We start from the raw sequence: 55,667 nt of genomic DNA, 5'->3' as shown, positions 1-55,667 counted from the left end.
AATAGTGGTACATGAAAAAAACACCTCCTGAATTCGCATACTAAGTATGCAAATTCATTGGAGGTGTTTTTCGTTTGAAGACAAGAGTTCATTACCCAGAAGAAGTAAAGTGGAAAGTGATTGAAATGAAAAAGGATGGATATTCCAATTGGACAATTATGGAGAAGCTTGGAATTAAAAATGTTTCCCAAATTAAGACGTGGATGAAGTGGTATCGTACCGATCAAACGTACCGTTTTCAACAACCTGTAGGAAAACAATATTCTTATGGAAAAGGACCAAAAGAGCTCAGTGAATTAGAACAGCTACGTTTAGAAAATAAACATCTAAAAACAAAATTACTTGTATGGGGAAAGTATCTGGAAATCGAAAGGGGCTGAAACCAGAAACTGTAGTTACTTTATGGAGAAATGTACAAACAAAAATAACGGTAAAAGACTTGTGTAACGTATTAGAATTACCCCGTTCTACATTTTATCGTTGGTTACAACGAACGGAAGATCTGAAAGATGATATAGAAGAAAAAGTAAAGGACGTCTGTCTTAGGCATAAATTCCGGTATGGATATCGAAGAGTGACCGCTACTCTTCGAAAAATGGGACTGTGTGTCAATCATAAAAAAGTATTACGAATCATGAGACAAAATCATATTCTTTCAAAAGTGCGTCGAAAGAAAAAGAAATATATCAATGGTGCGGAACCAATGGTAGCCCCTCATCGATTGGAGCGCCAATTCGATGCATCCAAACCAAATGAAAAGTGGTTTACGGATGTGACGTATCTCTTATTTGGAGAGCGTACCTTGTATTTATCAACGATCATGGATGCCTTTAATCGTGAAATTATTAGTTGTGTCATCAGCGAATCACAAACACTGACATTAGCGATGAAAACATTGAAACAAGCAATGAGAGGGCGAAAAGTAAAAGATGTCCTTCTTCACTCGGATCAAGGAAGTATTTATACAGCAAAAGAATTTCAAGCGTATGCCAAAGAAAACGGCATGATCACCAGCATGTCCCGGAGAGGAAATTGCCATGATAATGCCGTCATGGAAAGCTTCTTTGGTCATTTAAAAAGTGAAGCTTTCTATTCACAAAAGATAACAAAAGTATCCAACACAACTGTGCGAAAGATTGTGCTAGAATACATTCATTACTACAATTGTGTGCGAATTCAAGAAAAATTAAACCACCTATCCCCTAAAGAATTTAGGGAACAAGTGGTTTAGGTGTTTTGATTGGTGTCCCGTTTTCGGGGTTCACTTCAGAATGACGTATGATTTTTCTTTTATGCGTATATATAGTTTGATAAAATGGTAGTAATTGTAATTGTTTGTGAGGGTGAGGATGGTATGCCTTTAATGATGATGAAATGTTAAAAGATATACAAGAGATAATGGAGAAAAGGGCGGTAATATGAGTAGTAATTTGCGTGAAGGTTTTTTAAGAGTAATGGATGAGTATTTAGAGGCGAAAAAGGGAGAGTTTACAAAGCACAATTTAGGGTCATTTGTTAGAAATGACATGAAAAAGTTTTTTGCTAATTTATCTTTTATAGACATGAATAAATATGTTGTAAAAGGTTCAGTTGGTCAAACGAAATGGGCGAATGTACCATGGTTTGCTATTATGAATCAAAAGATTACAAAGTCAACTCAAAGAGGTTACTACATTGTTTATTTATTTAGTGAAAATATGCAACGTTTGTATCTAACGATAGCACAAGGAGTGACTGATACCCCTAAAGAGGAAATAGAAATAATAAAACAAGAAATTCGACAGCATATAAATATGTCTTCAAAAGTAAAACGAGACGATAATATATTTCTAGGTACGAGCTCTTCAGCGAAAGATTACGCGAATTCAACTGTAGCATATATTGCGTACGATGCTAATAAAATGCCAAGTGAAAAAGAGTTAGTAGAAGATCTAGAAGAAATGCTTCGTTATTATGAGGGATTTATTGCTTACAAAGAGGAAGGAACGAAATACGAAATGATTTATGAGAGGAAAGAAGTGTATTTAGATCAACAATCAATTATCGATCATGTGTCTTCTTATATTCAAAGTAAAGGTTTCTTTTATGAGAAAAAGGATCTTGTTAATTTCTTCCTTTCATTAAAAACAAAGCCATTTGTAATTTTATCAGGTATTTCAGGTACAGGAAAAACGAAAATTGTGCAGTGGTTTGCAGAGAGTTTAGGGGCTACGGACGAGAATGGACAATTTACGCTTATTCCGGTTCGACCTGATTGGAGTGATAGCTCTGATTTACTTGGTTATGTGAACCTTCAAGGGGAGTTTCAAGAAAGACCGTTAATTAAAGTTCTTGAAAATGCAGATGCAAATCCAAATAGGCCGTATTTTGTAGTGTTGGACGAGATGAACTTAGCTCGAGTGGAATACTACTTTAGTGACTTTTTAAGTGTAATTGAAAGTCGTAAGTGGAAAGATGGGAAAATTGTTACGTCACCAGTACTTCCAGATTCAATTACGAATAAGCATATTACAATTCCATCAAATGTATATATTATCGGAACGGTAAATATGGATGAAACGACACATCCGTTAAGTAAGAAAGTATTAGATCGTGCGAATACAATTGAGTTTAATACCGTTAACTTAGATTATTTTAATTTCTTAATGGATGTAGAAGAGAAGGAAGCTGAAATTGCTTCAAATCGCTCTTTAGAAACCGAGTATCTTCATTTGAAAGAATGTTTTAAAGAAAACGAAGATCTTGTGAGAAATATCTCAACTATTTTAATAGAAATAAATAAAATACTTGAATCAGTTGGAGCTCAAGTTGGATATCGTATACGAGATGAAATTTGTTTCTATATGGCATATAACGAACAAGGAAAGCTATTATCGTTTGATGAAGCGCTTGATTATCAAATATATCAAAAGATTTTACCGCGACTTGCAGGAAGCGATGGAAGAACAGAAGAGGTATTAAAGCAGTTGTATGTATTATGTACAAATGAAGAATATGATAGTGGTAATAATGACGCTTCCTATGCTAAATATCCTCGTTCAGCTAACAAGCTGTCTCATATGTTAAGGAGGTTCGAGTATGATGGTTTCACCTCTTTCTGGATCTAATAATGAGATAGAGCTAGTTAAGATTGAAACAGAGGAGCTATCATTGACGATTAAGGGAAATCCTTATCATGAAAAATACGAGAGTTTAAAAGAATATCATGCTATGAGCGCGGATGAAATGATGTATTTTCATGTAGATGGGAAGACGGAATCTGTTTCTGTATTTGATGCGAGACTGCGGAGATTAGATAAATGGAACGAACATCCGCCGATCTTTTTTGAAAATAGAAGTTATCAGCTTGTTGTTGTTCCGAAAAATAACAAGCAGCTCTCCTTTTATCATGAACATCCAGGATTTCGAAAACAAGTTAGTTCCATTCAAATGGGTTCACTTCATGTGTTAATGGGGAATCTTTCTTTTCCGAATGAAGTAGGAAATACAATGTTTGAAATTAAAGATGATAAAGAAACTTTATTAACCGTTACATTTGAAGTTTTCCCAGTAAAACTTGATTATAAGGATGATTACAAAGCTTTACTAGATGAGGTAAATGATGAAATTTATAATTTAGCGTTTCATTTATTAAAGAGAACTTACTTAGGAGCATCTGCAATTTACGCTACAAATCCATCGAAGAGTGAGTTCTATCGTATTTTAAATGATTCCTTTGAGCGGTTTATGAAGTCGGTCTCTCATATTAAAAGACAACCGCATCATACGCTTATGACTAGGCATCAACTTGTACGAGGAGAAAAAATTCGTAAATTGGATTCTGTCGGAATGAACTATTTGCGAAAGCGACCACACTTGCTGCAAGGAGAAAATAATATACCAACTAAAGGTATTACAGCTTATAAGGAAGTGTCTTATGATACGTTAGAAAATAGATTTGTTAAATGGATGATTCAAAGAGTCGTACATAAAATAGATGATTTACTTAAGGCATTAGAGCCGAAGTCTAGATATACACGTGGTGTAACTGATGAAGATTTGTTAGAACGTGTGAAAGATATGAAGTATCGAATGAAAAATGAATTGAACGATCCATTTTGGAGAGAAATCGGAAAATTGGATCGCTCGGTCTTTTCACTCGTTATCCAGATGGCAGCAGGCTATAGAGATGCGTATCAAATCTTCTTAATGCTATCGCGAGGTTTAACATTACGAGGACAAATTTTTAAAATGTCGGTAAAAGATGTTGCTAGATTATATGAATACTGGACCTATTTAAAACTCGGACAAATTCTATCAAAGAAATATATACCGCTCGATCAAGATGTTATTCAAGTTAAACAAGACGGTTTGTACGTAACGTTAGATGAAAGTAAAACCGCAAAAAGAACGTTCAAGCATCCAGTCACTGATGAAATAATAGAACTGTATTTCCAGAAAAAAAACGGTAGACTGCCAACAGTTACACAAAAACCAGATACGATGCTTGCTATTGAGAAAAAGGGAAAGAACTATCAATACCAATACATTTTTGATGCGAAATACCGAATTGATTTCGCCGAAAGCTCTCATTATAAAAGGAAGTATGGCGCCCCTGGCCCAATGGAAGAAGATATTAATACAATGCACCGCTACAGAGATGCATTAGTAGTAGAACAAGAAGGACCATTTGAACGAACAGCTTACGGAGCGTACGTACTATTCCCGTGGAACCAAGAGGAAGCGTACGAGAACCATCCATTTTATAAAAGTATCGAAAAAGTAAATATCGGTGGCTTTCCATTCTTACCAAACGCGACAAGACTAGTCGAACAATTTCTAGACCATCTCATTGAAAAAAGCCCAGAAGAAATTATAAAAGAAGGTATTCTCCCCAGAGGAACAAAAGAAGAATGGCATTCATCACTAGAAGAAAAAGTATTAGTGGGCAGCGTGAAAACTGAAATTGAATACGAAACATATAAAAAAAATGGGTTATATCAGATGTTAGTCACACAGTTAAAACCAGGATGGCAAGAAGCGAAGTATATAGCATTATATGCACCGAAAAAATGGCACGGAGAAAAAGGCGGAATTCAATACGTAGCAAAAATTAAACACATTCAAATGCAACAAAACGATGAGTATGTACATTTCGAACTAGAGCCATGGAAAAAACTAGACCACCTCATCCGCCCAGTAGGATATGGCATTCAAACATACACAATAACAACTATGTCGTTATTAAAAGAAGTACAAGAGCTCCCAGAACTATTTATGAAATCAAAAGAAGAACGAACTCTTTGGAAAACGCTGCGTCGTTTCACGAAGCAGGTTAAGGTTGAGTTGGATCACCGTAATTTAGATGAGGCTTCTTCTATTAAGAGTTATTATGTGCAGGATGTTCAGATTTGGGTTGATTATGAGAATGAGGTTGTTATGGTGGGGAGAGATGGACTAGTTAAAGAGGTGCCTTTGGATTTGGTTGTTGGGAGAGGTTCGGTGTTGTTTAGGGAGGTTTTAGAAGTGTTAAATGTTAGGGAATAGAGTTTAGATACAAAGGGGATTAAATAATGGATAAGAGACCGAATTTATTTTTACATGGAACAAGTGAGTTGTCGCAAGATGCTTTTATTTGTTGGTTAGCAGAGTGGGCGAACCCAATCTATAAAGAAATTGATGAATACTTACATGGAGCTGGTATAGATTTTATTAGAAGAATATATGACTTACACAAAAAGAACTTTCCAGCCGCTATTAAAGAAATTAAGATTACGAAACAATTTAAAGGTTTAGATATACTTATTGAAATTAACGGTAATCAGGCTATTTTAATTGAAGATAAAACGTATACAAAAGAACATTCTAATCAATTGAAGCGTTATTATGAAGATGTGGTTAAATTAGAAAAATACAAAGAGAGCGACCTATTACCCATCTACTATAAAATAGGTAATCAAAGTGATTATTCAGCAGTGATTGATGCAAAGTATATGTTGTTTACAAGAAAACAAATGCTTGAATTTTTACAAGAAAATATAGATAGAGGCGTTCAAGATCAAATATTTTTAGATTACTATTTTTATCTAAGAGAAATAGATCAAAAATATAGTTCATATGAGACGCTTCCGCTAAGTGAGTGGAAAGGTGAAGCTTGGGAAGGATTTTATGAGGAACTAAAGCAACGTGGGATCAAAGGCCAGTACGGGTATGTTGCTAATCCGAATGGCGGATTCTATGCTTTGTGGTGGAGTGAACAAGAGGATAATGATTGTAGGCAGTATTTGCAGTTAGAAGAAGGCCGATTATGTTTTAAAATACATGTTGCTGATGAGGATAGAAGAAAAGAACTTAGAGATAAGTGGAGTAAAGCACTAATCGAACGAAATCATAATTATTCTTTCAATGTGGAGAAACCTAGATTTGGTAATGGGCGGTATATGACGGTTGCTGTGGTGAGGGATTATAGAGTAGGAGATGGAAAAGGGAGAATTGATATTCCAGGAACGATGGGAGTTTTAGGTGAAGTGGAGAAATTTTTAAAAAGGATAGCTGTTTAATAGTTGATGCTATTAAATCATAGATGTAATTATGAAATAGATTAGATAAATATTAGTTAGATAAAGTGTAGTGTTAGCTATGGAAAGAAGAGTATATGAGGTGTATGCTTTTCTTGTAATTAGTAAGTAAAGTGGATGTAAATTAAAATGATGACCTCCATCCTGTCAAGCTAAGAAACAGGTATTTTATGTTTCGAGAATGTCGAGCGGGAAGATAGGTGTATCAAAGGATGATAGGATACTTTGTATTTCTTTATGCCAATTCTGTGACGTGAAAAAATGTGACTATAACTTCTTTATATTATTAGAATTAGTATAGTCATTTTTATTTGGTAGAATTAGAAGTTTCTTAAATATCAATTGTGTAAATGTATATTTAGAAATCAGGTTGGTTGGATTATAATGGAATAGATGAAATGGTTATCAAGTAATAATTCTTTAAAGGAGTTAACGAATATGGCTGATCAAAGTTCAAAGAGACTTTACCAAGAATTGTGGAATAGTGGAGATATTTTGCGTTCAAAAATGGATGCAAGCGAATACAAAAACTACTTACTTGGCTTAATTCTTTATAAATACTTATCGGATAAGATGCTTTATTATGCAGCTGAATTGCTTGAAGAAGAAGTTGCTGATATAAATGAAGCTCAAAAAGTTTATATTGATGCATTCAATGATCCTGAAATAAAGGAAAGTTTAATAGAAGAGTTAAAATATAATTTTTCTTTTGCTTTAGAACCAGAATTGACTTTTACAGCTCTAGTTCAAGCGATTGAAAAGGGGAAATTCCAATTAGAAGATTTAGCTCAAGGATTTCGTAATATTGAACAAAGTAGTGAGTTGTATGAAAATTTGTTTGAAGACGTAGATCATTATGCAAAAAGTTTAGGTGCAACAGCTCAGAAACAAAATCATACAATTTCTACTGTTATGAAAGAATTAGCCTCATTGGATATTGTTCATGAAGGGGACATGTTAGGATATGCGTACGAATACCTGATTGGCCAATTTGCTTCTGTATCAGGAAAAAAAGCAGGCGAATTTTATACACCTCAATCAGTTTCTAAATTAATGGCTCAAATTATTCTTCAAGGGAAAGAAAATCAAAAAGGTTTTAGTGTGTATGATCCTACAATGGGGTCCGGTTCATTACTATTAAATGTAAAAAAGTTCTCCAATGAACTTGGAACACTTAGTTATTTTGGACAAGAATTAAACACTTCAAACTATAACCTTGCACGAATGAATATGATTCTTCATGGTGTAGGTGTAGCCAACCAGCACTTGCATAATGCTGATACTTTAGATACTGACTGGCCAACGGAGGAACCAACAAAATTTGATGGTGTTTTGATGAATCCACCATATAGTGCAAAATGGTCAGCCAATGAAGAATTTTTGGATGATCCACGTTTTTCAATGTATGGAGTGTTGGCACCGAAATCTAAAGCAGACTTTGCTTTCTTATTACATGGCTACTATCACTTAAAAGATTCTGGCGTGATGGCGATTGTATTGCCTCATGGTGTATTGTTTAGAGGAGCATCTGAAGGGAAAATACGTAATATTTTGCTTGAGAATGGAGCTATTGATACAGTGATTGGTTTACCAGCAAATATTTTCTTTGGCACAAGTATTGCAACAACTTTGCTTATCTTGAAGAAAAACCGTGATAGCAAAGATGTATTGTTTATAGATGCATCTAATGATTATAAAAAAGGTAAGAATCAAAATGAATTAGATGATAAACATATTGATAGAATTCTGGATGCATATAACCGTCGTGAAGAAATTAGAAAATATGCATACGTCGCCGAGTTTGATGAAATCGTAGAAAATGAATTTAACTTGAATATCCCACTTTATGTGGATACTTTTGAAGAGGAAGAACCTATTTCTCTGGTTGAAGTCGCTCATAATATGCAAAAAACTCAAAAGCAAATTGCTGAATCAAACCGAAATTTAGGAGAAATGATTCAAGAATTGACTGGAACAACAAAAGAAGCACAAAAAGAATTAGAGCAATTTATTTCCCTTCTAGATTTTGGAATTTATCCAGGCGGTGAACACAATGAGCAATAAAATACCTCAAATACGTTTTGAAGATTTTTTTGATTATTGGGAGCAACAGCATCTATCTGAGTTGATGGATTTTTCAAATGAAATTAATGCTCCGAAGGAAGAATGTGGTGCGGAGAAAAAAAAAAATAGCGCTATGGATATCCTTGTGGATCAATCTATTACTTATGATAAAGCTGTAAATTCATTGGAAGTTGACAGTCACCCTGAATTTTACAATAAAGCGGAAAATGGTGAACTTATTTTTGTTCAATCATCAGAATCTCTAAATGAAGTTGGTTGGTCTAAAGCTGGTTTGGCGCAGAATAATACATTGAACAGCAGATTTTTTATTAGAGGAAAAAAGAAAAAAGAATTTAATACATACTTTGTTGAACTTGCTTTAAATAATAAAAATAGAAAACAAATTGAAAGGAAAGTTGTTAGAGGTACAAGGTTTAATATAAGTCGCTCAATTCTCGGTAGTGTTATTATTCTGAAACCTTCGATTGCAGAACAAGAGAAAATAGGAGGGTTTTTCCTTCAAATTGATAAAACTATTGCTCTTCATCAGTCTGAACTTGAAAATTTAAAGGAAAGTAAAAGATGTTTCCTGCAAAAAATGTTTCCTAAAGATGATGAATGTATCCCAGAATTTCGTTTTCCTGGCTTTGCGGATGATTGGGAACAGTGCAAGTTAGAATCTATCGTAGAGAGGATTACAAGAAAAAACAAGGACGTGGAATCAAAATCACTTCTAAAACTATCTGCCCCATATCAATCAGTTGATCAAAATAGGTTTCTTAAAAAGCAAGTAAAAAATCAAGATATTAGTAACTATTATTTGCTGAAAAAAGGTGAATTTGCCTATAGTAGGAGCTATTCTAATGGAAACCCTTGGGGAACAGTAAAGTGTCTGGAAATATATGGAATGAGCGTCTTATCCTCAATGTATATTATCTTTAAACCTACTTCTGTGGATTCAAACTTTTTAGTTTCATACTTTGAAACTAATCAGTGGCATAAAGATGTTTCTATGCGTGCTCCTAAAGGTATTCGAAGTGAAGGCCTACTAAATATATCAGCTAAAGATTTCTTTAATATTAATGTTAAATTACCTAAGGGTATTGAAGAACAAAAAAGAATAAGTGCTTTTTTTAAGAAACTAGATGATACTATCGCTCTTCATCAAAAACAAATAAAAACTTTAAAAGAAATTAAGGAAGCTTTCTTACAAAAAATGTTTGTGTAATAAACTATAGAACCATGGGAAAATGATGCAATTAAAAGGTGCTTTTGTAGCAGGTAGAAGCTTTTATGCGTTCAGATTTTGAAGACGCTATTAGAATAGAGATCTTATCACTAAAACAACTATAGTAGTTCGTATGGGGCGTTAATTTTTAGTGTTTTTCAAATAAGGATTGCTGCAATGTTTTGAAATATATATGAGGATGTATGTTTCTATCTATATAAAGACTAAATTAAAAATATTTGATGGAGAAAAATGCTGATTTGTTGAAGAGGTGATTATATTTTGGAGAACCAAAATAGAATGAAAATGAAGGAGAACTATGTAGTAATTGGAAATGGATTTGATTTAAGTATGGGTATGGCAAGCTCATATAACCATTTTTTAAATAATATTATAAAACAGTACCATTTAAAAACGAATGAAGATATTTATGATTTTAATAACTTATTTGTCAGGGAATTTCACGGTAGAGAATTAAATTGGTCAGACTTTGAAACAATATTTGAAACTCAAATGATCGAAATTAATGAATCCTTAGAATATAGTAAGCATGATCAACTAAAGAATTATAGAGTAAATAAATTGAATAAGGATCTCAAAGAGCTAGAAAAACTGTTTTATCATTATATCAAAAGGGAATATAATGAATGGAAAGATAAATTAGATAAAGAGAAATTACAAATAAATCCATTTTATTCAAAGTTATTTTTGGATAAAAAAACTCATATCATGACGTTTAATTTTACAAAAGTCTTAGATGATATTTTTGTGATTAACAAAATTAAAAAAGATGAAATTTATCAGTTACATGGCTCAATAGAAGATAATAATATTATTTTCGGGGGTGGATTTACTGGTAACAATGATATTTCGAAGGTTAGTTTAGAAGGATCACTAACAAACGATAAACTAGTAAGAATAAAAAAAGATTCTATATTGTTCCCTAGAAGAGAAGAGTTAATTACAAAGGTGAATCAAGCGGAAAATAATTCATTTAATTTGTTTATTCTAGGACACTCTATTATGGGAAGCGATTTTATTTTTCTGCAACCTTTTTTTGAAAAAGCTGAAAAAATTTATATATTCTACTACAATCAAGATTTTTCAGAAAAATTACAGTTTTTCATCAAACAATTAGGTAGGGAGTATGCTGAGAAAATTTATTTAGTTCCTTTTTTCGATGTATTGCACACTGATGATAGTGAAGTGGTAATCAAAGGATTAGATGAATATAACCTGGTTAAAGAAGTGTTTAATTTCCCGGTTCCTCAAGATGATGAAAGTAGTAATCTGTTTGAAGATATTCAAGTGTATAATACGAGTTTTATGCTTCAAAGCATAAAACAAATTAAAATTACTGGGACGACAAGGCTACAAAAATTATTGGATATTTTTAAAAAAATATCTCCTGAATCCATAAATTTACAAGAAAATTTTGTGATTAGTATTGCCGATGTAAATGATTCTACACTACTGTCGGAATTATTTGAAAATGTTATTTATAAAGAATCTTTAAAACAAGCTAGTAAAATTGAGATTACTAATTGTAATATAAACTGGCACGATTTTTATAATGCATTTGAAGAAAATGAATTAGAAGAGTTGGTGCTAAAAGATAATAAAGTATTATATGAATTAAATAAAAATGAGTTTGATATTTCAAAATTACCTAAACTCAAAGATTTAGAAATTTGCAAGAATGACTTTCAACATCGTAATGGGACTAACGGTGAAAAACAGAACTCAAAAAGTATTGATTTTAGAATAATATTGAAAAATCCATCGACCTATTTATATAGAATCATTGTATTAGGAAACCAAGTAATAAGAGTAGATGAAACATTATGCAACAATGGCGTAAAAAGTAAGATTGTTAAAATAGAAATAGATTCCAATGTTTCGAAATTATGTTTCCCTGAAGTGGAATATATAGAGTTGTATGGCTTGGATAGTGCTCCCTTGCCGAATATGGAATTGAGTAACGGTATTAAGAATATTAAATTGATTGACTTTGATAGTGAAAAGTTGTATATCTCAGATTTATTTAATTCTAAAGACAATAGATTGCACAAACTGCAAGAATTTGAAATTAATAATATACCTTTAAAAGAACTATATTCTAATGTTTTATATAATGTTTTTGATTATGAGCCGATATTAAAATTTAATAGTAAAGAAATAGCTTTTTCTGAAATATTAAGTGAACAAATTATTTGCATGAAAAGGAATAATTTAATGAACCTATTTATTAGTTCGGATACTGAAAAGGTGGATGAACACACTTTATCAAACACTATGATTTCAAAGAAACTTTTAATTTCAGATGGAGAAATTAAAAGTTTTGCTGACAAGTGGTATATAAATTATGGGGATTTGAAATTCTTCCTAAACAATTATAATAATAATTTAAGTCTTCAGTATCAAAATGGTTTTCAAGATTTGAAGAAAAAAGTAGATTTTAAAAAATATAAGCAAGATGGAGGAGAGATTGAGCGCTTACTATTTTATCATAATCAATTTAGTAAGGACCTAGAAGCTCTTATTGATCGTTATTCTGTAGAAGAGTTCAACACTCAAGAGAAAAAGGATATCATTTTTACATAATTTACGCAGGTCCATAAATACATGTATCTAAAGATATACACTTATGTCTAACCTTCTAACGTACTAATTGTGAATTAATTAGTGGGTATATCCAACTAAATAAATGATGCAGCAGTTTAACCCCTAGTTAAACTGCTTTTCCATTATAATAGAAGAAAAACCTAACGGAGGGAAATCCCATGCCAACCTACAACAAACTAATCCGAAACAAAATTCCACAAATAATAAAATCCAACGGAAAAACACCCACGACAAGAATCCTACCCGAAGACGAATACATAAAAGAACTCTGCAAGAAAACACAAGAAGAACTAACAGAATACATCGAAGCAAAAACAAAATCTCATAAACTCGAAGAACTATCCGACCTACTAGAACTAATCAACGCCCTAGCCGAATACGAAGGCACAACACTAGAAGAAATCAACAACATACGTAAAAAGAAAGCAAAAGAAAGAGGCGGCTTCTCAGATCGAGTATTTCTAATCGAAGTAACCGATAACTAGCCCCTCCTAAGCCCCTTACAAGCCCCTACCAAGTAATAAATCACTAAGAAAAAACATAACAAAACAAAAACACCAACAAACACCGTAGTAGGAGTCGAAAAATTTTTTGAAATAACACGCCAAAAACCCGGCCCTCCTTCCTATATATAGTACAAAGAGGAAATTTTCATTTTTGAATTAGGACGGGAGGAATTGGGATGGCGGTGTATCGTACTGTGCAGGTGAATTTTTGGCAGGATGATTTTGTTTTGGATTTGACGCCGGAGGAGCGGTATTTTTATGTTTATTTGTTAACTTGTTCGAAGACGACGCAGTGTGGGATTTTTCCTTTTCCGAAGCGGTTAGCTGAGATGGAGACGGGGTATAATCGGGAGACTGTTGATAAGCTTGTGCAGCGCTTCGTTGATTATGGGAAGATTCTTTATGATGCGGATACGCGGGAGTTATTCGTTTTAAATTGGCTTCGTTATAATCCTGTGACGAATACGAATGTGGAGAAGTGTGTGCTTCGTGAGCTTAAGGGTGTGAAGAATAAGGAGTTTGTACATATGTTTCTTCAGAAGTGCGTAGAGGAAGAGCTGAATGTTCCGATGCTTTTAGCGCATTTCGGCATGCCGAGTGATTTGGCTGTGGATGATGTCGAGCCAGTTTGCGAGGAGACAGAAGAAGAGGTTATAGAGGAAGAAACGGGAAGTCGTGTGTTTTCTTTTTATGAGCAACATTTTGGTAGTTTGTCTCCGCATACTGTGGAGGAACTGAGTGCGTGGATGGAAGATTTGTCAGAGGAGCTTGTGCTGAAGGCTCTTCAAATTGCGTATGAGAATAATAAGCGGACGGTTGCTTATGTGAAGGGGATTCTTCGTGGGTGGCACGGGAAAGGGTTTACGAAAGTGTGTGAGGTTGAGGCGGATACGGCGAGCTTTAGGAAGAAGGAGTCGTCTGTTAGTACCGGGGAGACGGAGGAGTTTTTGGCGAGGTGTGAGGAGTGGGAGAAGAATGCGCCATCTGAGGAAGAGTTGCAGCGCTTTTTAGCGGAGCGCGGGTGGCGGCCATGAGTATTCAAAATGTGGAGGCGGAGAAGACGGTGTTAGGTTCTCTACTAATTGATGGAGAGCTTATTAAGGAGTGCCGTTTGACGGAGCAGTATTTTTCTATGCCAGTACATAAGTCTATATTTCAGTTAATGCGAAAGATGGAAGAAGAGGGGCAACCGATTGATCTTGTGACATTCATTTCTCGGGTAGATCCGAAGTTTTTAGAGGGGATCGGGGGAATGGAGTATTTTATAGGGTTAATGGATGGTGTGCCTACAACTGCCAACTTCTCTTATTATGAGGGGCTTGTTCGAGGTGCGTGGAAAATGTATCAGGCTGGTGTTCTCGGGCACAAGATGGGGGAGCGTCTTATTGCGGAGAAGAGTGAGAAAGTTATCGGTGAGACGATTACGGCACTTTGTGAGTTAGAGGAGAAAGACTCTGTATGTGAGTTTGATTTGAAGGATGCGTTAGTTGATTTGTATGAGGAGCTTCATCAAGATGTGAAAGAGATTACTGGTATTGAGACTGGTTATACATCGTTAAATAAGATGACGTGCGGGTTGCAGGAAGGTGATTTTGTCGTTCTTGGTGCGCGTCCTTCTATGGGGAAGACTGCGTTTGCGCTAAATGTTGGATTGCATGCGGCGAAGTCTGGAGTGGCGGTTGGATTGTTTTCGTTAGAGATGAGTAGTAAGCAATTGTTAAAAAGGATGGCGTCTTGCGTAGGTGAAGTGTCAGGAGGTAGGTTGAAAAATCCGAAGCATCGTTTTGCGATGGAAGATTGGGAGAAGGTAAGTAAGGCGTTTGCGGAGATTGGTGAGTTACCATTTGAGATTTACGACAATGCAGGCGTTACGGTGCAAGATATTTGGATGCAAACTCGTAAGTTAAAGAGGAAGCACGGTGATAAAAAGATTTTAATTATTGTAGATTACTTGCAGCTTATTACGGGCGATCCGAAGCATAAGGGCAATCGATTTCAAGAGATTAGTGAGATTTCTCGTAAGCTTAAGTTATTAGCACGTGAATTAAATGTTTGTGTAGTAGCGTTATCACAGTTATCTCGTTCTGTAGAGTCGCGGCAAGATAAGCGTCCGCTTTTATCAGATTTAAGAGAGACCGGACAAATTGAGCAAGATGCGGATGTCATTATGCTTATGTATCGAGAGGATTATTACGATAAGGAAACAGTGCAGAAAGAGATGACGGAGATTCATGTGGCGAAGCACCGGAATGGGCCTGTGGGGAGTTTTAAGCTGAGGTTTTTGAAGGAGTTTGGGCGGTTTGTGGAGAGGGAGAAGTAGTGAGAGGAAGGTGTTTTGAAAATAGCATGTGCATGTGACCCAAAGTTGTAACGCTAATTTTATAAGTTATATAATAAAGAAAATGGTAACTAATAGTTAAGGGGGATTAGCTATTGGCAGGGAATGATATTTCTTATCATAATAAAGATATTCTGATGAAGTTTTTAAGTGAATGTTATAGGGATAAAGGGCTTGAAGCATATGGGTTAAAAGGTTATCCAAGAATAAAAGAATTGTTGCTAAATGAATTTTCGAGAGTTCGTGCAGATCAAAGGCGCTCAGATACTTTATTTGAAATGGAAGATGGTTCAATTTTAATGTTAGAGTATGAAAGTAATACCCGTTTCCTCGAAAACCATTTGAAGTATATGGATTATGCGAATCAAATTATGTATCGTTACTATAATAAGAGGAAAGAGTTACCGGATATTCGAATCGTAGTTATTTATACCAGTGAGGTAATGAATCCTATAGAAGAAATAGATGTATGTAGTATACGTTTAAATTCTAAAGCGGTTTTACTAAATGAATACAATGGTGATGCCATTCTTCAAAAGATTATTAGAAAAATGGAAGAAGGAAAATCTTTGACGGATGAAGAAACCATGAAATTAATACTTGTACCACTTATGCATAGTAGAGAGAAAAGACAAATTTTAATTGAAAAAACGATAGAAGTAGCAAAGTGTATCTCCGATGAGCAAGAACAAATTCAAGTTATTGCTGGGATTCTTGTAGCTACAGATAAATTTATTGATGAAGACTACGCGAAAAAGGTAAAGGAGTGGTTACGGATGACAAAAGTAGGTCGTTTATATGAACAAGAGAAGCAAGAAGAAATTGATAAAGCACTTTCGGCAGCTGGAATGCTCTTTAAAGGAATGAGTGTAGAAGAAATAGCTAAAAAATTAGATGTAACAATTGAAAAGGTGAAAGAGTGGGAGAAGCGTTTATCTCATTAATCGCCGGGGTAATGGCAGCGTCTGTATAAATTTATACAAAAATAGCCGAATATTTACTATATAATAGTCGGCTATTTTTGTACGGAGAAGTTGTTAGGTTTAATACGCAAATCTTTTGGTTTGCTCTTGAATATGTTCCTCATTTCCCCATAAAGAAAGACTTTCTCTCTGCAGTAATCCATTGCTGCAAGTCATCTTGGCTACGTCGGACAAGTCGATTTACTAAAACATCATGCCATACATAATCCTCTAATAAGTATATATGGACGGGGTCATCTGTATAAAAAGCAATATTACGCTCTTCAAGTGATGGTCCATAAATCATCTCTTTAGAATCTATTGATACAATAAACCAATGTTCTGTAGACAAGGTTTCTGTATAAGGTGTTATGCGATGGGCTTCTAGATTTTTAATGGGATTTTCAACATGCAGGGTAATACCTTGTATTGAAACTTTATCAGCTACTTCAGATAGATCTTCTTTTAATGCTTCATACATCTCATCCCACATTGAAATGACAATACGTCGTTCTGCTTTTTTTATTAATGCCTGACAATAGCTAATGATTGTTTGATTGTCTTTTAAAGTAATCACTCGATTATCCGTTTTTTCCTCGGAAGTTTCTAGTTTTTTTAATGAATCACTTATTCCTTCATATGTAGACTGCCATTCTGATTGCGCCTTCTGTAAAAAGATTTCAACAGGTAGAGGTGAATAGCGAGTGGTGTCATTTATTTCTTCTTTCATGACAATTCCTTTTTCTACAAGGTTACCTAAAATCTCATAAATTCGCGCTCTTGGGACACCCGAATCTTTACTCACTTGGTAGGCTGTGACAGGCCCTTGTTTAACAAGAGATACATAAGATTTAGCTTCATATTCATTGAAACCAATTTTTTTAAGCTGTTGCACTATGTAGTCCACTTTTTTCGTCCTCCGATGTTTGCTTTTATATTTCAACGTTACAATAACTGTTTACATTTAGCAAATTATTAGTTACTATTCGAATAGTGACTAAAGGGGAGGTTAATAGTATGGATTTTTATTTAGACCCATCTGTATTAATGATTTTGATTGTTTTTGGATTTGTAGCTGCATTTATTGATTCAGTTGTAGGTGGTGGTGGACTCATTGCTTTACCAGCTTTATTATTTACAGGACTGAATCCAGCAAGTGCAGTAGCTACGAATAAACTAGCGTCGACAATGGGAAGTGCAACTAGTAATATTGTGTTTTATCGTTCTGGTAATCTTGATTTGAAATCGGCGTTTAAATTAGTTCCGCTCACTTTCATAGGTTCCATAATAGGGGCATGGACCGTTCATTTAATGAATCCAGAAGTACTGAAGCCATTGATGTTGATTATGCTTGGTGCGGTCGCTATTTATACGATATTCAAAAAGGATTGGGGTAGTATTTCCACTCATAAGAAATTGTCTGGTCGACACGTCATTATTTTTACCTTTTTTATTTTTGCTATTGGTTTTTATGATGGATTTCTAGGTCCTGGAACAGGTTCGTTTTTAATGTTTTCTCTTTTATTTATTGGGTATGATTTTTTAAAAGCAGCAGGTAATGCGAAGCTTCTTAATTTAGGAAGTAATGTTGGTGCATTATTGATGTTTATGTATGTAGGGCAAGTAAACTATGCGTATGGTTTTATAATGGGGATTGCTCAAATTGCTGGAGGGATTGTTGGCTCCAAATTTGCTATAAAAAAAGGGAGCGGGTATGTTCGTGCTCTTTTCATTACAGTAACTTGTTTATTGTTAGCGAAAAATCTGTATGACTATATTCAGTAAGTAATCAAAGGACGTAGAAAAGGTCAAGATTACATAAAATATAAGAAGAAATTAGGAGGAAATTCTTTTTAACATTTTTTAGATGCTACCTTATTTGAAGATAGCATCTAAAAAAGTCTTATTAAAAAGGAGAATCTAAGTGAAAAGAATATAAACTCATATTTTTCTATGTAAAATTTCATTTGTTTTGTTTACATAATATCTTTACAATCATTTGATAAAATATATGTAACTGCATATTGTGAGGGTGGATGGTTATCCCTTCTTTCTATTCGGAAGGAAAGGAGGTGATAATATGGAGTTTTTGTTTGACCTTGTAAAAGAGTTTGTCAAAGCGACTGTGCGCGAAGTTTCAGCGTATTTTTTGCGGAAGCAACTTCTGGATAAGGACAACAAAAAACCCACTCCGCGCCGTCACAAGCAAAAGGGTGGGTTCCGCAAAAAGAAATAGCTTATAATAACCACCACCCTAAGCGGTAGCAGTTAAGGAAGAGATGTTAGCGCATCTCTTCTTTTTATTATATGCCATTTTATTTGATGTCATACTTATATAGTATTCTACGGAAAATATATCATATTCCTATTTTGTGGTCAATTTGATCCCGCTTTAACGGGCAGTAAGACCCCCACCTCAAAATTCAGTGGAAGCAAAGAAGTTAGGTGGGGGTCGGGCTGTCCGTAAAAGTCCGATTGGTGAGGGCTGATTAAAGTTTCACTTTATTGCATGATTGAAAAGGTGTAGTCTTATTTCTTTTCAAACTGAAAAATATCCCGATTAATAAGTTGATGGAGATACCTATCCATTTCAGCAGCAGAAACTTTTCTTTCACTTTTAAACCACCATGCGCTTAATGAGGTGATTGCCCCTGAATAAAATTCAATGATTAAATCATTGGGCATCGTATGATTTTTGTGCAGTTGATTTAACGCTTCTATTTCTTGTTTTCTCGTTTCGTGACTTAAATACTGTGTCCGGTTAATAAATTGTTCATCAGACATTTGTGTCTCTAATATTTTACCGATTTCTTCATGGTGTAGAAATTGTTCCATTACTTGAAATGGTTTACTTAATCGATCTGAAACTGGTATTTCAGCAATCATCTTGCTGTATCGTTTAAATCCAAATGCTAATAAAGCATCTTTATCTTCAAAGTGTTTATAAAAGGTTGTTCGGTGTACCATCGCGCGGTCACATATTTGGTTAATCGTGATCGTACTATATTTCTGTTTTGATTGCGTCATTAATTCAAATAAGGAATCCCACAGTAATTTATGTGTACGTCTAATACGTAAATCAAGTTGTTTTTCATTATCATTCATCTACACTTCTCCTTTTTTGTAGATTAAATATACAGTGGCTGAAAATTGATTCTCCCTTTTTAATCTACATATGTATATTATATTACATATGTTCAGGTATATTTAAAGTTTTTTAAGTAAGAAACAGGAGGAGAATCTGTAAATGAATATGACAACTAAGAGCCTTGTAAGTGGCAAAGTTGATACTTCTAATATGAAACATACCCCCATTTTAATTGCATTACTTTTAGGGGCAATGGTTGCGTTATTAAATGAAACATTACTTGGTAATGCGTTAACGGTATTAATGAAAGAATTTGGCGTAACGGCTTCAACGATTCAATGGCTTTCTACAGCTTACATGTTAGTAGTTGGGGTTTTAGTCCCAATTACAGCGTTACTTCAGCAATGGCTCACAACGAGACAAATGTTTTTGATCGCTATGGTAACGTTTTTAGCTGGTACATTAATTGCGGGATTCGCACCGACATTTTCCGTTTTATTAGTCGGCCGTATCGTCCAAGCTGTAGCGACGGGATTAATTACACCGTTATTAATGAATACGATTTTAATTATTTGTCCGCCTGAAAAACGTGGTGCGACAATGGGATTAATCGCACTTGTGATGATGGCAGCTCCGGCAATTGGTCCTACATTATCTGGAGTAATTGTGGATTCATTAAATTGGCGCTGGTTATTCTATATTGTTATTCCTATCGTGATCATTTCCATTATGATTGGGATGAAGTACATTCAAAATGTTTCAGAGTTAACAAGGCCAAAAGTAGATTACCCATCTATCCTTTTATCGACATTAGGATTTGGCGGGCTTGTGTATAGCTTTAGTGCATCGGGTGATTTAGGATGGTCCGATGCAAAAGTGTATGGCACTTTAATTGTTGGGCTTATCTCATTATGTATTTTTGCCGTTCGACAATTGAAAATTGAGAATCCAATTTTAGAATTACGAGCATTTAAAGTTCCGATGTTTACATTATCAGTTGGATTAATTGTCATTGTGATGATGTCGCTATTTTCAACGATGACTTTATTACCGATGTTCCTGCAAACCGTTTTACTCGTTACAGCTTTTAAATCAGGAATTATCATGCTTCCGGGAAGTGTTATTAGCGCCATAATGGGACCAATCGCAGGGAAACTATTTGATAAATTTAGTCCGAAAGTTATTATCGTTCCCGGCATTGTCTTAGTAGGAATTGCAATGTTCTTATTTAAAGGCATTACTCCTGATACATCAATGGTACAAATTATTGTCATGCATAGCGTATTAATGGTTGGACTCATGTTTGTCATGACAGCACAAACATACGGTTTAAATCAATTAACACCAGATTTATATCCGCACGGAACAGCACTATTTAGTACGTTGCAACAAGTAGCTGGTGCAATTGGTACAGCTATCTTTATTTCGAAAATGTCTTCAGGAACAACTAAGTATATGGAAAGCTCCGCAAATCCACTGGATCCAGTAGAGAAGTTAAACGGTTTAACGTCAGGGTTCCAAGGTGCATTTGCACTTGGGTTAATCTTTATTATTGTTGCATTTATCGTATCGTTATTCTTAAAAGAAGAGAAAGAAGGAGTAAAGGCAGCGAGGGTTTTACAGAACGAACATTAAGGTTTATATAAAAAAGACATCTTTCCCTAGAAAAGATGTCTTTTTTATATTTTTTTCGTAACACTTGTTTTGGGTGTCTTTATACATAAGAATTGGTATGTACAATAATTATCCTTTTTGAGAATAAGGATGCAAAGCCGTACTAATAACTAATAGTTCACCAGATGATTTAGTGACATCGTATATAGATCCTGTTATGAGAATAGGCATAGTCATGATTGTGAAGTTGTTATATTGGTATTAAATGATTTATACGTTTTTTATAGTAAAAATTAGAGACACTTCAATAAAAAGGAATTAAATATGGTACTCTTTAGTTAAGATATTTAAACGAAGACAGGGGAAATGAAGATGGACAAAAAGCTAACGTATTGGCTAGCATCTATTATAGGGGTAGTAGTACTTGCAACTGGTATGACTTATGGAATATTACAGTTTGCTGAAGTCCCAATGGGGAGTGAGGACCATGTTTTTGCAGAGGTTAATAAAGAAGACATACTATCGAATGAAGCAGAAGTGAAAGGTTCAAATGCACAACTTCACATTACAGTAACTTCTACTGAAGAAGAAGTTATTTCAGCTATGCATAGCATGACTCATCAAAAAGTAAAAGCGTGTGAAGGAAAGGGAGCAACCCCTATGTCCAAAAAGAATGCAGAGAAAGTAAGAAATATTCTAAACGGAAACAATTTCAAGAACAAAGAAGAGCTATTAGCAATTACTGAAAGATGGGCAAATAGAGATTTTAGTAAAATTGTAGAAGAACATAACTATTTTATTAAACTTCAAGGTGGCGTGATAGGTGAAGCTACAGTGATGGATAAGGTAGACGAGCAAGTATTCTGTCTCAATACTTTCGGTGATGATGTAACGGCCGCATTAATTAAATCAGGAGATCTTCAAGCGCTATAAGGTGTTTTTTCTTTGATATAAAGAAAGCCTCAAGTATTCATATACTTGAGGCTTTTCCAATTGAAAGTTAGGAATGATCCGAATTCTTTACATTAAGAACAAAGTGGAATTACTCCTAAACCAATTAATAAAGCTGCAGCAACTGCTGGAATTGGTACAGGAATTTGAATACCTTCTACAAACAAGAAATACTGACCACTTACTATTTTAAAACAAACTAATTGCATGGCTATTCCTCCCTTCTTTTAGAATTAATACATTATATTAATTTATCTATTTATTGTTATAGTTAAATTATTCATTTTTAAAAATATAGTTAATATGTGAATAGTTTTCGAAAGGACCTGCTCAATCAATGCGGAAAAACATAAGATGAAACGAATCCATTAAAATACATGAGTGAACCTTAGTTTTCTCCTCTTATCTAAAGGAGGAACTATTATGGGTTATGGTGGTAGTTGTGGCGGTTGTGGCTTTTCTGGAGGCTTTGCTTTATTAGTTGTGTTATTCATTTTATTAATCATCGTTGGAGCTTCTTGCTTCTGCTAAAAACTATTGGAAAAGACACTCATATAGAGTGTCTTTTCTTTCGTGCAAAATGATTCCTGACAATAGCCAACTGTATAAAGTATACGGTATACCTTTTCCTTATTAGGCATGTAGAATTGTAATAATTACATTAACACCAGGAGATACAAGAACTTTCTTATTTGAGGATGTTCAAGTATTACTTTCTCAAATGCTACTACAGCTAACGCTTCACCGAGTCCATTATTTATCCAACAAACAGCATATATTTGTTGTGATGAATCAAATTCATATTACTGTGAGAATAGTGACTATGGTTATTAGTAGTTATTAAAGAGGGCCTTGGCTCTTTTTTTATTTCCTTTCGACATAATATGACAATATACGAATTAATAGTTTGGTATTATTATCTAGAAATCTTACATTTATCTACAAATTATTATTGTATTTTTAGGTTTTTAAATGTAAAATATTTCAATGTAAATACATACCATTTAGGGGGATAAAGAAATTTATGAAAAAATTATTAGTTTCAGCAACAGCGGTAACACTATTAACAGTGGGGTACAGTTCTTCTGCATTTGCAGCTAAGAGTCCGAATGATACAAAAAACTGTGGCCATTTTAAAAGTCAACAAGATGCTCAAGCATTCTGGGATCAAAATGGATATGGTGTTGGAAATGATCCACACCGTTTAGATAATGATAAAGACGGCATTCCATGTGAAGATTATAAATATCCAAAGAGCACAAATACTACAACAGAAAATAAAGAAACTACTAAACCTCAAGAACAACCTAAACAAGAAAATACTAAACAGGAAAACACTAAACAAGAACCTGTTAAACAAGAAAACACTAAGCAAGAGAATTCAAAACAAAATAACCAAACAACAAATACTACACAAGAACAAACTAAGCCTCAAACAACTGCAAAAGAAACAAAGAAAAATACTAATACAGTTGTGAAAAAAGAAACAAAAAAACAAGGTGAAAAATTACCTAATACAGCATCAAACGGTGTTACAATGATGTTAGCAAGCTTAGGATTAGCATTAGCTGGTTCTGTATTAATGTTCCGTCGTAAAAAGACAAACGCATAAAATAGTTCCTTAAAACGGCAGGAGAAATCCTGTCGTTTTCAAATGGAGTGATAAAAGTGAATAAAAAACAATGGATAGGCTTATGTTTAACTGTTATTGGACTTACTATCTTTTCCTATTATTTTCTAGAATGGTATAGTGCTAGACAATCAGCAGAGTCGTTAACAACTAACGAGGCTAAACAATATGAGACCTCCACACCTTCTAAAGAAAATGAAACGCAAAACATCAATCAAACAGAGACAGAGATAAAGACTGACACTTCATTACAAGAAGAACCTGTACAAATTCCCGCTTCAAAGGTAAACCATCAGTTAGGAGATAAAGTAGCATATTTAATTATCCCTAAAATACAAAAGAAATACTCTATATATTGGGGAGCCGATGATAAAGTACTAAAAAAGGGTGTAGGTATGTTTGTTAGTGACTTAACTACTACACCATCTGGAAATGGCCATACAGTTTTAAGTGGACATAGAGATACTGTTTTTACCGAGCTTGGTCAATTAAAGGAAAATGACCAACTTATCGTGGAATATGAAAATAAAACATATACATATGAAATTAACAAGCATTGGATAACAGATTCAGAAGATCGAACAGTTATTGTAGAAAAAAGTGAGCCAACATTAACATTAACAACTTGTTATCCTTTTGACTATATAGGAGACGCTCCAGACCGGTACATAATTGAAGCATCTCTACTTTCCATTCATTGAGGATGGAAAGTCCAATACACATTAGTAAAATTAAAGTGGTTATCTAGTCGGAGAAAGGCACCTTAGGGTGTCTTTTTTTATGTAAATAAGCTGCTCATATGGAAAGTTTATTATAGTTTTTTGTTTAGCGTGATTTTTTTTCGGAATATTGGCGGCATGTCATGCTCATCAAGCCAACAGAACAGGTTGCTCCCAAAAGTTTTTTATACAAAATAACATCAAAAAATACGTCTTGAACAAGTATTAAAAAAGAAAGCTGAAGGGCAAGTATATCCTTTTGGAGTCTTTTTAAGAGAAAATGATACAATGAAGATAATATTAGGGAATTATGGGGATGATTACGTTGATTACTTTGATAAAATTTGTAGTTGGTTATGTTGCAAGTCTGTTTGCTTTTATTTTTGGATGGTTCTTAATTTCATATATTTTTAATCCTAGCTTTATTCACCCGGACGTTTTACATGGATTCATAAAAACTATCGTCACTTATGGTAGTATACCAGCTCTCATAGCTTGTTTACTTGGGGAAGTTTTATATAGGAAAATTAAACGATGTCGAGAGTTTCAATTTGGAATTCCTTTATTTATAGGACTAGCAGTTATCTATACACTTATACCATTTCTTTTTCTTTTTACTTTTACTTTTACTTTTTCACATTTCTTTGACTTCGTTGCACCTGTTATTATGGGTTCCTTAGCGTTTTATTTAGTACGTAGAAAAATATAATTCTCGTTTTGGTGCATTATAATAGCTATCTCTGAATCACTAGTTTCCAAAAGCCTTCACGCAATGATGATTGCATGAAGGCTTTTGATGTTTTCTTATTTTTTTGTCTCGTTAACCCATGTAATAATGTCCTGGATGACGTATTCGGGAACGTTAGCAGGGATTTCATATTCACTAGGGAGGCTTAATTCCCCGTCACCCTCCGTGAAGAAATGATTCAATTTCGGATATTTTTTGAACTGAACATTCCCGCGGTTTGCAAGCCCTTCTTGCCATTTTGTATATTCATCTTTTACTGTTACTTGATAATCACGTGCTCCTTGCAGAATGAGTAAAGGCTCTTTTCGTGATTTTGCCTCTTCAACTGGACGCCACCTAGAAACATCATACATAAAATGAGGTGACCCAAAATTGTAGCCAGCTGGAGGATGGTCAGGATTGAAAGTAGGATCCTGAATAAAAGCAGCCTGTCTTTTTAGTTCATCGATTTCTTCCTTTGGTTTCCCAAGGTATTGATACTGATCAATGGCAATTTCAGTCAAAGGGCGTGCAGGTGGTGCGAGTAAGATGCTTCCTCGGACAAGTGAGGAAGGTGCTTTGCTTAGTATACGCGGCATTGTGCCGGCCCCTAGACTATGTCCAAGAATGAAAATATTACTTGGATCAATGCCTTCCTGCTGCGCTACTGATTTTGCTGCATATATGGCATCATCTGTAGTATCACGGTCTAATGTAACAGGTTCTGCACTCATCTTTAATGCATGTTCTAAGGTGCGCTTTTCATAGCGCAACACTGCAATTCCGTTGGATGAAAGGCCCACCGCAATGTCTCGTAAGATTTTTGTTCCCATATATGTGCTATCGCGATCATGGATGCCAGCACCATGAACAAGAACAACTACGGGCAGTTTTTCACCACGCTTATGTTTCGGAACTGTTAATGTCGCTGGTAACGGATAGGTAGAATTTCCAATGACGATTTCACGTTCTTGATAGGAGTCAGGTTGATCATAGCTAGGATGCGGGATGGTATAAGATTCCTCGGGTGGCCTTTCTCCAATTTCATCTACTTTCCCGCCAGGTGTGAATTTAAGGAGTAGCGGTATGGTAGTTCCTTCGGTATCTGCTGGAATTTCCACCGTCTGATGGACCAAGTTTCGTTTTTTTATCACGGGGATTCCCATGCTTTTTATCCCGCTCCAACCACTTTGTGTCCACCAGTTTTGTAATGTGGTTGCTGTAAACTTGGATTGAAAAGTAGTAGACGTCAACTGTAGTGCCTCTGCATACTTACCTTGCTGGAGATATTCAAAAAATAATGATGTACGCTCCGTTAAAGAGACTAGTTTCTTTTCAGCAGATTGTTCCTCGCTTGTATCTGCGTGAATAGTTGTTGTAAGCGAGAAAGATGAAATGCCTAAAGAAAAGAGTAGGATAAAGGTAAGTGCTAATCTTTGTATTTTCTTTTTTTTAATCATGTTTTAACCTCCAATATGTGCTGGTAAAAAACAAGTACGGTAATTAGAATTCTGGTACAAAAACCTCAAAATATTTACAATTAATCTCCAAAACTTGGACACATTTATATTATTACTCTAAACAAACGTAGATTTCTCCTTTTCCACATGCATATAAACTTCAGAAATAATCTTTCTTCCTTCACTTTATATTTTGATTATACGAAGCAAAGTTCTCGTTTTTCTTACTTGATACTTACAAATTCCTTAAGTAGAGGATATTTTAAAAATGGATTTGTAGCGGTACTCCTATGTTAAGAGATAGCTTAAGGAACGAGGATTTTATTGTTTTTATAAAGAGTTGATGTTATGTTTGTTTTGTGATATATGGTGTTTTATGTATGTAGGAGGATTTATTGAAGAAATTATTAATATTGTTTTTATTAGCTACATTTTGTCTACAGATTACAGGATGTTCTAATAATATGGGTGCACTAAGGGAGAAGTCTAAAACTTCAACACTTGTGAAGTTTAAACGCATCAATAAAGGGTGGTACAAACATATGTAATAGTTTGTATCACCCTTTGTTGATGTTAAAAGTCATAAGAAAAAGGTTATAGATATTTTTCATAAAGAAAAGACACCCATATAAGAGTGTCCTTTCTAATAGTTTTTTAGCAGAAGCAACTGCATCCGATAATGATTAATAGTATAAAGAGTACAACAAGCAAAGCAAATCCTCCAGCAAAACCACAGCCTTCTCCGCAACTACCACCATAGCCCATAATAGTTCCTCCTTTAGATAAGAGGATTAAAACTAAGGGCCATTCATGTATTTTAACGGGTTCACTTTACTTTATGTTTTTAAGAATGAATGGAGTAGGTCCTTTTTTATTTTATCGAAAGTAAACTTTTAGCCAGCAGTTTATTTTCATACTATTAATTTTTATACGTATTTGGTGAAAAATCAAGGAGCTGCAAAAAAATACTATACCGAAAGTTCGGTATAGTAACGTGCATATAAAAGATCCCACTTTGCTATATCCCAAAAAGAGTCATAAAAATCTATGTTTGTTTAATTCAGTTGCAAACTACAAAACTTCTTTTTAAAGAAATGTATGTACATACAAATTATATTTTATTCCATAACTCTCTAACTTTTGTTCATGGTAGTCTGATATTGAAAAAATATAATATTTGGTACGACATCACTTTGTTTTTTCATAAAGTTTTGTAATTAAACTATAATATTGTATTTTTTTTTGTATTATTGAAATTAGTAATAATAAAATGTATTATTGAAAAGCACAATTTATAATTCAAGTAATCAGGACTATGCGCCCATTATAATTTGAACATTCAGAAATTATAATATTGTCTAAAAATGAGGTGAGATTCATAGAAACAGTACATATTAAATGGTATGGAATGTATAGTATAAATGATTTTTATAATAGGGAAGAAGCTTCTAAGAAGGGGATATTTGCAATCTCTAGAGTATGTGCTAAGAGTGTAACATTGCTATATATAGGACAAACCAAAAGAAGCTTTATACAAAAGATAAGGGAACTTAATAAGGAGTGGCCTTTCGATGAGAGCGAATTAAAGATTACATTAGGAATAATAGAATTTCCTAGTGGTGAAATTTACTCTGAAAAGAAGGTAAAAGAGATAAAATCCCTTTTGATTTTACGACATACCCCATTAGAAAACGAAACATCTTTATTATACTATAGAGGGAAATTTAATTTAAAAATTATAAATAAGGGAAGAAGAGGTTTAATTGTTAAAAAGCTTTCTACAGGGGATCTAATATGGACATAATTGGAATCACCTTTGAATAAAATTGAAGGTTTCTTAAGTGCAGAAGCTTATCAATTTTTAATGTATTAAACTATTTTGAATAACATATGTCAGATACTTGAAAAAACACAAATTTTATTATGATATGAAATCCTGTATGGAAAGTGTAGTTTATTTCTATTGTTTAATAAAAATATTAAGAATTTTAGGGATAATACATAAAGAGTAGAGGAGAAAGTAAACACGGAGGTTTGAAGAATGGGACAAGTAAGCAGATTTCAAGAAAAACAACAGAATCGTCGTCAAAAGGCAATTTTTAATATTGCATTTACTTTGGTATTAGTGACAGTTGGTATAGTGACATACCAATTGTTTACCCCTTCTAATACATCAACGAAAGCAATTGCTCAAGAAAAGAAAGCAACAAAGATAGAAGAGAAGAAAACTGAAGATAAAGAAACAGCAAAGATAGAAGAGAAGAAAACTGAAGATAAAGAAACAGCAAAGATAGAAGAGAAGAAAACTGAAGATAAAGAAACAGCAAAGATAGAAGAGAAGAAAACTGAAGATAAAGAAGCAGCACAGCTAGAAGAGAAATCAAAAGCAGAAAAATCGGTAAAAACAAACGGAAATGAAAATAATGAGGAAGAAAAAGCGGCATCTCAAGAAAAGGGTTCTCAAACTAATCCTTCTTGGAAGCCAATTGGTACCGAGCAAGGAGCAAAACCTGAAATGAAATTTAAAGAAGGAACAGTAGATTGGAGTGAGATGAAAAAAGCAATTTCTTATGCTGTTGATGTTCCAGAGAGCCAATTGATTTTCGATTTTATTGGGAATAATGGTAATAATAAAGCATACGGTAATGTACGAGATAAGCAAAATAATAAAAAATATAAGGTTAATATTGATTGGGTAGAAAATCAGGGGTGGAAACCAGCATCTGTTCAGGTGGTAAGATAAATAATAGAAATGTAATGATGTAAATCAGCTGTCCATATGGGCAGCTGATTATTTTTTTGCTTAGCTTATTTTAAAAAAAATGCTGGTGGTACCTCGTTGAGAAATATGAATCAAATCTATATTTTGTTTTATTTACCTCACTATTTTATCCATAACTTCTTTATATTTATGATAGTAATTAGTTTCAAATAAATATGGGGATAGTTGGACTAAACAAAATGTTCCTTATAAGTAGTAAGTATCTTTTGCGATTTTAATTTATAATTATTTATAAAAAAGAAAAGACACCCTAAGGTGCCTTCCTTCGACTTGAACCATCTTAATTTTAATAATATATTGGACTCCCATCCAAATATTATTTTACCATGTTAAGTTATTTTATTCATTGAGAAATATGTTTTAAATCTATATTTTTAAAAAATATATAGATTTGAACAATATGTATACGAGCCGCATATCAAAAAAAAAGACACTCTCAAGAGTGCCTCTCCTTAGCAGCCGAATCCGCCGCCCCAACAGCTAGCGCCAACGATGATTAATAAGATGAAGAGCACAACAAGTAAGGCAAATCCGCCGCCGAAACCACAGCCTCCACCACAACTACCGCCATAGCCCATATTAACTCCTCCTTCCATAAAGACCATTTATTAATGGATTTAATTTAATTTATGTTTTTAAGGATGAATGGAGCAGGTCCTTAAAAAAATAAAAGGATTTTGGAAGTTAAAAAGAGTTGACGACCTTATTTTTGTCACCAGTATTTTGTCTTCTACATATTGTATTTTATTCTGTGTATTGGGGGAAGGAGGATCTTATGGCTAATTCTGAGATGATTTTACGTTTACTTACGGATTTAAAGATTGAACAACAATTGTTGAAAGAACAGTTAGAAAAAATGCAAACAGCTGTGACTATTCTTGAAGAAAAATCAGTGACGCTTAAAGAAAAACCAGCGACTCTTAAAGAAAAAACAATGACTCCTGAAGAAAAACCATCTGTTACAAAGCAAAGAGCTTTTTCTGGACGCCCAACATCTTTTCGTGATTGGAGAGCGGCTGCTCAAAAAAATTCATAAAACTATAAAAAAAGAAGACATCAATTAAGCTGTCTTCTTTTCTTATCCAATCCAAATGAGTTAAGAAGGTATATCCATATTGCTTTAAAAATAAGAAGAAAATAACGATTGTCGACTCCTATTTTAGTATAGCGTATAATAATCTATATATTTATGTAATTTTACATAAATATATAGATTATATAATGTTAAGCGTATATATTTTAGTTGTCTGTTATTTGTTTTAATTCATTTATTTTTATTATTTTTTAAGAGCCCCAGTAATGGGGCCTTTTTATAATTGTGTTAAAGTAGAAACCCCTCAAACATAAGGAGGGGTTACATAACTAGGAAAATAGTTATTTGTGTTTAATGAGAGGAAGTTCAGGGTGTTGTTTCTGAATTTCTTCTAAATGATTTTCGCTTTTGCCTTTTAAAGTTTGATCGAAAAAGCTAGTTACTAGTTTATTAATCAGTTTGTAGTTTGTGGCTACATCTTCGCCAGGTTCATTAATAATAGGTGAAAATGCTGCTAAATCTGTAAAACTAGTATGGTTTGTTTTTGGAATTACCACTGTGTACACGCCCGGTTTTTCAATAGTTTTATTTCTTAAATAGACTATTTCCAATAATTCATTTTGGATTCCGGTTGTCTTTGGATTCTCAGCCTCTTTCATAAAATGAATCGTAGCTTCAGCATTCATCAACATGAATGGTTTTTGAGGACCGTCTTTAGGCATTGGATCGCCATACAATCCACCATCCATATCAATTGCAGCTTTAATACGCGTATCCTTCACTAACATTTGTGCGGCAGTTGCTCCACCAAAAGAGTGACCGAACATTCCAATTTTGTCATAGTCAATTAAGTCTGCAATAGTTTTAAAACTTTTATCGAAATTCCCTTCTATTACTTCATTTAAAACAAAAGTAGTATCCTGTTCCCATTTTTGAACTATGGTATTTAAGGCGGTAGGTGTATATTCAATTGGTATAGAGTCTATACGGTTTCCATTAGGGAAAATCGTTGTTGCTGCATATCCTGTGAAATTAAGAGCGATTACTACATAGCCTTGACTAGCTAATTCCTCTAACTGGAATGTATTTTGTTGACCATATAATCCCATCCCATGGCCGAATAAAAGGAGGGGGAATTTTTCTTTATCTTGAAGTGGCTTAGCATTCTGATAAGAATGTGTTTTTGTCAGCCCTAAATGTGTCGTTACGATATATGGAGCACCGTTTGTTACTGCCAATTGTTCAGCCAGCTCGTTTATGTTCTCAAAATAGGCAGAAGGCTTCCCTGATCCTTTTGCGGCAGGATAGTATACTTGTATCATTAACTCACGATTTCCCTGACTATTTGGTACAGTTGTTTCTTTTCGATTTGTATCAATTAAATGAAAAGCTTTCGTTCCTACTGTATATTTTCCAGTAGGCTCCGGGAGTGTTATGATCGGAAAAAGTAAAGGTAATGTAAACATTGCGATAGCAGTTACGATAATTCCTAAACCTTTTAAAACTTTCATCACTAACTTTTTAGAAACGGCTGTAGTTTTTGGTTTCAAAAAAACTTGTAATGTTAAAACGAACAATAAGAAATAGGCGGGAATCATACGCCAGTTTGCACCAATTACAATAATGGTGGCAAATAATAATGCATAATTTATTAGTAAAAGGACTCCATTTTTTTTCGTCAAACCCCGTTTGATAAAGATGGGAATGATACTAGATAAAAGTAATACAGCAACAAAAATGATTTCTAACATTTTTAGCTCCTTTCCTAATCAATATAGATATAGATTGATAATTTACAATCTTCCCAATTATATAACTATAATTGATGATTGTATGCATGTAAGTAAGTAAGTAAGTAAGTAAGTAAGTAAGTAAGTAAGTAAGTAAGTAAGTAAGTAAGTAAGTAAGTAAGTAAGTTTAGAATGTTTTTATATGACATTAAAAAAAGTACTCATACGAGTACTTTTTCTTAAATGAATTATTATTTATTTTTAAACCGTTCCCCATAAATGATAAACCATACCGATAACAAAAAATGCTAGTCCTACAAACAAAACGATTAAAGCAAGCACTCCATTTTTATTATGTTCCATAAAATTAGCTCCTTTTCATTTACTTATCTACAAAAAGCCTTTAGTCGTAATTATGGCTAAAGGCTTGGATCTTCATACTTTGTAGTTTATAAAAAAGTTGCACTTCTGTATTAATTTGGAATATGATTATTTAAAGAGAAGGTGATGAGTACATGCAGGACAAAAAACAATTCCCGCTTATATCTGGAAATCTCTCATTAGATTTAGTAAATACAGAGCTAGTTAGGCGTGGACAACGTTATGATTTATTAATAACAAATGAAGATGTATTAGAATGGCTACATGTAATAAAGGTTAGTCTTCCTTTTTGGAATGAAAAAACATTTATAAGGATTCAAGAGCGCACGAATCAAGTTACATCTAGCATATTAGAGGTAAGAGAAGTACTGAGAAAACAGTTTGAGGTAATTGCTGATCAGCACGAAATTTCCAATGATTTTGTTACGTATTTAGAAAAACAAATTGAGAAAGCACCATTTACATATAAAATCATTGAACAGCAGCTAGTATCTATCCCGGTTGGAGAAATCGAGGATGTACTCGCATCGTTAATTGCATTTGATGCTTTAACGTTAATAGCAGAAAATAAGCTTATTTTCCTTAAAAGGTGTTCAAATCCTGACTGTGTTTTATTATTTATAGATAAGAGTGGGAAACGAAAATGGTGTTCTATGAAAATATGTGGGAACCGGAAAAAGGTAGCAAAATTTCAGGATCAAAAATTTGAAGAAGTCTAGAGAATCAACTTATAACAGTTGATTCTTTTTTTTTTTTTTTTTTTTAAAAACTAACCTCTAAAATTAATATTTACAGGTTAGTTATGTCGAGTTATAATTGTTGGTAAATAAAGGAGGAGAACGATGGATAATATAACAGCAACTAAGCAAGAAGATCCTCAACCAATAAGTGTACGATATTTTACAAAAATGAAAGGGAAAGGAAGAAGTCCATTGCAAGTAAATATAAAGGACTCTTTAACAGGACTACTAGGGGGATTTTTAACAATTATTACCTTAACATATTTAACGAGCATAACCTCTACAGAATTATTAATGGCTCCATTTGGGGCGAGTTGTGTATTAGCGTTTGGAGTTTGGAATGCGCCATTATCTCAGCCGCGTAATATTATTGGAGGACATTTGATTTCAACTTTCATTGGTCTATCAATATATCATTTGTTTGGGAATGAATATTGGACAATTGCTTTAGCAGTGGGGATGGCAATAGCCGTTATGATGTTAACGAGAACGACGCACCCTCCGGCAGGGGCCGATCCGATTATCGTTATTTTAGGGGCAAATAGTTGGAGTTATTTAGTAACACCAGTTTTAATTGGCTCCGTTGTTATTGTAGTTATTGCTTTATTCATTAATAATATGAGTAGTAAAAGAAGCTATCCAACTTTTTGGATTTAGTTTATAAAGCGAAAAACAATTTAAGTAAGTATGTCGTTTTTACTATGTTTTAATTTTTTTATAGAAAAAAGCCTTTAGTCGTAATTATGACTAAAGACTCCATGTCTCAAACTTTTTAATTTAAAGAGAAAAGACACCTTAATGCGCCTTCCACTGACTTGAACCATCTTAATTTTAATAATATGTATTGGACTCCCATCCGAATATTATTTTACCCCTCAGAACGAAAAATTGTGCTTACTTGTAATAAAAATCTCATTTTTTCGTTTTGGGGTGTTATAAAATCTTGAAGTTGATGGGCATAGGGTGGGACCCAAAACAGTACGATTTTATTTCAAAGACACAACGATTTTACTACACACTTTTTATTTATCCCACACTCTCATCTGCTAGTATTACTATTTTTTATTACTAATGTTGCCGTTTCACTCGGATGGCTAAGAGGAAAATGATGGCCATATGGAACAAAATCAACCTTACCAAGATGCGATGGAGCAGAATAGGCTCTGTCATAATCCCCCCAAATAATGTGAAGATTATACTTTGTTACTTCATTGAAATCACCTTGATCGTTTTTCAGTAGTAAACTGTTAAGCTGAACCGTAGTATTTAAAATTCTAGGAGAAGTAAAACTGTTACTTATCTTTTCAATATAATGTTCAGGGATGCTCTCCATACTTTCAAACAAACCATTACTTAATAAATAACGCTCTATCAAATTAGTAGTTGCTAATTTTAATGTCCATTTGTTCATAAATTGAGGAACATTTAGTGATTTAGCATTTTTTTTAGCAACAGGTGGCTGAAGTAAAGTGATTGCATACTTCTTATCTATGTACTCTTGTACCAATGCTTCCAGAAGAATAAACGCACCGAATGAATGGCCAATTAAATGTGCACCATTCGTAGCTTTCTCCAATAACTTTTTCACTACATTCAAATAGATATCTAGAAGATTTTTCTCTCGTTTAAAAGGAGAACGTCCCAAACCTGGAAGATCCAAGATCCATATAGGTTGGCCAGTTTTTTCATGAAGCTCTTGTGCTAAAGGAAATAAATCTTCTCCATCACTCAATAAACCATGTAATAAAATAAACGGTTTACCCTCTCCTTGTAATTGGTAAAGGGTAGTGTTATCGCATAATGTTCGTTTAAATAAATGATTATGCTGGCCATTTTGATACATCATTCGATAATCCAGATCAGCTACTACGGCAGGCAAAAATTTTATTACACTCGTCTTCTTAAACCAATCTCCTCCCATAATTTTTTTCGCTGAAACATTTGGGAAATTTTGTTTTGTAATAAAATTCAATCCATCAGAAGGAATTTTTGTTATTTTACTTACTCCACTATTCATAATTGCTTTCATAAGTGGCATTGGAACAGAGATTTTTGGTGCCCTCATATTCATACTTTCCGACATAATATTTAATAATTCAGCAATGTTCTGATCGTACTGTTTGTCTTCAACAAGTGTATATGTTTGAATAGTCGGTTGCTCCAATCTGAAAACCTGCATAATAAACTTCGCAAGCTCATCGTTTGAAATAAGTGGTAACCTATATCCCTTACCTCCAGGAATCATTGGCATGAGCCCTCTTCGCATACTCATCACAAGCAAACCTAATCCTGCTATCTGCTCTGTACTCCCTGTTTTACTACTACCGACTACAGTTGGCGGATTAATTACAGAAAGCGGATAACCTACTGCGGATGCCTGCTGACGGATATAGAGATCTGCTAAAAATTTTGTTCTCTCATATGGATTTTTTATTTTTAAATAATTGTTTCCTTCTGTAAACACATCAATTGCAATCTTGCTATTTTTATCATCAAAGGGACTCATATAACCTACAACATGAATAAATTGTTGCAAGCCCTTCAATTGATGAATACTTTTAGCTAATTCACTAATATGTTTGGCGCCATTTAAAAATACGGAAGCTGCCTCTTTACTTGTCGCTTGAATATCCATGGGGCCTCCTGCGTGAATAATCACATCCGTTTTCAATACCCTCTCCTTATCTTCAGCACTTAGACCTAAATCTATTTTCGTCAAATCACCTTCAATAAAGTGCATAACTTTCTTTTTTAAGATGCCTCTTTCTTGAAAAAGGCGTATTGCTTTACTTTTCGACCTTACTAAAAGAAGAATTTTAACATCCTCTTTGGCTAATTCTTTCACTAATTGCTTTCCAATAAAGCCTGTTCCACCAGTTAAAAATACTGTTCTCATATAAAATCCCCTTTGTAGTACTAATTAGTACTAATTTGATGTAAAAAAAAAGCTTCTTTTATCGAAGCAATTTAAAAAAATGATCTGCTGTTTTCGTGATTACAGTTGCATCTTTCAATGTTTCTGAAATAAATAACGCTCCCTCAAGATTTGTAATAAAAAGTGATGCAACCTCATCAATATGAATCGTATTTCTGAATTCTCCATTCTCTACCCCTTGTTTAAGTAATAGAGAAACTTTCTCTTGTAATCCTGTAAAAAAAAGACCTATTTTTTCTTTTATTTGCGTGGCCTGTGTAGGACTTTGAATATAAAGAGTAATAAATGGACAGCTCCCCTTATACTCTCTCGACTGAACTCCTTGTGATAATTGCTTTAAAAACAGTTGGATACGATCTTCAACTAAAAATTGGTTCTGAGAAAGTACGTCATCAATTGCAGATTGATACATTTCAATCCAATAATCAACGACCCCTTCTAATAATTGTTCCTTATTAGAAAAGTGATAATACACATTAGACTTTGAAACTTTGCTTACACGTACTAATTCATCCATACTTGTATAAGCAAACCCTTTTTCTAAAAATAATGTTGCAGCTACTTCAATCACACGTTTTTGATTCATTAATTTTACCTTTGTCATAACTAGAACTATATAGTACTAATTTAAATATTGCAAGTATTTATGTTAATTTTTAAAAAATTTCCACTAACATTGATTTTACTGCAAAAAAAATCTTATTTTGAATAAAGTTGAACTGAACCCCGAAATTGTTAATTTACTATCGTCTAATAGGGGTCACCATATATGCCCATCAACTTAAGAAAAAGAAATGCCCCCAAAACGAAAAAATGAGCAGCTTCTCAGAATAACTATCTGTAGAGAAAGAAAATTTTAATTTAAGGGGATATGAAAATATTAGCTTGATGGTGATGGGGTAGTACCAACGAGTCGCTTAGAATTGTAAATCTGTCTTTTCATAATCCTACTCCATAAAGAAAAAACACCCTAAAGTGCCTTTTATTGATTTGAATTATTTATTGTATGTAGTTCATATTCGTTAGCATAAAACTCTTTTATTAGTTTTATGCTGCATTAATGGGCAGTAAGACCCCCACCTCAAAATTCAGCGAAAGCAAAGAAGTTAGGTGGGGGGGCGGGCTGCCCGTAAAAGCCCGATTGGTGAAGGCTAATAATCAGTGGGGGATAAACAAAACCCCCGCTGATTAAAGTTTCACTTTATTTCATTTGTATCTGGATTAAACTTAAATATTTTAATTTGATTAGATTCGTCTTTGTATGCAAATGTATACTCACCAACTTGGGTCATATTGCTGGTATTTAAGATAGGATCGCTACCGTGATCAGTAATTTCCACAGTTTTCTCCCGGTCCCAAAACGCGATGACAATAATCAAAATGATGAGGTATACACGTATGAAACGTAGTTCTCTTGCAACAGGATGTTCCATCTGTTAGTTTCCTTTACTGTTTGATAGAGTCTGTTTATAAAAGAGATAATTGCAATGAATATAAATAAAAAAGACACCGTAAAGTGTCTTTTTTATTTTAGTTATGCGCATTACTTAATAAGACGCTAGTTCCTCAGTCTGGCTATGAGTAACTATGTAGGGTAATTCCATTATAACATTTTAACCAGTAATGGGTCTATATGGAATTTAATTGATTTTCTTTTTGATTATTCAGAACGATTTGCCGAGTATTTGGATGAAGGAAGCAGTGAGACAGAAGCGACTAAACTTGTTTTAGAAGAGTGTCTTCTTTTTTCATTGTGAATAAAGTACGGAGCTATATTTCCCTTTACACGAACATAAAGGTATAATATAGTTTAGTTAACTGAACTAAACTATATAAAAGCGCGACTGGAGGAAGGACGCTATGACGAGATCATATAAAGAAGTAATTAATGAAATGAACCGAGCTTATAATGAATTCTACATTTTACTATTTCAGGAGTTAAAAGATGAGTTCGGTCTTACAGGACAGCAAGAGAGCATGCTATTTCATATTAATTTAAATGAAAACACGACAGCAAATCACATTGCGACTACCTTTAATGTATCCAAAAGTGCCGTTAGCCAAGTTTTATCGAAATTGGAGAAACAGAAGATGATTTCAAAACAAGTAAACCCTAATAATAAAAGGGAGTATTTTCTTACACTTGGTCCAAACGGTAGTAAGTATATAGAGCGGTTGTCTGAGTTAGATGATGTATTAATTGAGAAATACTTTTCTAAAATCGATATAAATGCCCTAGAGCAAATGACAGAGACGTTAACGAAAATAAATAAAGTAATATTGGAAGAAAAGCAGAAGGATCTTGATTGTAATGAGTAAGAACTTAGATGAAGCAATTAGTAGAAAGGAGGGGAAGCATGTGATGAGTTACATACCAAATATGATTACGATAGCAAATTTTGTGTGTGGGCTTTTGGCTATTCATGCTGTTTTCGTTGACGATATGTACGGTGCAGTTATGTTCATTATTACAGGTATGGTCCTTGATTTGTTTGATGGCATGGTCGCTCGGAAACTTGATTGTGTTTCAGAAATTGGTGGAGAGTTGGACTCATTTGCGGATTTAGTTACTTTTGGTGTGGCACCATCTATTCTTGCATATAATGCCTCGTTAAAAGATTTGCAGTCTATCGGGATGATATGCGCGCTCGCTTATAGTATTTGCGGAATGCTTCGGCTTGCGAGATTTAACACACAGCAAAGCAAACTCCCGACATTTATCGGAATGCCGATTCCATTCGCGGCAATGTGTCTCCTTATTTTATGTTTTTTAAAGAATCCAGTTTCCGTGGCGTTTGGTACATGCGTACTCGCTTATTTAATGGTGAGCAAAATCAAATTCCCTCATTTTAAAAAAGATATAGCTGAAAGCTTGAAGCTTGGAAGATTGGATTGATGATACGGAACTACAATGAGAAAGATAAAGGAGAATAACATGATTCGTATGGCATTAAGATCATTCAACATACAAATGTATTGTTTGCTAGGCGTAATGTTATTGGGATGGCTCGTGACACCTTTTTCAGCCAAGTTTGTCGGGATAAGCATTGGCCTTTTGGTGAGTATGTACTGCGCCTGGATTTTAGGAAGGCGTATTGAAAAGTTCGGAGATAGCATTGTAAAAAAAGAAAAAGCACCGATGCTCGGAATGATAAATCGGTTCGCAGCGGCCATACTTGGCGCGATTATTATGTATGAAATTGAACATCATGAATTCATGTGGACATTTGCAGCTGGAATTATGGGTGGGTATTTCTTGATTATTATTAATTTGGGGTATTACAGTATGAGGGATGCGAAGGAATAGAGTGAAAACTAAGTTTAAGCATACTGTTGCCTAACAATGAATAGCGGATTATTAAGAAGAGCAATAATTAAACCCAACATAAGATTTAAGAAAAATTTTATATTTACCCCACTTTTTATTTTAAAAGTTTTTCCTATCCTATAAACAAGTTACATCAAGGAGGAGACTGAAAATGAAGAAGTGGGGATTTTATATTTTTAATATATTCCCTATATTCGAAGACAAAGTAGAAGATTAAATATATGAACAAAGTACCAGTTCTTGAACTATGTTCTAAAATAATAGATGAAAATGTAAAGTTAGGGGATTCCACATGCATACAGGAGTTTTGATGAGTTATTTATATACTTATTTTTTTACTATTATGTTTTGTATTATGTTTCAAATTGGATTTTATTTTAAAGCGAAAAGAAACATATCTATTCGGCATTTTCTATGGGTATATATTTTTCTATTCTATCTTTCGCTAGTGTATAAGGTGACGCAGATTGCGACTGTATGGGATATAAGTAGATATGAAACGTGGATTCGTGTAAATCAAATCAATTTGACTCTATTTGATACGGCGGGTAGTACTACGTATCTTTTGAACATCGTACTGTTTATGCCATTAGGTTTTTTATTGCCGACTATTTGGCCGCAGTTTAAAAAAATGAAAAACACCGTATGCGCGGGATTCTTTTTTTCATTGGCAATTGAGTTAAATCAATTACTAAATAATAGAATTACAGATATTGATGATTTATTTACGAACACCCTCGGGGCGATTATTGGGTATTTATTATATAGCGTTTTATTTAAAATGATATGTAAAAGAGATGAAAAAAAGTTTGATACGAATTCTTCTCTAGTCATAAAATACGAGGCTGTTTTTTGTTTAGTGTGTTCATTTGTAGGTGCGATGTTAATTTATTATCCAGCTTTATTTGGAAGACCTGTAATTATTCAGTGAGGTGATTAAGAATTTCTTGTTAACGCCTGTACGATATTTCAATTTGCAAAAAGCCTTTAACACGTTATAGTTAAAGGCTTTTATCATCATAATTTTTACTTACCAATTACCCACTCTAACATCCGCCTTCAACCACTTCACCCAATCCAAGTCCTCTACTTTAAGCAAACTAAGCGAAACACCCTTCATATCTAAAGAAGTCAACAGCGTACCAACCTTTACGAATGTAACTTGCAATCCTTCAAGTTCACACAAACGGCGAATGTCGTTTGCGAAAATGTATTGTTCCATTAATGGTGTCGCACCGAGTCCGTTAATAAGGATGGCGAAGTTGTCGCCTTTTCTCCAGCGATAAATGCTTTTTAGTTTGTTCATCAGTTCAATCGCTAATATTTCAGAAGAGGACAGCGATTCTTTGCGGTAACCTTTTTCACCGTGAATACCGACGCCGTAAAAGACTTCATCTTCGTTTAATGTGAATGAAGCTTGTCCTTTCACTGGATCGTTGGCAGGTGAAAGGGCGACTCCTAATGTGTGTAAGTTTTCAGTGATAGAACGGCCGAGTGCAGTCAGTTCTTCTAAAGAATGTCCTTCAAGAGCGGCTGCACCAAGTATTTTTTGAATGAAAACAGTACCAGCGACGCCGCGTCTTCTTTTATTAAAGGAAACATCATCTTCAATTGAAACGTCGTCATTTACGATGATGTGGTCAATTTTTCTTCCTTCTTCTTTAGCAATTTGCTTTGCCGCTAGAAAGTTTTCAACGTCATCTTTAAAGTTTTTAATGATGAATAAAATACTTTTATCTTTCGGCATAAGGCGAGTTGCCATTATAATTTGTTCTACTGTAGGCGGAGTGAAAATGCTGCCGTTTACGGCCGCTGTAAGCATTCCTTTTCCTACATAGCCAATATCAGCAGGCTCATGTCCGCTACCACCGCCGCTTATAATAGCGACGTCTTGCTTCATTTTTTGGATATCTTTTACATAAATGATGTTATTTGTTTCGTCGTAATTTACTTTGTCGTTATGTTCAAAATAAAAGCCATGCATCATATCTTGAACAATATTTTGTACATCATTCATAATCTTTTTCATTGCTTTTGCCACCCTTTAATTACTTTGCTGACTGCTCCAGTAATAGTAGTAATTGATTGTTTATCATATTTTTCATGAGAGAAGACATAATGGATGGATTTACTTCGCACTTGCTTTCAATCCAATCTTTTATCGTTCCAACGAAGCCGTGACTATAAAAGGAGGCAATCGTATTTTTCGTTTCAATAGAAAGAGTTAAGCCACAGTTCACGGATAGTTCATCAATAATCTTCATATATAAGTTTTTCGTGTGCTCAAATAAATAGTGATTAAACGAGTTTTGTTCAATGACTTTAAAAGCATTTCGGTAAAATTTTTGATTTTCGTAAAAGTAATCAAATAATAAATCGAAAATATTTTCCCATGTTTCATAGTCGAGAAAGTCGATAATGTTTTCCTTCGTTTCTTCTCTATAAATCCAGCTTAATAGTTCAAATTTATCTTTAAAATGATAATAAAAAGTTTGCCTACGCATTTGACAGTGTAACATAATATCGCTCACTGATATTTTATGAAACGACTCTGTTTCCATTAAATATTTCAATGAGTTCGCGATTATCTTTTTAGAAATTATAGAAGAGGTCATCTGAATCATCCCTAGAATGTTATTAATATAAAAATCCTATCTATAAATGAGAGCGGTGTCTTTAGACAGATTGTCCATTTTGTCCGTTTACTATAAAACGCTTTCATTTTAACATGAGTAGTAAGAAGAAGATTTCAAATATATCACAATATATTAAAGGAATTGAGGGAGAACTACAATGAAAAAGATTATAAACAAACCAGAAACATTAGTAATGGAAATGTGTAACGGAATGGTTATGGCTCATCCAGAGCTTGAACTTTTGAAAAAATATAAAGTGATTAAGAAGAAAGAAATGAATGAAAATAAAGTAACGTTAATTAGTGGCGGCGGTAGTGGTCATGAGCCGGCACATGCAGGATTAGTCGGAAAAGGGATGTTAGATGCGGCGGTGTGCGGAGATGTGTTTGCTTCGCCTTCACAAATTCAGGTGTATCAAGCGATTAAAGAGACAGCTAGTAAAAAAGGAACGTTATTAATTATTAAAAATTACAGCGGCGATATTATGAATTTCAAAAACGGAGCTCATTTAGCGACGGAAGATGGAATTGAAGTCGACTACGTAAAAGTGGATGATGATATTGCGGTAGAAGATAGCCTATATACAGTAGGACGCCGCGGCGTTGCGGGAGTTATTTTAGTTCATAAAATTGCCGGCGCAGCAGCGGAAGAAGGTATGGATTTAGGAGCGGTGAAAGCTGTAGCGGAAAAAGCAGCGGCTAACGTGCGCACAATCGGTTTAGCGTTAACTTCTTGTACAGTTCCAGCGAGCGGATCACCTACTTTCACACTTGCGGAAGATGAAATGGAATACGGCGTAGGTATTCACGGCGAACCAGGAATTAAGCGTGAAAAAATGCTGTCAGCAGATGAACTAGCTAACCGTATGACAAATGATCTTGTAAAAGATTTAGGAGTAAAAGATGGCGAGGAAATCGCACTTCTAGTTAACGGTTTTGGCGGAACACCACTGCAAGAACTTTACTTATTTAACAACGCAGTGACGAGAGAATTAGCTGCTAGAAACATTAAAATCAATAGAGTATTCGTCGGTAACTATATGACAAGTATCGATATGGCTGGCATGTCTTTAACAGTGATGAAGTTAGATGATGAGTTAAAAACATTACTATCAAAAGAGTGTAATACACCAGCGTTTAAAGTAGATGGGCCAGTTGAAAGTGTAGAGTACGTGAATGTGCTTGAAGAGACAGAAGAGAAGGAAGTTTCCTTTGAAATAGAAACGGCGGAAGAGCACGCTGTTATTAAGTATAATGTTATTACATTAAACAACATGATTTATCTCGTTGATAAAATGAGCGACGTTATTATTAAAAACGAAGTACCGTTCTGTGAGTTAGATACACACGCAGGTGACGGCGACTTCGGAATGAGTGTGGCAAAAGGATTTAAGCAATTAAAACGTGAGTGGCATTCTATTGTAGATCAAGAGAACGTAACGATTGGGTCATTCCTTGACGGTTGTTCAATGATTATTATGGAACATTGCGGCGGCGCATCTGGTCCAATTTGGGGTGGTGCATTCCGCGCAGCTAGCAAAGCAGCAGGAGAAAAACGTGAGCTAACAGTGAAAGAATTCGCTGAAATGTTGCAAGCAGCACTTCAAGGTATACAATCTATCGGAGAAAGATCATTTGGTAGAGGAGCGGTAGTTGGTGACAAAACACTTGTTGACGCGCTTGCTCCATGTGTAGACTCTTGGTTAAATAGCGCTTCAAACGAAGAAGACATGAAAACTGCTTTTGAAAAAGGAGCAGAAGCAGCAGTTAAAGGAGCGGAGTATACGAAAGAAATCGTAGCTCGCATGGGCCGCGCCGGTACAGTTGGTGAAAGAAGCTTAGGCTATCCAGATGCAGGTGCACATGCACTTGGAGTTATCTTTATGGAGATTGCGGGTAGTTTGAAATAGGAATGAGAAAATCCCCTCTGCCTTAAGGTGGAGGGGTTTTTATATAATTGATTGATATATAGTTTCGTTAGATGTTTTCTCTGTAAAGATATGTATGTTTATAAATACTAAGATAATAGTTTTAAAAGAAGCAACGTGAGTTCCTATAAATAGGGAGTTTAGGTTGTTTAATTGTGTTTTGGAAAATTTCTCAATTGATAAAAAGTACTTCAAAAGGAATAAATTAATAATGGAAGATATGAAGGAACGGGAAAAAAAGATAGAAAAGAAGTTAGAGCTAAGGGATGATAATCTTATGAAGAAGATGGTCAGGGAGATTCACGATGCTAAACGTACTAATGTATCAGCTCAGGAAGAAATAGCGGCAGCCAAGTTTAAGATTTTGGAAATGAGTATCATTTTTTACTTGTAGGGTATTTTACTGTTTTCGCTCAAATGGATTGTCTTATACATCTAAGTTGTTTCTACATAAATATCTGTAATCTCACCTATTACTATATCTTAAAAAAATTTGCAACAGTACCAATAAACCGTTATAAAAAGTATTTAAAATAATAACAAATAGGTATAATGATTCCCACTATAGAAAATACAATACTTCCTAAATTAAATGCAGAAAGTTTCGCACGATGAACTTGAATTTCACCTAAATCTACCCCTCCACTAAAATGCTTATCCATAACTTTAGCGACGTTTTGTTGTTGATTAACAAAATAAGGTATTAGCCATATACAGCAGAACAAAATAATACTACCAAAAAAGAGTGTGTCAATAATTGAAGCTTTCCAATTTAATGAAGTAATGACTATGAGAACAAATTCTCCCACCATAATAATTATCATAGTTACTACATATCTGGTTTTTTCAGAAACGTTTTTAAATAAAGTCTCGTCCAGAATTTTTTCTATTTTAGTCCATATTACACTGATTAGCACGATTAGGCTAATTAAGAAAATAGTAAATAAAGCTTTAACTAAAAGGTACTCAAACACTACCGACACCACCTAGTAATTTTTAAATTAGAATATAAAGTTGATTTTTTTAACTCTATCAAAAGATTAAATTCAATAATCTATTAACTAGCTTATCGAAAAATTTATTGATTTAAAGATACAAAGCTATATGTATTAGTTATATAGGATAAGATCTCCCAAAATTCCTTTTCTAATATATATATCTTCTAATCATTGTTGGACTTCAATTGTCTAAATATTTTATTTAGCACTTTATATCAGTTAATGATTAGAATTTTCTGAATTAAAACTCCTTGATATTGTTAAGAACATAATTATTATTATGATATTTCGATGTGATTGCTGCTAATGCTTTATCTTCAAGGGGAAATATAAGGTTTTCGTTACCATAATACTAATAATAACCTAACAAATTGAATAGTTACCATAAAATACTAAAATATGTCCCTCAGCAATTTACAGTATAGTACACTTTTAGGAAAAATGGAATATCAAAATATTTTATTATTAACAATAATGAGAATTTTTATAACGATTATAATTATTGTTCGGATTAAAGATAACTCATTTTTGGTGATCTTTATTCATTTTTTCTAGAGTTTATATTAACTTAGAAAACTTTGTAACGAACCATAAATAAGATCAAATATCATAAGTTTTTTATTTTTTATACAGTAACCATATGTCAGCCAATCCCTCTTTAATTTAGAATATTCTGTTATTTTTTTATCAATTTATAATTGCGGGGCGAATTGTTATATAATTTACGGAATCATGGTAATATTTAGGTAAATAGAAGTGGTTGAGGAGGACGTAGTGATATGAGCACAAATATTTTAATGCATGAAGCAGTTATGCAACAGCTTAATGATTTTTATCAAATGATGTTGTCACAGCAAATTATAAAAGCAACTGAATTAAAGAAAGAAATAGATGAAAAAATTGAACAGATTAAAAATGCAGAAGAAAAAGAAAATCAAAATCAAAATTTATTATTATATTATTCTTTACTAGACCTAAAATATAGAATGCTAACTGATCGAGTAAGTATTGGAAAAGATAGTTTTGAAGCAATTGATACAATTGATGAATCGACAGATACACTCACAGCTTATTACTATCATTCTTTTAAAGCAGAACATGCTTTAATGTTTAGTAACTATAATGAATCTAGAAGGAAATATGAAGAAGCTGAGAGCCTATTAGAACATATTTCTGACGAACTAGAGCATGCAGAGTTTTATCAAAAATATGCAGTGTTAAATCATCATATGTCTAGTATGCTAATATCTATTGAATACGCAAATAAGGCGAAAGAAATCTTTGAAAGGCATGCTGGATATGAGGTGAAAGTTGCTTCTTGCGAAAACACACTAGGGACAGCTTGTATATTCTTAAAGCAATTTGAAAAAGCGGAAGAACATTTGAATCGTTCCATTGACCTTTTGCAAAAACATAATGAAGAAAAATTGATTTTAGTAGTAAGGCATAATTTAGGATTATTATATGCAACTCAAAACTTATCTACATTAGCGATTCGTCATTTATCAGAAGTGACAGAGAAGAATCCGATTCATTTTAAAGCATTGTTCTTACAAGCACGTGAACACTATAAGCTAAGAGAAACAAATATTGCAAAAGAACTTATTGAAAAAGGATTAGCAGTTTGTATAGAATTAGGGAATGAGGAGTATGTATATCATTTCAATATTTTACGTTCTCTTAATGAAGATGAAGCAATTGAACTCTTAGAAGAAGAAGTGAAAAAAAGTATTTCTTACTTCGAAAAGCAGGATTTATGGGATTACGTAGAAGAATATGCAGAAGTATTAGCGGTTCGCTTCCGCAAATTGAATAAGCATGAAAAAGTTAGTGATTATTTCGATGTATGTTACGAAGCGAAACAAAAATTACTAAGCAAAGGGGCGTTAAAATAATGAAGAAGCTTGTATTAGCGGCGTTAGGATTAGTGATAGCATTATCATTTAGTAACAATACAGGTGATACACAACATGCTCTAAAAAAGGAAGAAATTATACAATACTCACATGCTGATCATTTTTAATTGCTAATTAACAAAGGGACTCCAATTATGGAGTCCCTTTGTTAATAGGATATTGCTTTAGTTTATCTAATTGTAATAATGTTTGTAAAAAGTGTAGATATTTTCTAAATTTGCAGAGGTAATTATTTGTTAATCTTTTAAAACATTAGCTTAGTAATACCGAGGGTTATTATAGATATATTAATCATATAATTTGTCCATATCAAAATGTACGTTTTTTGCATCTAATATATTGTAAATATATTTTATTTTGAAAGGATGTGATTATATGGCTCATAAATCTACTGGGGTGTTTCGAGTTCCAGTTTCTGAAAATGGGATTATTCCAACTGCTCTCAACATTATGTTAAACAATGATTCACGCTGCCATACTAGTAATGTAACGGTAACTGTTAAGAGAAGCCGAAACACTTTTTTCCCAACTCAAAATGAATTAGTTGAAATCTCTCGTACTTTTGTTTCTTTAGAACCAAACAGAACAACTAAGATTGTGTTGTTTACTCCAGAATTTCAAGTAGAAGATTTCCTTGATGTCATCATTAGTGGAAATAAAGAGGATGTTAAGGATGTTCTTGTATATTCTTTCTTAGCAGATTCAGTAGGGCATAATCTGCCATCTACTGTTTTCAGAAATGCAGAATACACTTTTGCTTACTGACACCGTGATGATGTATTCTTTACGGTCGTATATCTGAATTGAAATGTTAAATAGGAGTTGATTTAACATTTATCCCGTATTAACGGGCTGCCCGTAAATGCAGCAGGCGAAAAACGTGAGCTAACAGTGAAAGAGTTCGCTGAAATGTAGCAAGCAGCACTTCAAGGCATACAATCTATCGGTGAAAGATCGTTCGGTAGAGGAGCGGTAGTTGGTGAAAAAACGCTTGTTGACGCACTTGGGGTTATCTTTACGGAGATTGCGAGTAGTTTGAAATAGAAATAAGAAGATCCCTTCTACCTTAAGGTGGAAGGGATCTTCTTATTATTGTTTTTTGATATATATTGCTAAATATGTTCCAATAATTAATTCTATTGTATTGAGAATAATATCAGCTACATCAAAAAACGACTTATAAAAGGAACTAGTATTTGAGGTGGGTTTATTAACGAATTTTATATATAGCATGAATGAAAATAGGATAAATAAAACAATGTTTCCTATTATGTTTTGAAGAATTAATTGAGTAGGTACTTGTAAAAATAAAGAAAAGATACCAAAAGGAGCATTCTGCCGACTTAAATTATTTTAATATTATCGTTCTAAGTTTAAAAGCTATAGGGATTTTTTCTGTGGGATTTGTAAGTAGTTTTTACGAAATTATGAGTGTTTTTTATTTTGTAATTCAATAAGTTCATCTGGTAGCATTTTTGTATAATATTCTTTTTCTGTTAGTTCAAATATAAATAATGCTTTTTTCCAGTTATAAATAACATCTTCTACATTATGTTGTTTAATTTTTAATAAAAACTGACCTTTTAAATAGAAGAGTTCACCTAATAGGTATAACGTATTTAGATTAATTGCTAATTTGATGCCCTTATCAATGTATTTTATTGCCTCTTCATGTTGATATGTGAAGTCCAAAGATTTTGCTAAATTTAACATGATTTTCAACTTAATTTCTTTATCTCTAGGAAAATCTAACTTATTAAAATTACTTAAACATCTTTTTAATATATTAATACTTTTTTCATATTCTTTATTTTCCGCATAAAATATAGCCATTGTTTGCATAATATCTATTTCTCTTTCTGATAAAAAATCAGAATTAGTTAAAGTCAGTTTTAATGCATTATTTAAAAAATCTAAAGCAGTTTTTAATGATTTATCCACTATAAATATAGCAATTGCTTCATGCCATATTAGAAATTGTTTCTCTTCTTTTGTTTGAAAATTATTTAAGTTTTTCTCTTTTTTCACTATTTCATAAAGTTCTTTATATTGTTTTTGCTTTAAGCAATCTTTTATTACGTATTTTACATTTTCTACATATTTTAATCTTTTATTTTGAGTTAGTGCAAATATATTATTTGGATCAATACCAAGTCTTTCTGATAATTGATATAGCAATATACTAGATGGATAAATCATACCTTTTTCAATCTTGCTAATTTGACTTTGTGAACATATTCCATGACATAATTCGGATTGTGATATATTTTTTTTGATTCTAAGTTCTTTAATGGTAATACCCAAATCGTTAAATTCCATTCTTCCACCTACTATTTAGCACTTTCACTTTATTAATATAAGAATATTCCCTAACCTTAATGTAATGTAAAATTAATATAGTTGCAATTATTGTTTTAAAGGAATAAGATGCTGAGACTTTTATATGTACAAAAAAGATACCTTAAGGTATCCTCGCAATTGATATATGAGACTATAGTTTTCCAATCAGAAAAAATTTTGGATCAGCCCATTAATGATATATCGTGATATTTAGTTTACTTAGTATGGATTTTTACAAACCTTCCTAATCCCTCTATTTTCCATTTGATAAAATAAAATCCTAATATTACCAATAATTAAATAAATATTTCTACATATTCAAGATATTTACATAAATTACAAAAGTGATACATTTAAGTTGTAAGTTATAAAAACTATTAAAGGGGGATTTATTATGTTCAAGAAATTAGTAGTAGGGCTATTGGCAACAGGTATTGCATTAACAGGAGGAATTGGGGCAGCTTCAGCTGATACGCAAAAAGCTGTGAGCTCTCCGAAACAAGCAACATGCTCAATTCCTTATGAGTATTCTAACGGTAAGTTCAAAAGAACTCTTTATTACTCAAATGGAGTATATGCTAATAGTTTTAATGAAAATGTTTGTGGCGGGACGATTACGTGGTATTTAAAACATGTTCAAAATGGAGTTGCTTTTTACGAAGGTAATTTAAAATAGTAGATTTTTTGAACCTCATTTATTGAGGTTCTTTTATTTTTAGTTTTTAAACTGATTTTCTATAAAAAAGACACCCTAAGGTGCCTTCTTGCGATTTGATCCATCGTAATATGGTATTGGATGCCAATCCAATTATTATTTTACCACATTAAATAGTTGCGGTTATTGAGAAACAATAAAACTCTTTATTTGAATGAAAAAAGCCCTAGGGGGACTAGGACTTTTTTCTAGAATGAATATGATTTAAAAAAGGACTTATATAACGTAACATATGAATGTTTCGTAAATGTATCAAAAAAGTGAACAAAATAGTTAATTTAAATAAAAAATATTTCCTTGTATTAAGCAGCTAGCAAAGGCTAACTGCTTAATACAAGGAGATACAGAGAAGACTAAATGGATTCTGGCATACAGCCTATCAACATTATGGACATAATATTGAGTTTTATTCAAAGGAATTCATGTTTTATAAATTAGATTATGATAGTTGATATTCTCCATATTGACCAGAAAAGAATTAAAAATTCTAGTGAAATTCCAAGTGTTCGTTTCCTAGTTTTTTGAAATTCTTTTATTAAATAGCCAACAGCACTAATTGCTATAAGAATGAAAAGAATAAGTTCGAGTGTAACTGGCATTTTATCTACTCCTAATACAATAATTTATCATATAAAGATTATAAGATATTTTTATGGCTAGTGGTGAAAAATTCAATAGAACTATTTCTAAATGGATGAAATGTTTCAACAGACCAATCAAAGGTTAATACAACAAGTGTTATACAATATACGCATGGAGGGCCATCGGGCTGAAGAAATATTGGAGAATAAAGAGTTGTTAGATTAAAGGATTATTACCGAAGAGTTCGAAGTGTAGAAAAAGTAATTATTAGGTATATAGATGAAACGCTCAGATGAGCGTTTTTTTATTTGTATATTCGCAAGTAAAACAACATAATATCACTATGAATCCTTATAACAATATGAATTTTTGCATATTTTAAAATTCGATATATCCCTCAAAAACTTTTAATTGTATAATATATTTTGTCATATTTTTAGATTTTTCGACATAAACCAACAAAAATAGAGAACATATTGGGAGAAGAAATTATGTACACAAAACTATTAAAATCAATTACATCACTATCACTTATTGGTGGTGCGTTGTTATATACAAATGGCAGCGATGTAAAAGCTGCTGAAGTGGGTGTTTTTTCTGATGTGCCGACATCACATTGGTCATATCCTGCGATTAAAGATTTAGCGAGTAAAAATATTATTTCAGGTTATGGAAATGGGATATTTGGTTTTGGAGATGTTGCGACAAGGGAGCAAGTTGCGGCTTTAATTTATCGAGTGTTAGTACCGAATAAACAAGGCGGTTCGTTTAGTAATGATGGAACTCGTTACGTATTAAAGGATGGGTCTACGTTTAAAAATCCTTACGGTGATATTAATCAAAGTTCTACAATGTTTCCAGAAGAGGTATTAACTTTAACGAATTTAGGAGTTTTTAAAGGTGATGAAAATGGCCAATTTAGACCGAAAGCTTCTGTGAGTCGTGCGGAAATGGCACAAATTCTTACAAATGCTTTCCATCTTGCGGCAAAACAAAAACATACCTTTAAGGATGTTCCAAATCCATTTTGGGCAGAAAACGCAATTAGTGCAGTGCAGTCAAATGGAATCGCAGATGGCACAGGGAACGGGAATTTTGAACCGTATGGCACAGTAACACGTGAACAGTATGCGCAGTTTTTATATAAAACTTTAAAATATAAAAATGCCGATGTGAAAGATACAGGAGATGCGGCATTATTAACAGCGTTTAAAGGGGAAGTACAAAAGCGTATTAATACATACGAGACAAATATTACACTTCCATATAAAACGAAAAACAATAATACAAACGAAGTGATGAATACACTTTTTAACGCATATAAAGAAGTTGCAAGTAAAAATGAGTATACAAATAATAATAGATCGAATGTTTCATATGGACTTTCTGGATCACCTGGAAATTATACATTTACGCTTAAGATTACATATCGTGAAACGAAAGAACAGACGGAATATGTCATGAAACAAGCGAAAGCAATCGTTTCTTCTATTACTCAAGTTGGAATGGATGATCACGAAAAAGTGAAGGCGATTCATGATTACGTAGTAAAACATGTTTCTTATGATACGTCTTATAAAGCTTACACAGCATATGAAGCACTAGTAAATCGTTCTGCGGTTTGCCAAGGTTACGCACTATTAACTTATCAATTATTAAAAGAAGCAGGAATTGAAAATCATTTCGTGACAGGAACTGGGGACGGACAACCTCATGCTTGGAATTTAGTGAAAATCGAAAATAAATGGTATCACCTTGATACAACATTCGATGATCCGGTTCCAGATGAACAGGGCCGCGTAACGTATTCGTATTTCAATTTATCAGATGAACAAATCGCAAGAAATCATGAGTGGAACCGCGGAGACTATCCGCAAGCTACAACAAATTATTATAGTACACTGACAAACAAAATTGCGGCAGGTAGTACGAAAACGCCTGCATATCAGCAAATATTAAAAGATACAAAGTTAAACTATTTAGGAAATGAATATATCGTAAACAACTATACCGAATTAAAAAATAAAATGCAGCAGCGTTATAGTGCAAAACCAGAGAAAATTGAAGTGCTGTACAAGCAATCAATGAATGGTGCACTGCAAGATGTGAAAAAGGTAATTGGCGAAATCGATTATCCGCAAGGGGCAAACCGAGTTTCTTATAAAGCGGAGCCTTACAATGCGAAAGAAGGGTATTCTTTAGTGACGATTACGTTTACGTATTAAGAATGAGAAAAAGCATCTGTTTCAGATGCTTTTTTTTATTATATTGATTCGACAAAATATGACAGTTGAAAGCGAATTGGTCTGTTATGATAATTTTTTAAATTTTACATTTTGGAGGATTAATCATGAACAAAAAGAAGATTTCCGCTGCGTTAATAGGAATTGTAGCTTTTTTTGTAATTATTAATGTAGTTGTTATGAAAGAGAAAACGACATCAACCAGTGAAAAAATGTGCTCTGAGAAAGAATATAATAAATTAGTAGATGAACATTTTGAAGAAACGCAAAAGTTGAAAAGTGATATGAGTGTGTTAGAAACTGAAAAAAAATCTCTTGATGAGCAAGTGAAGAAGTTAAAAGATGAGTTAGCGAAAAAAGAGCAACAAGTAGCGCAGCAGCCGGTTCAACAAGAACAACCAAAGCAGGAACCACAACAACCAGCACCAGCGCAACAGCCGGAAAAGAAAGAAGAGCCAAAACCAGAACAACCTACTGGAGCATTCGAAAATCCAATGAAAAGCATAAACAAAACAGAGGCAATGAATAAAGTAAAAGAAAAGGCGAAGAAAGACTTCCAAGATGATTATATGACACAAAACTTTGTTGCGGAGGAACAATCAAAAGCATTTGATTTCTTAAACAGTATTGAAATTAAATCACAAGAAGAATTAAATGTAATGAAGAATGCATTGAAAGATTTTTCTAACGACTTTATGACCGCGAAGTTTGTTTATGAAGAGCAAATGAAGGCGAAGAATAAGCAAGGGTAAAACAAAAACGCTATCTTTTAAAAAGGTAGCGTTTTTGTTTTGGGTTATAAAGTTATTCCTATATTTGACATATACAGTCTGACTGTATAAAATTTAACTATACAGTTCAACTATATAGTTTGGCTATATAGTTATCGTTACATTGGAGGTCTTTATGAATAGAGATAAAAATTTACCATTAACGGAAACAACGTATTACGTTCTTTTAGCTTTATTAGAGCCAGCTCATGGATATTTAATTATGCAAAAGGTGGAGGAACTGAGTAATCATCAAGTAAAAATCGCAGCGGGTACATTGTATGGTGCGGTTGAAAATTTATTAAAACAAGGGTTAATAGAATCGGTAAAAAGTGAAGATAAACGAAGAAAAGTGTATGTCATTACGGAACGCGGGAAAGAAGTATTGCATTTAGATTTTATGAGAATGCAGCACATTATTGCGGTTACAAAAAGTTTATTACACGTATAGTTAGGGGGAAACGATGATGTGGAGATTGAAATTCTTTTTAGACTTTGAGAAAGAGGAAAAATGGTTAGAGGAGATGGCTTGGAAAGGCCATCAACTAGAAAGCAATACATTTGGTTATACATTTAGATATACAGAACCGGAAGATGCGACGATTAAAATAGACCATAGAGTATTTAGTAGAAAAAGTGATTTTATTAATTACTGCACATTATTTGAAGATAGTGGCTGGGAGCATATAGCTGGTAATAGGTGGTCAGGTACGCAATATTTTAAAAAGGTAGATGAAGAAAGTGAAGATGACATTTTTTCAGATCCAATGTCACGAGCAGGTAAGTATAAGCGTCTATCTAAAACATTTTTAGAATTAGCGATCTGTTATTTGCCGATATTATTTTTATTTATGTATAGTAATACAATGAATTTAGGAGCCTTTGTAAATCCGAAAGAACTATACTTGACGCCAGGATTATGGGATAAGCAAGGTGTATCATTTCTATGGTCATTCTTATTTGAAACGCCATTTGCATTAATGAGAGGACTTTTTTTGACATTTATCCCCGTTGCGACATGTATGTTTTTCGTTTGCTCGTATAAAGCAAATCGGTTGTATGAAGAGAGAAGGTGATAGGATGGATCCCCTTAAAGTAGATACTTTGGGGGTTTTTTTATGTATAAATAGGTTGTTTGGTAATTGTTAACATTAATTCCTTTTGTTTGTGTTTAAATTTGATATAATTTTAATAATATTCCTTAGGAGGATGATTATCATTAATATACTTTTAGGTATTATTGGAGCAATTGTTTTACTGGCTTTTGTTATCCATCCAGGAGTCCCAGACAAACGTGTCCCTCTACAAAATAAACTTGCAGTAATTCTTCCATTGATTGTTATAGCTGGTTTAATTTCCTTGTATATATAATTAAAACAAGTACTTATCAAGTAACATTAAGATAGGTAGAGAAGTATATATGCTTTTCTACCTATGCGTAGTTTAGTAAAAATGCTCATCAACTTTTTCATCGCTATTGTTCTTTTGTTAATTGCTGTATGGACTGCAAACGGACCTAATATAGAAGACCAGCATAAATAAACCATTGTATTTCTCAATAAACAAAACAATTAAACATGGTTCAAGTCGGAGAAAGGCACCTTAGGCTGTCTATTCTTTTTTTGATATGGTTTATTAGAGGTCACCATATCAAAAAAATTGTACGTCTAGACGCATTTTAAATACAAAATAACCGATTCCTTATACGTTAAGAAACCGGTTATTTATTTGCCTACTTTTTTAGAGGGCTTTTTTTTGTAATGGTTTTAAATGATTGATTTAAGGTTATAAACTTAAATCATAAATAAAAGATAGAGCAAAAACTATATAAGAAATAAATGTAACGAAAACAAGAAAACATATAAACTGAGAATTAGATACATATTGTTCTATTCTTTTTTTCATGTTAATTCGTATTGTTTTTCAAATGTGAAGTATCAATTGGAATTTGACCTTTCCAAGATCCAATTACTTTTCCAATTCTAGTTATATTTACATCTAAAGTAAGGGGCTGTTTAAAAGCGTCTTTTCCTTTAGAATCTATAACAAATGTAGCAACACCTTCAGGTTTATCATTATCACGAATGCCTACATCATTTAGTTTTTTACCTGCTGCCATAAGTTCAAAAGGAAGACGATCAT

The 55,667-nt window shown here is 33.4% G+C and carries 53 protein-coding genes and 3 pseudogenes (1 of these 56 running past the window's edge); 41 read left to right on the top strand and 15 right to left on the bottom strand.

The window, feature by feature from the left end; genetic code table 11:
* Window positions 1-74 precede the first annotated feature (74 nt).
* The 11 genes and pseudogenes from ACYFX0_RS09400 (at window position 75) to ACYFX0_RS09350 (ending at window position 16,262) form a co-directional block, all read left to right on the top strand.
* Window positions 75-1,231, top strand: a protein-coding gene (locus tag ACYFX0_RS09400) for an IS3-like element ISBt2 family transposase (RefSeq protein WP_097826534.1) whose coding sequence is annotated in 2 segments (ribosomal slippage) — window positions 75-327 and window positions 327-1,231 — 1,158 coding nt in all. Because the reading frame shifts where the segments join, the coding sequence is not laid out codon by codon here.
* A 160-nt stretch (window positions 1,232-1,391) separates the two neighbouring features.
* Window positions 1,392-3,107, top strand: a pseudogene (locus ACYFX0_RS09395) (McrB family protein); the annotation flags it as partial.
* Window positions 3,082-5,526: a DUF2357 domain-containing protein gene (locus tag ACYFX0_RS09390; RefSeq protein WP_460270336.1), complete on the top strand. Its 2,445-nt coding sequence runs from the start codon at window positions 3,082-3,084 to the stop codon at window positions 5,524-5,526. The pseudogene ACYFX0_RS09395 and the gene ACYFX0_RS09390, both read left to right, overlap by 26 nt.
* Before the next feature lie 26 nt (window positions 5,527-5,552).
* Window positions 5,553-6,539, top strand: a complete 987-nt coding sequence (locus ACYFX0_RS09385; RefSeq protein WP_460270331.1) for a PD-(D/E)XK nuclease family protein — start codon at window positions 5,553-5,555, stop codon at window positions 6,537-6,539.
* 456 nt (window positions 6,540-6,995) lie between these two features.
* On the top strand, window positions 6,996-8,621 hold the full coding sequence (locus ACYFX0_RS09380; protein WP_460270329.1) for a type I restriction-modification system subunit M: 1,626 nt from the start codon (window positions 6,996-6,998) through the stop codon (window positions 8,619-8,621).
* Window positions 8,611-9,849 (top strand): restriction endonuclease subunit S, encoded by a 1,239-nt coding sequence (locus ACYFX0_RS09375; RefSeq protein ID WP_460270327.1) that lies wholly within the window; start codon window positions 8,611-8,613, stop codon window positions 9,847-9,849. The genes ACYFX0_RS09380 and ACYFX0_RS09375 overlap by 11 nt, the downstream gene beginning before the upstream one ends.
* 282 nt (window positions 9,850-10,131) lie before the next feature.
* Window positions 10,132-12,453 carry an AbiH family protein gene (locus ACYFX0_RS09370; RefSeq protein WP_460270325.1) on the top strand — a complete coding sequence of 774 codons (2,322 nt, stop codon included), beginning with the start codon at window positions 10,132-10,134 and terminating at the stop codon, window positions 12,451-12,453.
* Window positions 12,454-12,632: 179 nt separating this feature from the next.
* A complete protein-coding gene (locus ACYFX0_RS09365) occupies window positions 12,633-12,959 on the top strand; it encodes a nucleoside triphosphate pyrophosphohydrolase (RefSeq protein WP_460270323.1) in 327 nt (108 codons plus the stop codon).
* A 197-nt stretch (window positions 12,960-13,156) separates the two neighbouring features.
* Window positions 13,157-14,014, top strand: a complete 858-nt coding sequence (locus ACYFX0_RS09360; RefSeq protein ID WP_460270321.1) for a DnaD domain-containing protein — start codon at window positions 13,157-13,159, stop codon at window positions 14,012-14,014.
* Window positions 14,011-15,300 (top strand): replicative DNA helicase, encoded by a 1,290-nt coding sequence (gene dnaB / locus ACYFX0_RS09355; protein WP_142318569.1) that lies wholly within the window; start codon window positions 14,011-14,013, stop codon window positions 15,298-15,300. The genes ACYFX0_RS09360 and dnaB overlap by 4 nt, the downstream gene beginning before the upstream one ends.
* A gap of 113 nt (window positions 15,301-15,413) precedes the next feature.
* Window positions 15,414-16,262, top strand: a complete 849-nt coding sequence (locus ACYFX0_RS09350) for an RpnC/YadD family protein (protein WP_000908110.1) — start codon at window positions 15,414-15,416, stop codon at window positions 16,260-16,262.
* 139 nt (window positions 16,263-16,401) lie between these two features.
* On the opposite strand, the gene ACYFX0_RS09345 is transcribed toward ACYFX0_RS09350, so the two are convergent.
* Window positions 16,402-17,187 (bottom strand): TrmB family transcriptional regulator, encoded by a 786-nt coding sequence (locus ACYFX0_RS09345; protein WP_098900001.1) that lies wholly within the window; start codon window positions 17,185-17,187, stop codon window positions 16,402-16,404.
* 110 nt (window positions 17,188-17,297) lie between these two features.
* Between ACYFX0_RS09345 and ACYFX0_RS09340 the strand changes: the two genes are divergently transcribed.
* Both ACYFX0_RS09340 and ACYFX0_RS09335 read left to right on the top strand, forming a co-directional pair.
* On the top strand, window positions 17,298-18,065 hold the full coding sequence (locus tag ACYFX0_RS09340) for a TSUP family transporter (RefSeq protein ID WP_000348456.1): 768 nt from the start codon (window positions 17,298-17,300) through the stop codon (window positions 18,063-18,065).
* Window positions 18,066-18,360: 295 nt separating this feature from the next.
* A complete protein-coding gene (locus tag ACYFX0_RS09335; RefSeq protein WP_000394753.1) occupies window positions 18,361-18,516 on the top strand; it encodes a hypothetical protein in 156 nt (51 codons plus the stop codon).
* A gap of 293 nt (window positions 18,517-18,809) precedes the next feature.
* Here the strand turns inward: ACYFX0_RS09335 and ACYFX0_RS09330 are convergent, their stop codons facing one another.
* Window positions 18,810-19,385, bottom strand: a complete 576-nt coding sequence (locus ACYFX0_RS09330) for a TetR/AcrR family transcriptional regulator (RefSeq protein ID WP_106103830.1) — start codon at window positions 19,383-19,385, stop codon at window positions 18,810-18,812.
* A gap of 142 nt (window positions 19,386-19,527) precedes the next feature.
* On the opposite strand from ACYFX0_RS09330, the gene ACYFX0_RS09325 reads away from it, so the two are divergent.
* On the top strand, window positions 19,528-21,003 hold the full coding sequence (locus ACYFX0_RS09325) for an MDR family MFS transporter (RefSeq protein WP_106103829.1): 1,476 nt from the start codon (window positions 19,528-19,530) through the stop codon (window positions 21,001-21,003).
* Between the two features lie 351 nt (window positions 21,004-21,354).
* Window positions 21,355-21,915 carry a PRK06770 family protein gene (locus tag ACYFX0_RS09320; RefSeq protein WP_000358712.1) on the top strand — a complete coding sequence of 187 codons (561 nt, stop codon included), beginning with the start codon at window positions 21,355-21,357 and terminating at the stop codon, window positions 21,913-21,915.
* A gap of 92 nt (window positions 21,916-22,007) precedes the next feature.
* On the opposite strand, the gene ACYFX0_RS09315 is transcribed toward ACYFX0_RS09320, so the two are convergent.
* Window positions 22,008-22,142, bottom strand: coding sequence for a hypothetical protein (locus ACYFX0_RS09315; protein WP_001177693.1), 135 nt, complete (start codon window positions 22,140-22,142; stop codon window positions 22,008-22,010).
* 214 nt (window positions 22,143-22,356) lie between these two features.
* Between ACYFX0_RS09315 and ACYFX0_RS09310 the strand changes: the two genes are divergently transcribed.
* The 5 genes and pseudogenes from ACYFX0_RS09310 (at window position 22,357) to ACYFX0_RS09290 (ending at window position 24,991) form a co-directional block, all read left to right on the top strand.
* On the top strand, window positions 22,357-22,464 hold the full coding sequence (locus ACYFX0_RS09310) for a YjcZ family sporulation protein (RefSeq protein ID WP_000540375.1): 108 nt from the start codon (window positions 22,357-22,359) through the stop codon (window positions 22,462-22,464).
* 493 nt (window positions 22,465-22,957) lie between these two features.
* Window positions 22,958-23,545, top strand: a complete 588-nt coding sequence (locus tag ACYFX0_RS09305; protein ID WP_086396969.1) for an excalibur calcium-binding domain-containing protein — start codon at window positions 22,958-22,960, stop codon at window positions 23,543-23,545.
* A gap of 56 nt (window positions 23,546-23,601) precedes the next feature.
* Entirely contained in the window at window positions 23,602-24,264 is a 663-nt protein-coding gene (locus ACYFX0_RS09300) for a class D sortase (RefSeq protein ID WP_106103828.1), read from the top strand.
* Window positions 24,265-24,450: 186 nt separating this feature from the next.
* Window positions 24,451-24,573 (top strand): annotated as a pseudogene (locus ACYFX0_RS09295) (GNAT family N-acetyltransferase); the annotation flags it as partial.
* A gap of 25 nt (window positions 24,574-24,598) precedes the next feature.
* Window positions 24,599-24,991 (top strand): hypothetical protein, encoded by a 393-nt coding sequence (locus tag ACYFX0_RS09290; RefSeq protein WP_106103827.1) that lies wholly within the window; start codon window positions 24,599-24,601, stop codon window positions 24,989-24,991.
* Window positions 24,992-25,086: 95 nt separating this feature from the next.
* On the opposite strand, the gene ACYFX0_RS09285 is transcribed toward ACYFX0_RS09290, so the two are convergent.
* Window positions 25,087-26,469 (bottom strand): alpha/beta hydrolase family protein, encoded by a 1,383-nt coding sequence (locus ACYFX0_RS09285; protein ID WP_460270316.1) that lies wholly within the window; start codon window positions 26,467-26,469, stop codon window positions 25,087-25,089.
* A 395-nt stretch (window positions 26,470-26,864) separates the two neighbouring features.
* Here ACYFX0_RS09285 and ACYFX0_RS09280 point away from each other — a divergent pair, with 395 nt between their 5' ends.
* On the top strand, window positions 26,865-27,017 hold the full coding sequence (locus ACYFX0_RS09280; protein WP_000734746.1) for a hypothetical protein: 153 nt from the start codon (window positions 26,865-26,867) through the stop codon (window positions 27,015-27,017).
* Window positions 27,018-27,123: 106 nt separating this feature from the next.
* Here ACYFX0_RS09280 and ACYFX0_RS09275 read toward each other — a convergent pair whose 3' ends face one another.
* On the bottom strand, window positions 27,124-27,234 hold the full coding sequence (locus tag ACYFX0_RS09275) for a YjcZ family sporulation protein (protein ID WP_000540371.1): 111 nt from the start codon (window positions 27,232-27,234) through the stop codon (window positions 27,124-27,126).
* Between the two features lie 604 nt (window positions 27,235-27,838).
* Between ACYFX0_RS09275 and ACYFX0_RS09270 the strand changes: the two genes are divergently transcribed.
* Window positions 27,839-28,273, top strand: a complete 435-nt coding sequence (locus tag ACYFX0_RS09270) for a hypothetical protein (RefSeq protein ID WP_002100802.1) — start codon at window positions 27,839-27,841, stop codon at window positions 28,271-28,273.
* Window positions 28,274-28,510: 237 nt separating this feature from the next.
* Complete coding sequence (locus ACYFX0_RS09265) at window positions 28,511-29,212, top strand: YrrS family protein (RefSeq protein ID WP_460270313.1); 702 nt, start codon at window positions 28,511-28,513, stop codon at window positions 29,210-29,212.
* Between the two features lie 491 nt (window positions 29,213-29,703).
* Here the strand turns inward: ACYFX0_RS09265 and ACYFX0_RS09260 are convergent, their stop codons facing one another.
* Window positions 29,704-29,829 carry a YjcZ family sporulation protein gene (locus ACYFX0_RS09260; RefSeq protein WP_000540377.1) on the bottom strand — a complete coding sequence of 42 codons (126 nt, stop codon included), beginning with the start codon at window positions 29,827-29,829 and terminating at the stop codon, window positions 29,704-29,706.
* A 197-nt stretch (window positions 29,830-30,026) separates the two neighbouring features.
* Between ACYFX0_RS09260 and ACYFX0_RS09255 the strand changes: the two genes are divergently transcribed.
* On the top strand, window positions 30,027-30,287 hold the full coding sequence (locus ACYFX0_RS09255) for a hypothetical protein (RefSeq protein WP_000013691.1): 261 nt from the start codon (window positions 30,027-30,029) through the stop codon (window positions 30,285-30,287).
* Window positions 30,288-30,625: 338 nt separating this feature from the next.
* Here ACYFX0_RS09255 and ACYFX0_RS09250 read toward each other — a convergent pair whose 3' ends face one another.
* Window positions 30,626-32,035: an alpha/beta hydrolase family protein gene (locus ACYFX0_RS09250; RefSeq protein ID WP_106081514.1), complete on the bottom strand. Its 1,410-nt coding sequence runs from the start codon at window positions 32,033-32,035 to the stop codon at window positions 30,626-30,628.
* Window positions 32,036-32,529: 494 nt separating this feature from the next.
* On the opposite strand from ACYFX0_RS09250, the gene ACYFX0_RS09245 reads away from it, so the two are divergent.
* Together ACYFX0_RS09245 and ACYFX0_RS09240 are read left to right on the top strand one after the other, a co-directional pair.
* Window positions 32,530-33,114, top strand: coding sequence for a CGNR zinc finger domain-containing protein (locus tag ACYFX0_RS09245; protein ID WP_460270310.1), 585 nt, complete (start codon window positions 32,530-32,532; stop codon window positions 33,112-33,114).
* Window positions 33,115-33,237: 123 nt separating this feature from the next.
* Entirely contained in the window at window positions 33,238-33,792 is a 555-nt protein-coding gene (locus tag ACYFX0_RS09240; protein WP_000368838.1) for an HPP family protein, read from the top strand.
* A 382-nt stretch (window positions 33,793-34,174) separates the two neighbouring features.
* Here ACYFX0_RS09240 and ACYFX0_RS09235 read toward each other — a convergent pair whose 3' ends face one another.
* The 3 genes from ACYFX0_RS09235 to ACYFX0_RS09225 all read right to left on the bottom strand — a co-directional run bounded on the left by ACYFX0_RS09235 (window position 34,175) and on the right by ACYFX0_RS09225 (window position 37,503).
* Window positions 34,175-36,031 (bottom strand): alpha/beta fold hydrolase, encoded by a 1,857-nt coding sequence (locus tag ACYFX0_RS09235; protein WP_109139996.1) that lies wholly within the window; start codon window positions 36,029-36,031, stop codon window positions 34,175-34,177.
* 58 nt (window positions 36,032-36,089) lie between these two features.
* Window positions 36,090-36,656 carry a TetR/AcrR family transcriptional regulator gene (locus tag ACYFX0_RS09230; RefSeq protein ID WP_001072299.1) on the bottom strand — a complete coding sequence of 189 codons (567 nt, stop codon included), beginning with the start codon at window positions 36,654-36,656 and terminating at the stop codon, window positions 36,090-36,092.
* Between the two features lie 610 nt (window positions 36,657-37,266).
* A complete protein-coding gene (locus tag ACYFX0_RS09225; protein ID WP_106081511.1) occupies window positions 37,267-37,503 on the bottom strand; it encodes a YmzC family protein in 237 nt (78 codons plus the stop codon).
* 427 nt (window positions 37,504-37,930) lie between these two features.
* Between ACYFX0_RS09225 and ACYFX0_RS09220 the strand changes: the two genes are divergently transcribed.
* From ACYFX0_RS09220 to ACYFX0_RS09205, 4 genes are all read left to right on the top strand, one after another.
* Window positions 37,931-38,389: a MarR family winged helix-turn-helix transcriptional regulator gene (locus ACYFX0_RS09220; RefSeq protein ID WP_460270306.1), complete on the top strand. Its 459-nt coding sequence runs from the start codon at window positions 37,931-37,933 to the stop codon at window positions 38,387-38,389.
* Window positions 38,382-38,966 (top strand): CDP-diacylglycerol--serine O-phosphatidyltransferase, encoded by a 585-nt coding sequence (pssA, locus tag ACYFX0_RS09215; protein ID WP_136983621.1) that lies wholly within the window; start codon window positions 38,382-38,384, stop codon window positions 38,964-38,966. The genes ACYFX0_RS09220 and pssA overlap by 8 nt, the downstream gene beginning before the upstream one ends.
* Before the next feature lie 39 nt (window positions 38,967-39,005).
* Window positions 39,006-39,377: an ATP synthase subunit I gene (locus tag ACYFX0_RS09210; RefSeq protein WP_460270305.1), complete on the top strand. Its 372-nt coding sequence runs from the start codon at window positions 39,006-39,008 to the stop codon at window positions 39,375-39,377.
* A gap of 313 nt (window positions 39,378-39,690) precedes the next feature.
* Window positions 39,691-40,329, top strand: a complete 639-nt coding sequence (locus ACYFX0_RS09205) for a VanZ family protein (RefSeq protein WP_000556870.1) — start codon at window positions 39,691-39,693, stop codon at window positions 40,327-40,329.
* A gap of 99 nt (window positions 40,330-40,428) precedes the next feature.
* Here the strand turns inward: ACYFX0_RS09205 and dhaQ are convergent, their stop codons facing one another.
* The gene (gene dhaQ / locus ACYFX0_RS09200) at window positions 40,429-41,427 is read right to left on the bottom strand and encodes a DhaKLM operon coactivator DhaQ (protein ID WP_016078008.1); all 999 of its coding nucleotides are present in this window, start codon (window positions 41,425-41,427) and stop codon (window positions 40,429-40,431) included.
* A 19-nt stretch (window positions 41,428-41,446) separates the two neighbouring features.
* Window positions 41,447-42,013 (bottom strand): dihydroxyacetone kinase transcriptional activator DhaS, encoded by a 567-nt coding sequence (gene dhaS, locus ACYFX0_RS09195; protein ID WP_000204218.1) that lies wholly within the window; start codon window positions 42,011-42,013, stop codon window positions 41,447-41,449.
* 178 nt (window positions 42,014-42,191) lie between these two features.
* On the opposite strand from dhaS, the gene dhaK reads away from it, so the two are divergent.
* Together dhaK and ACYFX0_RS09185 are read left to right on the top strand one after the other, a co-directional pair.
* Window positions 42,192-43,943, top strand: a complete 1,752-nt coding sequence (gene dhaK, locus ACYFX0_RS09190; protein WP_460270302.1) for a dihydroxyacetone kinase subunit DhaK — start codon at window positions 42,192-42,194, stop codon at window positions 43,941-43,943.
* Window positions 43,944-44,154: 211 nt separating this feature from the next.
* Window positions 44,155-44,355: pseudogene (locus ACYFX0_RS09185) on the top strand (hypothetical protein); the annotation flags it as partial.
* 121 nt (window positions 44,356-44,476) lie between these two features.
* On the opposite strand, the gene ACYFX0_RS09180 reads toward ACYFX0_RS09185, so the two are convergent.
* A complete protein-coding gene (locus tag ACYFX0_RS09180; protein WP_000464470.1) occupies window positions 44,477-44,935 on the bottom strand; it encodes a hypothetical protein in 459 nt (152 codons plus the stop codon).
* A gap of 803 nt (window positions 44,936-45,738) precedes the next feature.
* Here ACYFX0_RS09180 and ACYFX0_RS09175 point away from each other — a divergent pair.
* The 3 genes from ACYFX0_RS09175 (at window position 45,739) to ACYFX0_RS09165 (ending at window position 47,640) form a co-directional block, all read left to right on the top strand.
* Window positions 45,739-46,854, top strand: a complete 1,116-nt coding sequence (locus ACYFX0_RS09175; protein ID WP_106103901.1) for a response regulator aspartate phosphatase — start codon at window positions 45,739-45,741, stop codon at window positions 46,852-46,854.
* Entirely contained in the window at window positions 46,854-46,982 is a 129-nt protein-coding gene (locus ACYFX0_RS09170) for a hypothetical protein (protein ID WP_000737532.1), read from the top strand. Before ACYFX0_RS09175 ends, ACYFX0_RS09170 begins: the two co-directional genes overlap by 1 nt.
* A 268-nt stretch (window positions 46,983-47,250) precedes the next feature.
* Window positions 47,251-47,640: a hypothetical protein gene (locus ACYFX0_RS09165; RefSeq protein WP_106103900.1), complete on the top strand. Its 390-nt coding sequence runs from the start codon at window positions 47,251-47,253 to the stop codon at window positions 47,638-47,640.
* A 660-nt stretch (window positions 47,641-48,300) separates the two neighbouring features.
* Here ACYFX0_RS09165 and ACYFX0_RS09160 read toward each other — a convergent pair.
* Window positions 48,301-49,194 (bottom strand): helix-turn-helix domain-containing protein, encoded by an 894-nt coding sequence (locus tag ACYFX0_RS09160; RefSeq protein ID WP_086398423.1) that lies wholly within the window; start codon window positions 49,192-49,194, stop codon window positions 48,301-48,303.
* 415 nt (window positions 49,195-49,609) lie between these two features.
* On the opposite strand from ACYFX0_RS09160, the gene ACYFX0_RS09155 reads away from it, so the two are divergent.
* The 6 genes from ACYFX0_RS09155 to ACYFX0_RS09130 all read left to right on the top strand — a co-directional run bounded on the left by ACYFX0_RS09155 (window position 49,610) and on the right by ACYFX0_RS09130 (window position 54,896).
* The gene (locus tag ACYFX0_RS09155) at window positions 49,610-49,891 is read left to right on the top strand and encodes an LCI fold-containing protein (protein ID WP_000473837.1); all 282 of its coding nucleotides are present in this window, start codon (window positions 49,610-49,612) and stop codon (window positions 49,889-49,891) included.
* A 1,112-nt stretch (window positions 49,892-51,003) separates the two neighbouring features.
* The gene (locus ACYFX0_RS09150) at window positions 51,004-52,737 is read left to right on the top strand and encodes an S-layer homology domain-containing protein (protein ID WP_106103899.1); all 1,734 of its coding nucleotides are present in this window, start codon (window positions 51,004-51,006) and stop codon (window positions 52,735-52,737) included.
* Between the two features lie 125 nt (window positions 52,738-52,862).
* Window positions 52,863-53,507 (top strand): hypothetical protein, encoded by a 645-nt coding sequence (locus tag ACYFX0_RS09145; RefSeq protein WP_106081508.1) that lies wholly within the window; start codon window positions 52,863-52,865, stop codon window positions 53,505-53,507.
* A gap of 154 nt (window positions 53,508-53,661) precedes the next feature.
* Complete coding sequence (locus ACYFX0_RS09140; protein WP_001078063.1) at window positions 53,662-53,976, top strand: PadR family transcriptional regulator; 315 nt, start codon at window positions 53,662-53,664, stop codon at window positions 53,974-53,976.
* Between the two features lie 13 nt (window positions 53,977-53,989).
* Entirely contained in the window at window positions 53,990-54,601 is a 612-nt protein-coding gene (locus ACYFX0_RS09135; protein WP_098437589.1) for a DUF2812 domain-containing protein, read from the top strand.
* A 133-nt stretch (window positions 54,602-54,734) separates the two neighbouring features.
* The gene (locus ACYFX0_RS09130) at window positions 54,735-54,896 is read left to right on the top strand and encodes a hypothetical protein (RefSeq protein ID WP_000583951.1); all 162 of its coding nucleotides are present in this window, start codon (window positions 54,735-54,737) and stop codon (window positions 54,894-54,896) included.
* A 535-nt stretch (window positions 54,897-55,431) separates the two neighbouring features.
* On the opposite strand, the gene ACYFX0_RS09125 is transcribed toward ACYFX0_RS09130, so the two are convergent.
* Window positions 55,432-55,667 carry the 3' portion of a DUF4179 domain-containing protein gene (locus tag ACYFX0_RS09125; RefSeq protein WP_106103898.1) on the bottom strand. It continues 742 nt past the right edge of the window, so the window shows 236 of its 978 coding nt (coding positions 743-978); its start codon lies off the right edge, out of view — the gene reads right to left on this strand; it ends in the stop codon at window positions 55,432-55,434.

The sequence above is a fragment of the Bacillus sp. NEAU-Y102 genome (genome assembly GCF_054788175.1).
The sequence above is the reverse complement of the archived record's forward strand: the minus strand, read 5'-3'. Positions and strand labels throughout refer to the sequence as shown.

Bases quoted from the DNA above. Each gene is read 5' to 3' on its own strand.
- ACYFX0_RS09390 (WP_460270336.1), top strand. From the start codon at position 3,082: ATGGTTTCACCTCTTTCTGGATCTAATAATGAGATAGAGCTAGTTAAG.
- ACYFX0_RS09385 (WP_460270331.1), top strand. From the start codon at position 5,553: ATGGATAAGAGACCGAATTTATTTTTACATGGAACAAGTGAGTTGTCG.
- ACYFX0_RS09380 (WP_460270329.1), top strand. From the start codon at position 6,996: ATGGCTGATCAAAGTTCAAAGAGACTTTACCAAGAATTGTGGAATAGT.
- ACYFX0_RS09375 (WP_460270327.1), top strand. From the start codon at position 8,611: ATGAGCAATAAAATACCTCAAATACGTTTTGAAGATTTTTTTGATTAT.
- ACYFX0_RS09365 (WP_460270323.1), top strand. From the start codon at position 12,633: ATGCCAACCTACAACAAACTAATCCGAAACAAAATTCCACAAATAATA.
- ACYFX0_RS09360 (WP_460270321.1), top strand. From the start codon at position 13,157: ATGGCGGTGTATCGTACTGTGCAGGTGAATTTTTGGCAGGATGATTTT.
- dnaB (WP_142318569.1), top strand. From the start codon at position 14,011: ATGAGTATTCAAAATGTGGAGGCGGAGAAGACGGTGTTAGGTTCTCTA.
- ACYFX0_RS09340 (WP_000348456.1), top strand. From the start codon at position 17,298: ATGGATTTTTATTTAGACCCATCTGTATTAATGATTTTGATTGTTTTT.
- ACYFX0_RS09335 (WP_000394753.1), top strand. From the start codon at position 18,361: ATGGAGTTTTTGTTTGACCTTGTAAAAGAGTTTGTCAAAGCGACTGTG.
- ACYFX0_RS09330 (WP_106103830.1), bottom strand. From the start codon at position 19,385: ATGAATGATAATGAAAAACAACTTGATTTACGTATTAGACGTACACAT.
- ACYFX0_RS09325 (WP_106103829.1), top strand. From the start codon at position 19,528: ATGAATATGACAACTAAGAGCCTTGTAAGTGGCAAAGTTGATACTTCT.
- ACYFX0_RS09320 (WP_000358712.1), top strand. From the start codon at position 21,355: ATGGACAAAAAGCTAACGTATTGGCTAGCATCTATTATAGGGGTAGTA.
- ACYFX0_RS09315 (WP_001177693.1), bottom strand. From the start codon at position 22,142: ATGCAATTAGTTTGTTTTAAAATAGTAAGTGGTCAGTATTTCTTGTTT.
- ACYFX0_RS09310 (WP_000540375.1), top strand. From the start codon at position 22,357: ATGGGTTATGGTGGTAGTTGTGGCGGTTGTGGCTTTTCTGGAGGCTTT.
- ACYFX0_RS09305 (WP_086396969.1), top strand. From the start codon at position 22,958: ATGAAAAAATTATTAGTTTCAGCAACAGCGGTAACACTATTAACAGTG.
- ACYFX0_RS09290 (WP_106103827.1), top strand. From the start codon at position 24,599: ATGATTACGTTGATTACTTTGATAAAATTTGTAGTTGGTTATGTTGCA.
- ACYFX0_RS09285 (WP_460270316.1), bottom strand. From the start codon at position 26,469: ATGATTAAAAAAAAGAAAATACAAAGATTAGCACTTACCTTTATCCTA.
- ACYFX0_RS09275 (WP_000540371.1), bottom strand. From the start codon at position 27,234: ATGGGCTATGGTGGTAGTTGCGGAGAAGGCTGTGGTTTTGCTGGAGGA.
- ACYFX0_RS09265 (WP_460270313.1), top strand. From the start codon at position 28,511: ATGGGACAAGTAAGCAGATTTCAAGAAAAACAACAGAATCGTCGTCAA.
- ACYFX0_RS09260 (WP_000540377.1), bottom strand. From the start codon at position 29,829: ATGGGCTATGGCGGTAGTTGTGGTGGAGGCTGTGGTTTCGGCGGCGGA.
- ACYFX0_RS09255 (WP_000013691.1), top strand. From the start codon at position 30,027: ATGGCTAATTCTGAGATGATTTTACGTTTACTTACGGATTTAAAGATT.
- ACYFX0_RS09250 (WP_106081514.1), bottom strand. From the start codon at position 32,035: ATGTTAGAAATCATTTTTGTTGCTGTATTACTTTTATCTAGTATCATT.
- ACYFX0_RS09245 (WP_460270310.1), top strand. From the start codon at position 32,530: ATGCAGGACAAAAAACAATTCCCGCTTATATCTGGAAATCTCTCATTA.
- ACYFX0_RS09240 (WP_000368838.1), top strand. From the start codon at position 33,238: ATGGATAATATAACAGCAACTAAGCAAGAAGATCCTCAACCAATAAGT.
- ACYFX0_RS09235 (WP_109139996.1), bottom strand. From the start codon at position 36,031: ATGAGAACAGTATTTTTAACTGGTGGAACAGGCTTTATTGGAAAGCAA.
- ACYFX0_RS09230 (WP_001072299.1), bottom strand. From the start codon at position 36,656: ATGAATCAAAAACGTGTGATTGAAGTAGCTGCAACATTATTTTTAGAA.
- ACYFX0_RS09225 (WP_106081511.1), bottom strand. From the start codon at position 37,503: ATGGAACATCCTGTTGCAAGAGAACTACGTTTCATACGTGTATACCTC.
- ACYFX0_RS09220 (WP_460270306.1), top strand. From the start codon at position 37,931: ATGACGAGATCATATAAAGAAGTAATTAATGAAATGAACCGAGCTTAT.
- pssA (WP_136983621.1), top strand. From the start codon at position 38,382: ATGAGTAAGAACTTAGATGAAGCAATTAGTAGAAAGGAGGGGAAGCAT.
- ACYFX0_RS09210 (WP_460270305.1), top strand. From the start codon at position 39,006: ATGATTCGTATGGCATTAAGATCATTCAACATACAAATGTATTGTTTG.
- ACYFX0_RS09205 (WP_000556870.1), top strand. From the start codon at position 39,691: ATGCATACAGGAGTTTTGATGAGTTATTTATATACTTATTTTTTTACT.
- dhaQ (WP_016078008.1), bottom strand. From the start codon at position 41,427: ATGAAAAAGATTATGAATGATGTACAAAATATTGTTCAAGATATGATG.
- dhaS (WP_000204218.1), bottom strand. From the start codon at position 42,013: ATGACCTCTTCTATAATTTCTAAAAAGATAATCGCGAACTCATTGAAA.
- dhaK (WP_460270302.1), top strand. From the start codon at position 42,192: ATGAAAAAGATTATAAACAAACCAGAAACATTAGTAATGGAAATGTGT.
- ACYFX0_RS09175 (WP_106103901.1), top strand. From the start codon at position 45,739: ATGAGCACAAATATTTTAATGCATGAAGCAGTTATGCAACAGCTTAAT.
- ACYFX0_RS09170 (WP_000737532.1), top strand. From the start codon at position 46,854: ATGAAGAAGCTTGTATTAGCGGCGTTAGGATTAGTGATAGCATTATCA.
- ACYFX0_RS09165 (WP_106103900.1), top strand. From the start codon at position 47,251: ATGGCTCATAAATCTACTGGGGTGTTTCGAGTTCCAGTTTCTGAAAAT.
- ACYFX0_RS09160 (WP_086398423.1), bottom strand. From the start codon at position 49,194: ATGGAATTTAACGATTTGGGTATTACCATTAAAGAACTTAGAATCAAA.
- ACYFX0_RS09155 (WP_000473837.1), top strand. From the start codon at position 49,610: ATGTTCAAGAAATTAGTAGTAGGGCTATTGGCAACAGGTATTGCATTA.
- ACYFX0_RS09150 (WP_106103899.1), top strand. From the start codon at position 51,004: ATGTACACAAAACTATTAAAATCAATTACATCACTATCACTTATTGGT.
- ACYFX0_RS09145 (WP_106081508.1), top strand. From the start codon at position 52,863: ATGAACAAAAAGAAGATTTCCGCTGCGTTAATAGGAATTGTAGCTTTT.
- ACYFX0_RS09140 (WP_001078063.1), top strand. From the start codon at position 53,662: ATGAATAGAGATAAAAATTTACCATTAACGGAAACAACGTATTACGTT.
- ACYFX0_RS09135 (WP_098437589.1), top strand. From the start codon at position 53,990: ATGATGTGGAGATTGAAATTCTTTTTAGACTTTGAGAAAGAGGAAAAA.
- ACYFX0_RS09130 (WP_000583951.1), top strand. From the start codon at position 54,735: ATGATTATCATTAATATACTTTTAGGTATTATTGGAGCAATTGTTTTA.